The following is a 56,077-nucleotide window of genomic DNA, read 5'->3' as shown; positions in this document are numbered from 1 at the left end:
GGTCGACACCGTCATGGCGGTGCGCATCGACGACGGCCTCGTCACCGGGCTCTACGCCGTGCGCAACCCCGAGAAGCTGTCGTACATGGAGCGCGAGACCATCCTGCACCGCTGACCTCTCGGGTTCCTCGCCGTCACCGTCGGGTGACACCCCAGGACGGGGCCGCCGGCCCGCGCATCGCCGATGATCGCCTGCGATAACGTGGCTCCGTTCTGGGGGAACACCCCGCCGCGGCGCCGGTGACTCCCCTGCTCGTCTGCGACAGCACTCGGGAGACACGAATGACCACCACACCCCCGGTCACCCTGGACGACGTCCACGACGCCGCCGCGCGCCTCAAGGGCGTCGCCCACCGCACCCCGGTGCTGCGCTCACGCACCCTGGACGCCCTCGTCGGCGCCGAGGTCCATCTCAAGTGCGAGAACTTCCAGCGGGTGGGCGCGTTCAAGTTCCGCGGCGCCTACAACGCCATCTCCCGGCTGTCGGCCGACCAGCTGGCCAAGGGCATCGCCGCCTACTCCTCAGGCAACCACGCCCAGGCCGTCGCCCTGGCCGCGCGCGAGCTGGGCAGCAGCGCGGTCATCCTCATGCCCGAGGACGTCCCGCGGTCCAAGGCCGACGCGGTCGCCGGGTACGGCGCCGAGATCGTCACCTACGACCGCTACACCGGTGACCGTGAGGCCATCGGGGCGGCCCTGGCCGCCGAACGGGGTCTGGCGCTGGTCCCTCCCTACGAGCACCCCCACGTGATCGCTGGGCAGGGCACGGCCGCGCTGGAGCTGATCGAGGAGGTCGGCGACCTCGACGCGCTGCTGGTGCCGGTCGGCGGCGGCGGACTGATCGCCGGCTGCGCGACGGCCGCCAAGGGCCTGCGCCCCGGGATCCGCGTGGTGGGCGTCGAGCCTGAGGCCGGTGACGACACCAAGCGGTCGCTGGAGGCCGGTCGGCGGGTCGAGATCCCCATCCCGCGCACGATCGCCGACGGCCAGGCCGCCGGCATTCCCGGCGAGCTGACGTTCTCCATCAACCGCCGGCTCGTCGACGAGATCACCCTGGTCACCGATGACGACATCCGCGCGGCGATGCGGCTGGCGTTCGAACGCCTCAAGATCGTAATCGAGCCGAGTGGCGCCAGCGCCCTCGCCGCCCTGCTGGCCGGACGCGTCCAGCCGGTCCCGCCGCGCGTCGGCGTCGTCATCTCCGGCGGCAACATCGGCGCCCAGCGCTTCGCCGAGCTCTACGCAGGTTGATACCGAGGGGCCCTGCTAGCGGCGCACCAGGCCCGCCTCGTAGGCGGTGATCGCGGCCTGCACCCTGTTGTTCAGGCCGAGCCGCGCCAAGATGGCGCTGACGTGCCCCTTCACCGTGCCCTCCGACAGGAACAACTCCCGGCCGATCTCCTGGTTGGACATCCCCTCGCCGACCAGGGCCAGCACCTCCAGCTCCCTCGGGGTCAGCGGCTCGATCCGTCCGCGGGCCTCGGCGGCCCTGGAGAGCCTGGCGCCGTTCAGCCGCGCGATGACCTTGCGGGCGATGCGCGGTGACAGGTACGCCGCGCCGCCGGCCACCGCCCGCACGCCGACGATCAGCTCGCGGGGGTCGGAGGCCTTGAGCAGGAAACCGGACGCGCCCTCCTCCAGTGCCCTGGCGACGTAGTCGTCCTCGTCGAAGGTGGTCAGCATGACCACCGCCACCTCCGGCGCGGCGGAGCGCAGCTCGGCCGCGGCGGCCAGGCCGTCCAGGCGGGGCATGCGGATGTCCAGCAGCGCGACGTCGGGCCGGTGCGCGCGCACCAGCTCGACGGCCTCGCGGCCGTCGCCGGCCTCGGCGACCACCTCGATACCGGGGTCGGTGACCAGGATCGACCGCACCCCCGCCCGGATCATCGCCTCGTCGTCCGCCAGCAGCACCCGGATCATCCGCTCGTCCCGTCCGTGCGTCATCGTCCCCGCTTCCCCGTCCACCCGTGCCGTCGGTCCGCCCATGTCATCGGCCGGTCCCGTTCCGCTCCCCGTCGAACGGCAGCCGTGCCGTCACGGCGAATCCGCCGTCGAGAGGGCCGGCGCGCAGGGTGCCGCCGAGCAGGCGCACCCGCTCGCGCAGCCCCTCGATGCCGCTCCCGTTGCCCGACGGCGCGAGCGGCGCCGCGCGGAGCGTCCCCGAGTCGCTCACCGTCACGGTGATCCCGTCACGGGCCTGTTCGATGTGGACGAGCACGTCGGCGCCGGGCGCGTACCGGGCGGCGTTGGTCAGTGACTCCTGCACCACCCGGTGGGCGGCCCTGTCGACCAGCGGCGGAAGCGCCTCCCGCTCGCCGTCGTGGCGCAAGGTGACGGCCATGCCGGCGGCGCGCGCCCGCTCCACCAGCGCCTGGACGGACTCCTCCGCCGGCTCGGCCGGAGCCGGCCCCGTCTCCCGCAGCACCGCGACCGTACGGCGCAGCCGGTCGGCGGCGGCCACCGCCCCCGTCCGCAGCTCGGCCGCGGCCTCGCGCGCCTGCTCCGTCATGTCGGAGGCCAGCTCCAGCGCCCCGGCCCGGAGCGCGATCAGCGCCAGGTCGTGCCCCAGGGAGTCGTGCATGTCGGCGGCGATGCGGGCGCGTTCGCGGAGCCTCGCGCGTTCGGCGACGTACTCCTGCTCCCTCTCGAGCCGGGCGACCCGTTCCAGACCGGCCTTCACCAGCTCGGCCTGCTGCCGCCGGAACCGCCCGGCCAGCCACGGCAGCACCACGAACAGCCCCAGGGTCATGAGGGCACCGACCCCGGCCCAGAAGTCCAGCACGACGAGGACGGCTCCGGGGACCGCGGCGGTGGCCAGGACCAGCCAGGCGCGCCGCGCGGGCAGGTGGCGCCCGTGGAGGTAGGCCGCCACGGCGAGGGCCAAGAAGAAGAACTGCCGCCAGAGCGGGATGTCGGTGAGGCTGTATCCGTTGAGCAGCCCGAGCCCCGCGATCGCGGCAAGGATCGCGCCGTTTCTCACCTCGCCGACCCTACCGACCGTGACCTGATCAGTCGCATGCGGGAGAACCTAGCCGACCTCGCCGCCGCCGCGGATCCGCCGACCTTCCGGGAGCACCCCTGACGAAAGTCAGGGGTGCTTCTGCGGAAATCCATTTGCCCCCGGCCCCTCCCAGGGCGGGATCATGTGCGGATGAGTCTCTCCGTCATCTCCGAGATCCCGACCGGGCCCGTGGCCGTTCCCGCCGAGGTCGCCGCGCTGGCCGGTGGCGGCACGCTCACCCCCGTGTGGCGCAACGTGCTCGGCGGCCTGACGTTCCGCCTGGAGGCCGAGGGCGAGGGCACCCGGTACGTCAAGTGGGTCGCCGCCGGCACCCCGGGGATCGACCTCTCCCGAGAGGCCGAGCGGCTGACCTGGGCACGGCGATGGGTGACGGTCCCGGAGGTCCTGCGGCACGGCAGCGGCGAGGCCGGCTCGTGGCTGGTCACCGCGCAGGTCCCGGGCGTCTCCGCGGTCGATCCCCGCTGGCGCGCCGAACCGGAGACCGCGGCCGCCGCGATCGGCCGGGGACTGCGCGTGCTCCACGACACCCTTCCGGTCGAGGACTGCCCGTTCGACTGGAGCGTCGAACGGCGCCGGGCCCGCGCCGACGAGCGCATCGCCGGCGGCGGGGGCCCGTCCGGCTGGTCGCCCGAGCATCGCCATCTCGGCCTCGCCGACGCCCGGAAGCGCCTGGGTGATCCTCCGCCCGTCGACCGCCTGGTCGTCTGCCACGGCGACGCCTGCGTCCCGAACACGCTGCTGCACGACGACGGCACCTTCGCCGCGCACGTGGACCTCGGCTCGCTCGGCGTGGCCGACCGGTGGGCCGACCTGGCGGTGGCGGCGTGGAGCACCGAGTGGAACTACGGGCCGGGCTACGACCACATCGTGTACGAGGCCTACGGCGTCGCCCCCGACTCCGAGCGCATCGCCTATTACCGCCTGCTGTGGGATCTGTCCTGACACTCGCTGCGGAGGATCATGTCCTGCTCGACGTGGCCCGGCGGGTGGTGAGGGCGTCGAGCAGGCCGGGGAAGGCCTCGTCCATCTCGGCGCGGCGCAGGGCGTTCATCCGCGAGGTCCCCACGTAGTACTGCCGGATCAGGCCCGCCTCGCGCAGCACCTTGAAGTGGTGCGTGGCGGTGGACTTGCTCACCGCCATGTCGAACCCGCCGCACGCGATGTCCTCACCGGCGGCGTCGAGCTGCGTGACGATGCTCCGGCGGACCGGGTCGACGAGGGCCTCCAGCACCTGCTGCAGGTCGAACTGCGCCATCTCTGGGTGCGGCGGGGTACGTTCCACGGCTCAATAGTACGACACGCATCGAAGTTTGACGACGATCGTACTTCTCTGCTTCAGTGGAGCCCGTTCCCGACTAGCGAAGGACGGCGACATGGCAAGGACAGTGCGGTTCCACGAGATCGGCGGCCCCGAGGTGATGCGGCTGGAGGACCTGGAGACCGGCGATCCGGGACCGGGCGAGGTACGGATCCGGGTGGACGCCATCGGGGTCAACCGGGCGGAGGCGCTGTTCCGGACCGCCCGGTACATCGAGCCGGTCGAGCGACTGCCCGCCAGGCTCGGCACCGAGGCCGCCGGCGTGATCGAGGCGGTCGGCCCGGGGGTGACCGGGTTCGAGCCGGGGCAGGCGGTCAGCGTCCTGCCGGCCTTCTCCCAGAACGACTACGGGGTGTACGCCGAACAGGCGATCGTGCCGGCGACCGCGCTGCTGCCCCGCCCGGACGGAGTGGACGCGGTGGCCGGGGCGGCGGTGTGGATGCCCTACCTCACCGCCTACGGCGCCATGGTCGAGGTCGGCGGCATGCGGGCGGGGGACGTCGCCGTGCTCAACGCGGCCTCCAGCAGCGTCGGCCTGGCGGCGATCCACACCGCCGTCCGCCTGGGCGCCACACCGATCGCCGTCACCCGCACCCGCGCCAAGCGGCAGCGGCTGATCGAGGAGGGCGCGGCCGAGGTGATCGTCTCGGAGGAGGAGGACGTCGCGGAACGAGTGCTGGAGCTGACCGGCGGCAGGGGCGCCGAGTACGTCTTCGACGCCGTCGCCGGACCGGGCGTGCTGGAACTCGGCCGGGCCGTGGCCGCCGGCGGGACGCTGTTCCTGTGGGGCGCGCAGAGCGGGCAACCGACCCCCTATCCGGGGTTCGACCTCGGCATGCCCGCGCTCAACATGCGTACGTACACCGTGCACGAGATCACCAGGGACCCGCAGCGGCTGCGCCGCGCCGCCGCGTTCGTCGCCTCAGGCCTGCGCTCCGGATCCTTCCGCCCGGTGGTGGACCGCCTGTTCCCCTTGGAGGAGATCGTGCAGGCACACCGGCACATGGAGTCCAACACCCAGGTCGGCAAGATCGTCGTCACGGTGTCCCACTGACGGTCAGGCGCCGCGGCGCCGGCCGCCGTACGACGCCCTCGACGATGTAGAGGGCCTGGCCCCGGGGCTCTGGGGCCTCATGGGGTGGTGCGGGGGCGCTGCTCGAGCAGCGGGGTCGCCGCGGCGGTCGCCAGCAGTACGACGACGGCGATGAGCAGGCTGGTGCGCAGCCCGTTCAGGAAAGTGGCGTGGCGCGCCAGCAGGGCGCCGAAGACGGCGACGGCCAGGGCGCCCCCGATCTGGCGGGCGGTGTTGAGGATGCCGGCGGCGACCCCGGCCCGGTGGACGGGCACACTGTCGAGGAGCCGTGCGGTCAGCGGTGGCATGATCAGCGGGCCGCCGAGGCCGACGGGGATCATCAGGGTGGCGACCGCCCAGAGCGGCGCCGTCGCCGGCAATGCCGCCAGGGAGATCATGCCTGCCGCCATCAGCAGCAGCCCGCCCGTGATCGAGGCCCGCAGGCCGACCCTGCGCACCAACCGTGTGGAGGCCGGTGTGAGGAGTCCGGAGAAGGCCATCATCGGCAGGAACGCCACCCCGGTGGCCACCGACGACAGGCCGCGCGACTGTTGGAAGTACAGGCTGAACAGGAACGGCATCCCGTAGAAGCCGATCATGAAGGTGAAGCCGACCGCGACGGCGATCACCATGGTGCGGTCGCGGAACATCTCCAGCGGCACCATCGGATGCGCGGCGCGGGCCTCGATCATGAGGAAGCCGGTCAGGCCGGCGACCGCGACCGCCAGGGCGGTGAGCACGCGGGGGCTGGTGAAACCGTCCGCGCCGGCTTCGATCACCCCGTACGTCAGCCCGCCCATCGCCGCGATCGCGGCGATCTGACCGGCCCGGTCGAACGGCACCCTGCGGTGCGGCGACGGCGTGATCCGCGCGAGCGGAAGCAGGGCGGCGACGCCCACGGGGACGTTGATGAAGAAGATCAGCCGCCAGCTCAGCTCGGTCAGCGCACCGCCCACGAGCGGACCGGCCGCTGCGGCCGCTGCCCCGCCCATCGCCCATACGGCCACCGCACGGGCTCGGCGGGCCTGGTCGTCGTACGCCTCCCTGATCAGCGCCAGCGTGGTGGGCATCACCACCGCCGCTCCGGCGCCCTGAACGAAGCGGGCGGCCACGAGGGGCCCGAGGCCGGGCGCCAGGCCGCAGGCCGCGGAGGCGGCGACGAACACCGCCAGGCCGGCACCGAAGGCCCGACGGGCCCCGATCCGGTCCGAGAGGGCGCCGGCCGACAGCAGCAGCGCGGCGAACATCATGGTGTAGCCGTCCACCACCCATTGCAGGCCGGTCATCCCGCCTCCCAGGTCCTCGCGGATACGGGGCAGGGCGACGTTGACGATCGTGGCGTCAAGGGTGATCACGAAGAAGCCGACCACGGCGGCGGCGAGGGCCGCGACCGCGTGACGGCCGCGGTCGCGGATTGCCGGGGCGGCCGCCGGCCGCTGGGTGGTGGGCACGAAGTTCTCCCAACGGGTGAGGGGACGGGTCAGGGGGCCGGGGGCCGATCGCGGCGCGGCGACGACACCGAAGACGGGTCGCCGCGCCGGCGGCGCTCCCACCGGCCTGCATCCGATGAAACCGCTGGTCACCCGGGTGGGGAAGGTAGAGCCGTTCCAGGTAACGGCAGTACCCCCCAGCTTTTGCACGGGCCGCCTAGCCTGGGGAACGTGGACAGCAGGAACGAGATCAAGGAGTTCCTGGCCTCACGCCGGGCCAGGATCACCCCGCAGCAAGCCGGCCTCCCGGCCTACGGCGGCAACCGCCGCGTCCTCGGCCTGCGCCGCGAGGAGGTCGCCATGCTCGCCGGCATGAGCGTCGACTACTACGTCCGCCTGGAACGCGGCAACCTCACCGGCGTCTCCGAGGCGGTCCTCGACTCCCTCGCCCGCGCCCTGCAACTCGACGAGGCCGAACGCGACCACCTCAACGATCTGGCCCGCGCCGCCAACACCACACCCCAACGACGCCGTCGCGTACCCCAGCAGACACAGATCCCGCCCAGCGTGCAGCGGATCCTCGACTCCATGACCGACGCGCCCGCGTTCGTCCGCAACAGCCGCCTGGACCTCCTCGCCGCCAACCGGCTCGGCTATGCCCTGTACGCGCCCATGTTCCACGACGGGCGGAAGCCGCCGGTGAACATGGCCCGGTTCAAGTTCCTCGACCCCCGGGGCCGCGAGTTCTTCAGCCGCAACTGGGAGGAATCGATGAACAACACCGTCGCGCTCCTGCGCACCGAGGCAGGCCGCACCCCCCACGACAAGGGCCTGACCGACCTCATCGGCGAGCTCGTCACCCGCAGCACGGACTTCCGCACCGCTTGGGCCCGGCACAACGTGCGCCTGCACTACAGCGGCCTGAAGCATTTCCGCCACCCGATCGTCGGTGACCTCACCCTCACCTTCGACGCCATGCAACTTCCCGCACAGCCCTCCCTGAGCCTGACGGCCATGAGCACCGAACCGGGCTCCCCCGACGAAGACGCCCTCAAGCTGCTGGCCAGCTGGGCCGCCACCGACGCGACACTGCCCAGGGAAGTCCTGGACCAGCGCGCCCCGTGACCGGGCTCGCAGGGGGCCCGTGATCCGTGGTCGGCCGGCGAGAAGAATGCCGGGCTTGTCGCCCAGGCTCAGGCCGCGGTGCGGTGGTCGAGGGTGCGGGCGGTGGCGAGCCAGCCCTCGCGGGCGCTGGGATACCGGGGCGCCCAGCCCGTCGCCGTCCGGAATCGGGCGTTGCTCACCCGCAGCGAACGGGTCAGCGAGGTGAGCCGGTCGCCGAAGAGCTCGGCGGCCCTGCCGGGCAGGCGCACCCACATGGCGGTGCCGGCGGCGCGGGCGAGCGCGGCGGCGTACTCGCGCTTGGTCAGCGGTTCGTCGTCGACCACGTTGAACGTCCCCGCGGGCACGGTCAGCGCCGCGACCACGGCGGACGCGGCGTCGGCCAGGTGGATCGAGGAGACGTACCCGCCGGGCCGGCCGAGCACCAGGCCGACGTGGTGGCGGGCCTGGGCGAACAGCTGCTCGCTGTGCTCGGCGCCCGGGCCGTAGAACCAGCCGAACCGCAGGACGACCCCGGCTCCGCCCTGCTCGGTGAACCCGCGCGCGTTCGCCTCGGCCGCCAGGTTGCTCCTGGCCATGGGGAACGGGTCGACGGGTGTGTCCTCGTCGGCCCAGAGGTCCGCCTGGTCGCGGTAGAGCATGGTGACCGACTCCTGGATCACCCGGCCGACCCCGGCGTCGAGAGCCGCGCCGGCCACGGCGCGCGAGCCCTCCTTGCGGACCCGCTCGTTCTCCCGCGACGCCTTGGCGCTCATGAACCGCGACATCGGCGGGATCGCCGTCGCCAGGTTGACCACCGCGTCGTGGCCGGCGAACGCCGCGGCGAGAGCGTCCCGGTCGAACAGTGACACCTCGACCGGGGTCGCTCCCTGGGCCGCCAGCGTCGCCGCCTTGCGCGGGGTGCGGGCCAGCGCGCTCACCGTGTGCCCGGCGCCGACCAGCGCCGGGACCGCGTGACCGCCGATCGCTCCGGTGCCTCCCGTCACGAATACTCTGAGACCCATAGAAAGAGAGTACTCTCTCACTATGGCGAGATCCACTCCAGGCGTCACCCGGCGGCGCCTCATCGACGCGGCGGTCCGGCTTTTCGCGACCAAGGGGTACGCCGCGACCTCGGTGGCCGACATCCAGGTGGCGTGCGGGCTGACCTCCGGGTCCGGGGCGCTGTACAAGCACTTCCCCTCGAAGCGGGCGCTGCTGGAGGAGGCGGTGCGCCGCCACCTGGAGGAGGTCGCCGAACGCAGCCGCACCGCCCTGCTGCCCGATCCCGGCGCCGTTGCCGAGGAGGACGGCCGGGCCGCGCTGCGCCGTATGGCGGAGCTGGTGTGGGACGTGATCGAGACCGACCGCGATCTCATCCGCATCATGCTGCGCGAGTTCGAAGGCTTCCCCGAGCTGTTCGAGCGGATGTGGCAGGGCGTGCTGGCGAGCGTCTACCGGCAGGGCGCCGCCTGGGTCGCCGCGCGGCGGGGCGCGGGCGGCCGCGAGGTGGCCGACCCGGAGGCGACCGCGGCCGTGCTCGTGGCGTCGCTGACGTACTACCCGCTCCTTCGTGTGCTCATCGGGCACTCCCCCGGCGACGTCGAGCAGGAGCGCTTCCTGGCCGCGTGGGTTGACCACGCCGCCACCACGCTGGGCCTGCCGGGGTGAACGCGAGAGGACGTGCCGCCCCCGGCCGTGCTGCAGGGGGCGGTACGCGAGAGCGCGCCGGTCAGCGGCCGATATAGGCCGCCAGGTGCTCGGCGGTGAGCGTGGAGCGGGCGGCGACCAGATCGGCGGGCGTGCCCTCGTAGACGATCCGGCCGCCGTCGTGGCCGGCGCCGGGGCCGAGGTCGATGATCCAGTCGGCGTGCGCCATGACCGCCTGGTGGTGCTCGATGACGATGACCGACTTGCCGGAGTCGACGAGCCGGTCGAGCAGGCCGAGCAACTGCTCGACGTCGGCGAGGTGGAGGCCCGTGGTCGGCTCGTCCAGGACGTAGATTCCGCCCTTCTCCGCCATGTGGGTGGCCAGCTTGAGCCGCTGCCGCTCGCCGCCGGACAGCGTGGTGAGCGGCTGGCCGAGGCTCAGGTAACCGAGCCCGACGTCGGCGAGCCGGCCGAGGATGGCGTGCGCGGCCGGCGTGCGCGCCTCGCCGGCGCCGAAGAACTCCTCCGCCTCGGTCACCGACATCGCGAGCACCTCGCTGATGTCACGGCCGCCGAGGTGGTGGTCCAGCACCGACGCCTGGAACCGCTTCCCCTCGCACTCCTCGCAGGTGGTGGCGACGCCGGCCATCATCGCCAGGTCGGTGTAGATGACGCCGGCACCGTTGCAGTTGGGGCAGGCGCCCTCGGAGTTGGCGCTGAACAGCGCCGGCTTCACGCCGTTGGCCTTGGCGAACGCCTTACGGATCGGGTCGAGCAGCCCGGTGTAGGTCGCCGGGTTGCTCCGCCGCGAGCCGCGGATCGCGCCCTGGTCGATCGACACCACGCCCGCGCCCGCGGGGATCGAGCCGTGGATGAGCGAGCTCTTGCCGGAGCCGGCGACGCCGGTGACGACGACGAGGACCCCGAGCGGGATGTCGACGTCGACGTCGCGCAGGTTGTGCCGCGTCGCGCCACGGATCTCCAGCGTGCCGGTGGGCTTCCGCACCGTCTCCTTGAGGGCGGCCCGGTCGTCGAAGTGGCGGCCGGTGATGGTGCCGCTGGTCCGCAGCCCCTCGACCGTGCCCTCGAAGCAGACGGCGCCGCCCGCCGTACCGGCGCCGGGACCGAGATCGACGATGTGGTCGGCGATCGCGATCGTCTCCGGCTTGTGCTCCACGACCAGCACCGTGTTGCCCTTGTCCCGCAGCCGCAGCAGCAGGTCGTTCATCCGCTGGATGTCATGGGGGTGCAGGCCGGCCGTGGGCTCGTCGAAGACGTAGGTGGTGTCGGTGAGCGAGGAGCCGAGGTGGCGGATCATCTTGACGCGCTGCGCCTCGCCGCCCGACAGCGTGCCCGCCGGCCGGTCGAGCGAGAGGTAGCCCAGCCCGATCTCCACGAACGAGTCGAGGGTCTGCAGCAGCGTGGCGAGCAGGGGCGCCACCGAAGGGTCGTCGATGCCGCGGACCCATTCGGCCAGGTCGCTGATCTGCATCGCGCACGCGTCGGCGATGTTGACCCCGCCGATCCGCGACGCCCGGGCCCCCTCGCTGAGCCGGGTGCCGCCGCACTCGGGACAGGAGGTGAACGTCATCGCCCGCTCCACGAAGGCGCGGATGTGCGGCTGCAGCGCGTCGACGTCCTTGGACAGGAACGACTTCTGGATCTTCGGGATCAGGCCCTCGTACGTCAGGTTGATGCCGTCGACCTTGATCTTCGTCGGCTCCTTGTGGAGGAGGTCGTGGAGCTCCTTCTCGGTGTACTCGCGGATCGGCTTGTCCGGGTCGAAGAAGCCGCAGCCGCGGAAGATACGGCCGTACCAGCCGTCGACGCTGTAGCCGGGGACCGTGAGCGCGCCCTCGTTGAGCGACTTGCCGTCGTCGTACAGCTGGGACAGGTCGAAGTCGGTGACCGTGCCCCGGCCCTCGCAGCGCGGGCACATGCCGCCGGCGCGGGTGAAGGACTCTTTCACCGTCTCCTTGCCACCGCGCTCGACGGTGACCGTGCCGGTCGCCCGGACCGAGGGGACGTTGAAGGAGAACGCGCTGGGTGGGCCGATGTGCGGCCGCCCGAGCCGGCTGAAGAGGATGCGCAGCATCGCGTTGGCGTCGGTGGCGGTGCCGACCGTGGAGCGGGGGTCGGCGCCCATCCGCTGCTGGTCGACGATGATCGCGGTCGTCAGCCCTTCGAGGACGTCGACCTCGGGCCGCGCCAGCGTCGGTATGAAGCCCTGCACGAAGGCGCTGTAGGTCTCGTTGATCAGCCGCTGCGACTCCGCGGCGATCGTGTCGAACACCAGGGAGCTCTTTCCCGAGCCGGAGACGCCGGTGAACACCGTCAGGCGGCGCTTCGGGATCTCGACGCTGACGTCCTTGAGGTTGTTCTCGCGCGCGCCGTGCACGCGGATCAAATCGTGGCTGTCGGCAACGTGCAGCGCAGGCGACTGCGGGTCCGTCATGGCCATGCTGATTGCGTCTCCATCTGTCGGGCGGGGCCGCGTTCGCGGTCTCCGTCGGCGTCGCCTGGCGATATCTGACCAGTTCGAGCAGTATGTCTGAAACCCTTGGGGCGTCGTGCGCGACCCCGAGGGAATGTTCCACGGCCGACCAGGCTAGGCGCGGCCCGGTGACCGGCGCTTCTCCATTTCTGATCGGTCCGATCACCCGGCTTTCGCCGCGAACGTCGTGTAATCGCGGGCGATCGCCTCCGTGGCCGTTCCGGTGACCCGCGGCCCCGGACCCGGCGAGCCCCCCTCCCCCACGGCCGCCGGAGGTCCTCCGGTGCCCGTTCGCGCAGTCGGCGGTTCTGTCACCGGCGGCTGCTAGCCTCCCCTTCATGACCCCGGAAGACCTCGCCAACCTCGCCCACCTGCGCCGGGCGCGGGATCTCATCGACCGTGACTACGCTCAGCCGCTCGACGTGCCGACGATGGCCCGCCGGGCGCTCATGTCGCCGGGGCACTTCTCGCGACAGTTCCGGGCGGTCTACGGCGAGACGCCGTACAGCTACCTCATGACCCGCCGGATCGAGCGGGCGATGGCGCTGCTGCGCGGAGGTATGAGCGTGACCGACGCCTGCATGGCGGTCGGCTGTACCTCGCTCGGCTCGTTCAGCTCCCGGTTCACCGAGCTCGTGGGAGAGACGCCGAGCGCCTACCGCAGCCGGGAGCACAGCGCGGTGGCCGCGATGCCCCCGTGCGTGGCGAAGTTGCGCACCCGGCCGACGAGAATCTCGCCGAGCAGAGCTCGAGAAGCAGGTCGCGACGCCGCCGGACTAACGTTGGCCACATGAGGATCGCACTCCAGTACTGCCATATCACGGTCAACGACCTGGACGAGGCGCTCGTCTTCTACCGCGACGGGCTCGGCCTCGACGTGCGCAATGACGTCGCCGCCGAGGGCTTCCGCTGGGTCACGCTGGGCAGCGCGACCCAGCCGGACCTCGAGATCGTGCTCTCCGAACCGCACGCCGGCCGCTCCCAGGCCGACGGCGACGCCCTGCAACGACTGCTCACCAAGGGCGCCCTGCCGATGACCGTCTTCAGCACCGATGATCTCGAGGCGGCCTTCCAGCGGGTACGGGCGTCCGGCGCCGAAGTCCTGCAGGAGCCCGTCGATCAGCCGTGGGGGCCGCGCGACTGCACGTTCCGCGACCCCTCGGGCAACATGGTGAAGATCCAGCAGGAGATCAAGGCGTGATACCTCCCCGTTCGAGCGCCGCCGGCGGGCCCGTAGCTGGTCAGACCTGGTCGGATCGCCGACCGCCGGCGGCTTCGTAAGGCTGAGGGGCACTGATCTCGGCGGCGGCCCAGCTGGCCAGGAGACGGAGCTTGTCCTCGGAGTCGCCGCCGGGTTCGGTGCCGTAGGCGACCAGGGTGAGGCCGTCGGCGGTCAGATCCAGGGATTCGTAGGTGAGCTGGAGATCGCCCACCACCGGGTGGTGGAAAGGTTTGCTGCCGAGGTGGTGCTGGCGGACATCATGGCGGGCCCAGCGGGCGCGGAAGTCGTCGCTGCGGGTGGACAGCTCGCCGATGAGGTCGGTGAGGTCTTTGTCGTAGGGGTCCCGGCCAGCCTGGGCGTGCAGGAGTGCGACGGTGTCGTCGGCGGCGCGGTCCCAGTCGCCCCAGAACCCGTGGGAGCGGGGGTCGAGGAAGATGAACCGGGCGTGGTTGGGGATGGCGCCGCGGGCCGCCTCGAACATGGGCGCGTACAGGGCACGGCCGAGGATGTTGGTGGCCAGGATGTCGCCGCGGCCGTTCATGACGAAGGCCGGCGCGTCGGTGATGGAGTCCAGCAGCCGCTGCACCGGGGGCCGCACCTGCCTGGAGGCGGGGCGGCGCCGGCGGCGTGGGCCGGGGCTCGCGGCGCGGGCCAGGTCCTCCAGGTGGGTGCGTTCTTCGTCGTTGAGCCGCAGCGCGCGGGCCAGAGCGTCCAGGACGTGGTCGGAGACCCCTGACAGGTCGCCGCGTTCCAGGCGGGAGTAGTACTCCACGCTCACTCCCGCCAGCTGGGCGACCTCGGCGCGGCGCAGTCCGGGGACCCGGCGGGTGCCGTAGGAGGGCAGCCCGGCCTGCTGCGGCCTGATCTTGGCACGCCGGGAGGTCAGGAACTCACGGATCTCGCTGCGGTTGTCCACCCTCCCCAGGCTAGGCGGCCTTCCGCCCCTCAGGGGTGCCCTGCCAGTACACCTTTCACCAGTGCCTTCCTGCCTGCCCGACCAGCGCTTTTACTGGGTAGTGGCCGCTGGCCCGGCCCAGCGGGGCACCCGGGGGATGCCGTGGGCTCCCCCGGCGCCACCGGAAGCCGGACAGCCACATTCAGCGCGACGACTCTTACTCATCGCGGCGCCGGCCGGCCAGACGGGCTGTTGAGAACCAAGGAGTACATGAGATGCGAGCCGTAGTGATGCACGCCCCCGGCGACGTCCGGGTGGAGCAGCGCGAGGACCCCAGGATCCTCGCCCCGACCGACGCGATCATCCGGCTGTCCGCGGCCTGTGTCTGCGGGTCGGACCTGTGGCCCTACCGCGGCGTCGAGCCGCTCGAGGGCCCGACTCCCATGGGCCACGAGTACGTGGGCGTCGTCGAGGAGGTCGGCAGCGAGGTGACGACGATCAGGCCCGGCCAGTTCGTCGTCGGCTCGTTCGTCTCCTCCGACGGCACCTGCGAGATCTGCCGTTCCGGATACCCGTCCTCCTGCGTCCACCGGGTGTTCATGAACGCCGTCGGGACGCAGGCCGAGCGTGCCCTGATCCCGAACGCCGACGGTACGCTCGTCGCCACCCCGGGCATGCCCGACCCCGACCTGATCCCCGATCTCCTCGCCGCCTCCGACGTGCTGGGCACCGGCTGGTTCGGTGCCGTCGCCGCCCAGGCGGGGCCCGGCAAGACCGTCGCGGTCGTCGGCGACGGCGCGGTCGGCCTGCTCGCCGTGCTGGCCGCCAAGCAGCTCGGCGCCGAGCGGGTCATCGCGATGAGCCGCCACGAGCCGCGGCAGAAGCTCGCCCTGGAGTTCGGCGCCACCGACCTCGTCACCGAGCGCGGCGACGAGGGTGTAGCGAAGATCAAGGAACTGACCGGTGGCCTGGGCGCGCACTCGGTCGTCGAGGCGGTCGGCACCCAGGAGTCGACGCTCCAGGCCATCCGCTCCACCCGGCCCGGCGGCCACGTCGGCTTCGTCGGCGTCAACTACGGGGTCGCCATCGACGGCCTGGAGCTGTTCTTCTCCCAGGTCCACCTGCACGGCGGCCCGGCTCCGGTCCGGCAGTACCTGCCCGAGCTGATCGACCTGATCTGGGACCGGAAGATCAACCCCGGGAAGGTCTTCGACCTCGCCCTCCCCCTCGACGAGGCCGCCGAAGGCTACAAGGCCATGGACGAACGCCGCGCCATCAAGGCACTCCTGCGCCCGTGACCCGGGAAACCCCGCGGATCAGCCGAGAACGCCCGCGCGGTGCCCCACTGTCAGCGGCAGAGCGCGAGCCGGTGCCGGCGCCGCGCCGCCGCGGCCGGTAGAGCTCGTCCCGGCGGGCGGCGTTCCCGGTCAGCGGCGGCGCCGTTCGCACTCACGGACGCAGCAGCTGCCGCACCCGCGCGGCCTCCCGAGTGAGGTGGTCACGCTCCGGCACGCTGGCAGCGGCGCGGGAGGCCTCGGCGTACAGCTCGGCGGCGTGCTCCAGGTCACCGGCTCGTTCGTGCAGGTACGCCGTCACCGCGGCATATCGGGGCAGGTCGGGGCTCACCTCGGCCAGCGCCGCCAGCCCGGCCTGCGGTCCGTCGGCCTCCCCGACCGCCACCGCGCGGTTGAGCCGCGCCACCGGGCTACCGGTGAGGAGCAGCAGTTCGTCGTACCACTCCACGATCTGCACCCAGTCCGTCTCCGAGGCGCTCCGGGCATCGGCGTGCAGGGCGGCGATCGCGGCCTGCGCCTGGTATTCGCCCAGCCGGTCGCGCGCCAGCGCGGCCTGCAGAATCGTCACCCCCTCGGCGATCAGGCGGGTGTCCCAGCGCGATCGGTCCTGTTCCGCGAGCGGCACCAGGCGGCCTCCCGGCCCGGTGCGGGACACGCGGCGCGCATGGTGCAGCAGCATGAGCGCGAGCAGCCCCGCGACCTCGGGCTCGTCGGTCGAGGCGGCGAGCTGGCGGGTGAGGCGGATCGCCTCGGCCGCCAGGTCGACGTCTCCGCTGTACCCCTCGTTGAAGACGAGGTAGAGCACGCGCAGCACCGTCCCGAGATCGCCGGGCTCGTCCAGCGGCAGCCCCGCGATCCGCCGCTTCGCCCGGCTGATCCGCTGCGCCATGGTCGCCTCGGGGACGAGGTACGCCGTCGCGATCTGCCGCGTGGTCAGGCCGCCGACCGCGCGCAGCGTCAGGGCGACGGCCGAGCCCTGCGGCAGGGTGGGGTGCGCGCACAGGAAGTAGAGCCGCAGCGTGTCGTCCGTGACGGGCGCCGGACCGGCGGGAGGCTCGGCGTGTACGGTGAGCTCCCGCCCTCGCCGCGACGCCTCGGCGCGGGCGGCGTCGAGGAACTTGCGCCACGCGGCGGCGACGAGCCATGCCTTCGGATCGCGCGGTGGGTCGTCCGGCCAGGTGTCCAGCGCCCGGATCAGGGCTTCCTGCACGGCGTCCTCGGCCGACGCGAAGTCGGCCCCGCGCCGGACGAGGACACCGATCACCGCGGGCACGAGCTCCCGCAGCAGCGACTCGTTCACTCGGTCACCGTGGGCGGCTGGGTGAGGAACGGCCGGACCTCCAGCCACTCGTGGATCGGCGCGCCGCCGGGCCCGGGAGCGGCGGACAGCTCCGCGGCCAGCTGGAGCGCGCGATCCCACGAGTCCACGTCGATGACGTACCAGCCGGCGATGAGGTCCTTGGTCTCGGCGAACGGACCGTCGGTCACCGGTGGGCGCCCCTCGCCGTCATACCGCACGAACGTCCCCTCGGGCGCCAGCGCCTGGACGTCGACGAGCTCCCCCGTCTCCTCCAGGCGGGCCCCGAAGTCGCGCATGAACCGCACGTGCGCGTCGACCTCCTCAGGCGTCCACTGGTCCATCGGCCCGTGGTCGACCGCGGGGTCCGGGCCACCTCGATAGTGCTTCAGCAGCAGGTACTTCATGGTGGTTCTCCTTGTTCGTCAGGGGCCCGTGGTGGCCACTCTCGTCCCTGGGACGGAGCCGACACCACATTCTCGACAACGTGCGCGCGATTCGTTGCCCGGACCGGCCCCATGCCGCGCGGGCGCGGACCTCATCATGCCCGAAGGCGATCACGAGGCACGGTCACGCGACGGCGGTCCCCTCGAGCTCGACCATCAGGTCGGGGATCGCCAGCCGTGTCACCCCGAGCATCGTGGTGGACGGTGCCACCCCGGCGGCGCCCAACCGCGACGCCAGGACGCCGTAGTGCTCGAAGAGCCGATCGACGTCGGTGGTGTAGACGTTGAGCCGGACGAGGTTCGCGAGGGACATGCCGGCCTCACCCAGCACGGCCTCAAGGTTGTCGAGGCTCAGCGCCAGCTGCGCCGCCATGTCATCGGCATGCTCGGGCTTGCCGTCGCCGCTCATCGCGGCCTGCCCGGAGCAGTACAGGGTCCGGGTGTGCCCCGAGACGATCTCCCCCTGGTTGTACCCCAGCGCAGCCGACCACGCCCACGGGTTGACCGCCGTTCGCTCCATTGCCACATCAGCTCCATTCGATTCGTCGACATCACGTACGTCCGTCGGCTCGGTAGCCGCGGTCGTGTTGCCAAGCCTCCCGGCGAATCACGACATCCTGTGTCGTGTATCCCTGTAGTGTTTTCGCGTGCGCGCCGACCGGTTGGTCTCGCTGGTGCTCCTGCTGCGGCAGCACGGCCGGCTGTCCGCGGTCACGCTGGCCCGCGAGCTGGAGGTGTCCACCCGCACCGTGCTGCGTGACATCGAGGCGCTGTCGGCGGCCGGCGTCCCGGTCTACGCCGAACGCGGCCGGCACGGTGGTTTCGCGTTGCTGCCCGGTTTCCGGACCGAGCTCACCGGACTGAACCACGACGAGGCCCTCGCCTTGCTGATCGCCGGATCGCGGCGCGGGGCGCAGGCATTCGGCCTCGGCTCGGCGCTCGCTTCGGCGATGCTCAAGGTGGTCGACGCCCTACCCGAAAGCTATCGGGACACCGCGGCCGGCGCGGCCGAGCGACTGCTCATCGACCCGGAGACCGATCTCCTCTCGCGTCGTCTGGCCGCCGAGGAGGTGCCCGACGCCGTAGTGGCCGAGGTCCGGCGCGCGGTGCTCGCCGGACACAAGCTGCGCATCCACTACGCGGCCGTGGACCAGGCCCCGAAGTGGCGCACGGTGGACCCGATCGGCCTGGTCACCGTACGCGACCAGGGCTACTTGCTGGCCACGAGGTCCGGCGCGGACCGCACCTACCGGCTGTCCCGGATCTTGGCCGCCGAGGAACTCGCCGAACCCGCGCAACGACCAGACCGGGTCGATCTGGACCAAGCCTGGCAGGAACGCAGCACGCGGTTTCGGACCGGCGGCGACCAGGTCACCGTGCTGGTGCGGGTGGACCCGGCGCGGCGGGAGGACCTGGTGGGCACCGCGCTCGCCGTCCGCGCCGAAGAAACCGACACAGACGGCTGGCTGCGCCTGGAGGTGACCTTCCAGGATCCGCGACACGCCGAATGGGCGCTGTGGCAGCTCACCACGGACGCGGAGGCCCTGGCCCCGCAGTGGCTGCGCACCTCCCTGCGCGACCGCGCCGCCGCGATCGCCACCCGCTACGAGTCTCAACCCGAGAGTTAGCCGCCGGCCCCGGGACCCGTCAGAGCAGGGTTCCTCCTGAGGCGTCCAGCCAGTGGCCGGTCACCCAGCGGCTGTCGTCGGAGGCCAGGAAGGCCACCGCGTCGGCCACATCCTCGGGGGTTCCCACGCGGCCCATGGGAGACAGGGACGACACCCAGGCCAGCGCGACCCCGACGAGTCTGCCCTGGTGCATGTCGGTGTCGATGACGCCGGGCGCCACGGTCTTGTGATCGCGCGGGAAACGCCGCTCTTCAACCGACTGGGCTGTCGGCTCCCAGTGCCCGTCGTACGGCGGGGGCGAGGGCGGTGAGGGTGTCGGGGGCGGCGTGGGGAGCGCGCCAGGCGATCACGTGGTCGGGACGGACCAGCAGGGCGCCGTGGTCGCCGATGCCGCAGGCGTCCGCGGGTCGTGTCGCTGCCGCGGCGATCTGGCCGGGCAGGAGCGTCGCGTCGAGGAAGGTGCCGTGCGGGTCCAGCCAGCGCGCGGCTTGTATCCAGGGGCGTCCTTCGGGTCCGGCGAGAAGCAGGTAGCGGCCATCGCGGACCAGGTCGAGCGTGGAGCCGGGCCCGTCAGGGTCGCTGAGGGGCAGATGCGGCAGCCGGGTGCCCGGCTCGCCACGCCAGCGGTCCGGTTCCTCGGCCAACGGTGCATCGGCGGCGGCCGGATCGTCACCGGGCACGGGGTAACGGTAGCCGATGGCCACCGCCGCCTCGCTGAGCAGCGGACGGTCCTCGATCGGGACCCGGGTGCGGTCGCGGGCGCGCAGCAGCGCCTGCTCCACCGTGATCCGGCCCACCGCGCGGCGCTCGGGCTCGTAGTCCTCCAGTAGCCGCGGGTCGGCGTGGCCGCGCAGGACCGAGACCAGTTTGGTAGTGAGGTTCCAGGCGTCCTGGATGCCGGCGTTGGCGCCGAAGCCGCCGGCCGGCGGGGTGACGTGCACCGCGTCGCCGAGCAGGAAGACCCGGCCGGACCGGTAGGAGTCGGCCACCCAGCCGCCCATCTGCCAGGGGCGGCGTCCGGTGAGCGTGAAACGAGATGGAGGCAGCCCGAGCGCGCGTGAGACGATCCCACGGCACCGCTGGACATCGAACGCTGCCGGATCGGTGAGTGCGGGATCGTAGGTCACCGACACCGTCCCGTGGTCCTGCGCGGTGTTCCAGGACAGGTACGCGTTCTCGGGCGGGCCGGTGAAGGCCAGGGCGAGCCGGCGGCCGTCGAGCATCTCGCGCATGTCGGCTTCGAAGCCGATCTCCATGACGTGGGCGATGACCTCGGTGCCGCTGCGGCCGATGCCCAGGCTCTCGCGGACGGCGCTGCCGTTTCCGTCCGCGGCCAGCAGATAGTCGGCCGCCACGGTGTACGCACTGCCGTCGCTGCCGCGGATCCCCGCCACGACCTGGTCGTCGTGCCGGCGCAGTTCGACGAGCCGGTGGCCGAACCGCAGGTCGGCACCGGCGGCGTGTGCGTGCGCGCGGACGACCTTCTCCAGGTCGGCCTGCCTGACGAAGGCGCTGGGGCACGGCGAGACGCTGCTGAAGTCCTGCGCGGCCGGTAACCGCCAGCGCCGCAGCTCCGGGCCGGCAAGCGAGGCGACCACCGCGGCGTGATCGGCGGGCGGGAGACGGTGCTGGACGGCGTAGACGTCCCGGTCGGCTCCGACAGAGCGGTACGCCTCCATTGTGCGTGGATAGAACAGCTTGGCGCGCAGCCTGGTCGAGACCGCCGGGTGCTTCTCGACCAGGACGGGAGTGATGCCGCGGGCGGCGAGGAACAGTGCGGCCGAGGCCCCCACGATGCTGCCGCCCACGATCAGAACGGGAACGCGTTCGGGCGGCGGATCGGCAGCCGCCGAAGCGGTCCTGCCACCTGCCGTGACGGTTGCAGGGGCGAGATCGGACATGAGGACCTCCATCAAACGAATCAGAACAGGTCTGTTCCATTATTACCTGACGCAATGGACCAAACGAAACAGCCCTGTATCGTTACTGGCGTGAACGAGGAAGTCCCGGGCCGTCGCGGCGGGCGGCAGCGCGACCCCGCCGCCGACGCGGCCATCATCGACGCGGTCCTCGACATGGTCGCCGCCGGCGCCACCCTCACCGGCCTGTCACTGGTGACCATCGCCAAGCAGGCCGGAGTCTCCCGCAACAGCGTCTACCGCCGCTGGAGGACCAAGGACGAGCTCTACCTCGACGTGCTGGAGACGATCAACAAGCCGCGGCCCTCGCCGACCGGCGCCGGCACTCGCGACGACCTGGCCGTCCTCCTGCGGGCCCTGGCCGAGCGCGTCGTCGACAAGCGGGCCAGCAGCATGCTGCGAGCCCTCAACGCCGAGGCTGTGACCTTCCCCCGACTGCACAGGCGCTACTTCGAGGAGATCGTCGCCCCCCGGCGGGAAGCCATGAACCACGTCCTACGACGCGGCGTGGAACGAGGAGAGATCCGCCCGGACATCGACCCCGACCTGATCTCCGAACTCCTCGTCTCCCCCTTGCTCGCCCGCATGGCATCGGGCAGCACCGACCAACTCGACCCGGAACAGGCCAGCCGGCAGATCATCGACCTGGTCCTCGACGGCGCGGCGGCCCCACCGGCCTGACGGGACGACGCACTCGAGTATGGGAGTGTCCCACCTGCGGCCGCCTCGATGGTGCTTCGGCGCACGGTCGCTTCGGCGGCATTCAGCCGAGCTGTTCGGCCAGTCCGACGATGATGCCCTCAGGGCCGCGGACGTAGCAGAGCCGATAGCTGTCCTCGTACCGCGCCACCTCGCCGACGAGTTCGGCGCCGTGAGCGCGCAGGCGGGCGACGACGTCGTCGATGTCGTCGACGGTGAACATGATGCGACGGATGCCGAGCGTGTTCGCCGGTGCGTCCTTCGGCTCGGCGCTGATCGCCTTCGGCGTGTGGAACATCGCCAGCTCGATCCGGCCGTGGCCGTCCGGGGTCCGCAGCATTGCGATGTCCTGCCGGACGTCGTCGATCCCGATGACACGCTCCACCCAACGCCCCTCGACCGGCGCCTTGCCCTCCAGCTCCATACCGAGTTCGACGAAGAACGAAATGACAGCGTCAAGGTCGTCGACAACGATGAGGACGTTGTCCATCCGCTGGATCGTCATGCTGGTCTCCTTGGTTCGTCAGGGCCGAGGCCGGCCGCATTCACCCCTGGGACGGAGCTGCCAGGCCGTTCTCGACATCATCCGCGACAACTTCTTCGAGAACGTCTCGACGCGGCAGTGCCCGTCACGCGCGGGCCCGCAATCGCCGTTGCCGACCGGCTCACTCCGTCACGGGCAGGCACTCGGCGAGCAGGTCGACGATGTCGCGCCAGGCTCGCCGCGCGTGCCGCGGGTGGTGGCCGACGCCGGGGACCACGGTGTGGTCGACCGGCGGGTGGTGGAAGGCGTGCAAGGCGCCGCCGTAGACCACGAGGCGCCAGTCGACGCCCGCGGCCTGCATCTCGGCGGTGAACGCCTCCCGTTGCGCGGACGGCATGATCGGGTCTTCCGAACCGACCCCCGCCCACACCGGGCAGCGAATGCGCGCCGCCTCGCCCGGTCGGCCCGTGGTCAGTGCGTTGACTGTCCCGATCGCGCGCAGGTCGACCCCGTCGCGCCCGAGTTCCAGCGCGACTGCGCCCCCCGTGCCGTAGCCGATGGCGGCGATCCGGCCGGGGTCGGTCCGCGGTTCGGCGCGCAACACGTCGAGCGCCGCGTCGCCGATGCCCCGCATCCGGTCAGGGTCGGCGAGCAGCGGCATGCAACGGGCCAGCATCTCCTCGGGGTCGGCCAAATAGCGCCCGCCGTGGAGGTCGAAGGCCAGCGCGACGTATCCCAGCTCGGCGAGCGCATCGGCCCGGCGGCGCTCGACGTCGCTGAGCCCCATCCCCTCGGGCCCGACCAGGACCGCGGGCCGGCGGTCGACACCGGCCGGGAGCGCGAGATGCCCGATCATCGTCAGGCCGTCGGCCGGATACTCGACCGTGCGTGTTGTAACCGTCGACATGAGACCGGACTGTAGCGATCGCCGATCTCGGCCGGGCCGGTGTTCACCGCCGGCGGACGAGCGAGCTATGGAGGAAACGCCGGATTCGTGTGCTGCGTAGACATCGCCGCCCCCTGACCTCGGCTCCGCGCGGACCCCGGCCTCGTCCTGTCCCGGCAGGCCGGCCACCGTTTCCTCGGCTACCTGCGCGCCCAGCGGGACCGCATGGTCGAGCACCCGGACGGCAAACGCACCAACCGGCCCGAGCTCATAGCCCAGTACGGGTACGACACCAAGTACGCCGGGCACATGATCCGCCTCGGCGTCCAAGGCGTCGAGCTCCTCGAAACCGGGCGGATCACCCTGCCCATGCCCGTACCGTGGCGGTCCCTCATCGTCGACGTCCGGCAGGGCAAGCACAGCCGGGACGAAGTCCTCGGCATCGCCGCCGGCCTGGAGGCCCGCCTGGAGCAGCTGATCCCCACCTGCGATCTCCCGGAGGAGCCGGACATGGACCGGGTCAACCGATGGCTCGTCAACGCCTACCGAAGCGCCTGGACGGCTTGATTCAGGAGAATCCAGGGACGGCGGCGGGCCGGCGACGGGTACGCCCGCGGGTCATCCGGTGGAGACGCTCGCGAGGATGGCGCCGCGAAAGAGGACGAGGGGGCGCCCGCTCCGTCGAGACGGGTCAGGACGATCTCATCCCGAGGGCCCGGAGCCGGGGACGTGCCCGAGCCGGGCGCAGGGCGACGACCAGTGTGCCGTTCGCGAGCGCGTCGCCGAACCCGCCGACCCTGATCAGGCCGAGCAGGTCGGAGCGCCGCTCGTCGGGCACCCGGGCGAGGAAGACGGCGGCTCCGGGCGCGCGGACGCCGGGCGGCAAAGGGTTGACCCGTACGGCGAGCGGGTCGGGACGCCCGGACGCGCAACCGCTCGCCGCGAGCACGGCGGTGAGGGCCGTCGCCGTCAAGGCCGTGCCGAGGGATCTCGCCGTGCCCGCCGTTGGTCCCCTGCGCATCGATTCCCCTCCACCTCGTGGCGCCGCGAGCCTCCTCCCGGGGCCTGGAGGCCATCCTCCGTCACCGCCCGGCGGCGGGTCAGGCGAGGGCGACCAGGTCGCGGTAGTCCTCGCTCCACAGGTCCTCGTCCGCGTCGGGCAGGAGCAGGACGCGGTCGGGACGCAGGGCGTCGATCACGCCCTCGTCGTGGGTGACCATCACGATCGCCCCAGGGTAGGAGCCGACGGCGGCCAGAACCTCGTCCCGGGAGGCGGGGTCGAGGTTGTTCGTCGGCTCGTCCAGCAGCAACACGTTCGCTCCCGAGTGCACCAGCCCGGCCAGGGCCAGGCGGGTCTTCTCCCCACCGGAAAGCACCCTGGCGGGCTTGTTCACGTCGTCGCCGCTGAACAGGAACGCGCCCAGCACCTGCCGGGCTTCGCCGTCGGTCAGATGCGGGGCGGCGTCCGTCAGGTTCTGCCGGACCGTACGATCGGCGCGCAGGGTGTCGTGTTCCTGGGCGAAGTAGCCCAGACGCAGCCCGTGCCCGTGCACCACACGCCCGGCATCCGGCGGTTCCTCGCCGGCGAGGATGCGCAGAAGAGTGGTCTTGCCGGCGCCGTTGAGACCGAGGACGACCAGCCGGCTCCCCCGGTCCACGGCCAGGTCGACCCCGTCGAGGACTTGGTGGCCGTCATAGGACTTGGCCAGGCTGACCGCACCCAGCGGCATCCGCCCGCACGGGGCCGGTTCGGGCAGCCGGATCTTGGCCACCTTCTCCGTCCGGCGGGCCGGTTCCAGTTCCGCCAGCATGCGGTCCGCCCGCCGGGCCATGCTGCGGGCCATGACGGCGGTGGCCGAGCGGGCCTTCATCTTGTCCGCCTGCGCGTGCAGCGCGGCGGCCTTGCGCTCGGCGTTCGCCCGCTCCCGCTCCCGCCGCCGGCGGTCCGCCTCGCGCTGGGTCAGGTAGGTGTCCCAGCCGGTGTTGTGGATGTCGATCGCCGCGCGGGTGGGGTCCAGATGGAAGACCCGGTTGACGACCTTGGAGAGCAGCCCGGTGTCGTGGCTGATCAGCACCAGGCCGCCCTGATGGCCTTGAAGGAATGTGCGCAGCCAGGCGATCGAGTCGGCGTCCAGGTGGTTGGTCGGCTCGTCCAGCAGCAGCGTGCCGCCGTGGTCGGCGAACAGGATCCGTGCCAGCTCGACCCGGCGTCGCTGCCCGCCGGAGAGGGTGCCGACCGGTTGGGTCAGCACTCGGTCGGGCAGCCCGAGTCCGGCCGAGACCCGGGCGGCCTCGGCCTCGGCCGTGTACCCGCCACCGGCCTGGAACGCCGCTTCGGCGCGGGCGTAGGCGTTCATCGCCTGCTCCAGGGCGGCGGACCCGGCGGCCTCGGCCATCGCGGCCTCGGCCGCGCGCAACCGGTGCAGAGCCTTGTCCAGGCCGCGGGCGGACAGGATCCGGTCCGTGACGGTCACGGCGAGGTCGGCCACGCGGGAATCCTGGGCGAGGAACCCCACCGTCCCGGTCCGGGTGATCGTCCCGGCGGCCGGCACGGTGTGCCCGGCCAGGGCGGTCAGCAAGGTGGTCTTGCCCGCGCCGTTGCGGCCGACCAGGCCGATCCGGTCGCCGGGGGACACGGTGAAGGAGACGTCCGAGAGCAGCAGGCGGGCACCCGCGCGCAACGCGACATCGCGAACGGAAATCATGATGTTACGCTCCGAGAAAGCTAGAGGACACACTTCTGGCGTGGAAGCGGGTCCTCAGCTAGGAAACTCGGGGCGTGGACATGGGCCCATGCTACGACACCCCGCACGCCGCACCTCTCCGGTCTCGTCCGGGCGCCGTCAAGAACCGTGCGACGAGCCGCGAAACCGCCTTCGCACCGGGATTCCGTCGCGTTCGTCCACGAGTGGTCGCAGGTGACCTATGAGTCGGCGGCGAGACTGCCCAGCAGCCCCAGCGGTTCAGCGCTCCGGCTGCGATGGCGCGGGAGAACGTGGGATCCGCTGGCCGGCGCTGATCGTCAAGGCTATCTTGACGGCATGTCTCAGGAGGCGTGCGCCGTGTTGTTCGACCTGCCGCCAGAGGATCCCGACCAGGCGGCGCGGCCGCTCACCGTCGTGCGGCGGTTGGCCCCGTTAGCCGGTGTCTTCTTGCTCGCGGCGTGCGCGACGGGCAAGGCCACGCCACCGGCGTCCCCGGCCACCCCCGCCCCGTCTGCGACAGGCATCGCGTCCCTGAAACTGGAGGTGCTGACCGACCGGCTGGGACCGCCGATGAAGCGCGGTACCGGCACCTGCCCATCACCTGGCAGGAACGTCGACCAGCTACGCCCCATCACCCTGCCCCGCTCGAACTGGGAACTGGCCTCGGCGACGGCGGAGGAGGGCGAGCTCGGCCAGGCGACGGTCACGCCGGACGGCGCGCTCTGGGCTCTTCACGAGACCGGCCGCACCCAGGAGCCGGTGCGGTGGACCGGTTCGGCCTGGCAGAAGCTCCCCGCGCTCCCGCTCGGCAAGGACCCCCAGGTCAGGCTGGGAGCCGCATCGGCTGACAGGGCCTGGATCATCGTCGAGAGCGCGCCGCCCATGTCTCCCGACGACCCGCCGGCGACCTACGTCGTGTCCACCTGGGACGGCCGCGCGTGGCGGAGTGAGCGGGTGGACCTGGGGGTGCGGCCCGCCAGCGGCGAAGAACTGGCGGCGCAGGGGGCCTGGGTGCTGCTCGGCGATCGCGCGATGCGCTGGAGCGGTAAGGCATGGCAGACCGCGCCCCTGCACTCCTACAGCTACCAGGTGGCGGGCACCACCGAAGAGCCGTGGGTGATCGCCCCTCCCGACCCGGACGACGAGGACGAGGCACAGATCCAGCTGTCGAGATGGACGGACCAAGGCTGGCAGGCCGTCCCCTTGCCTGAAGGGATGACCCTGCCTCCGGGCACCAAGGCCATCCACCCGGACAAACCCTTGACGGAAATCGCGGGTGTGGCGCGGACCGGGCCGGAGGAGTTCTGGGTCGCGGGCACGTTCAGCTGGGGCGAGCACGAGCCCGTCGACGAGGAGGACATCCCGGTCTCCAGGAGGCTGGTGATGCGCAACGTCGCCGGCCGGTGGAGCTGCTGGTGGGGCCCGACCGACGACGATCAGCCCGATCCGTTCGTCGACGCGGTGTCCGACGGACGGGGCGGGCTGTGGGCGGCCACGGAGCTCGGCATGTTGTGGCATCTGTCGGACGGGCGCTGGACACGCGAGCAGGCGCCCGTCGACAAGGGGGTGCCGGTGATCAGAGATTTGGCCGGCTCGCCGGGCGGTGAGATCTACGCCCTCGGCGGCATCGGCTCCAAGCGGTCGGCCGAAGAAACCAGGCCCGCATTGTGGCGGCTCAAGCCGTGAGCAGCCCTCCGCCGGCCGGCAACGCAAGAGCGCTGCTCTGGGAGGCTGGCGAGAGCGTGGTCCGGTTGCTCAGGCGAAGTCAGGCGGCGGGCTTGCCGAACCAGCGGGAGAGGTGGTCGTCCAGGTCCCGCTGATCGTCGCCGATCCAGGCCACGTGGCCGTCGGGGCGTAGCAGGACGCACGGAACGTCCAGTACGGCAGTGGGATCCGCCAGGTGATCGACCCGGTCTGACCAGCCGCCGACGGTCAGGCGTTCGGTGCGGTCCAGCAGCAGGCCGCGTCCGCGGTGCAGCAGACCGTAGAGGTGGCCCTGTTTCACGTCGATGTCCCGCAGGCGGCGCCCGAGCAGGTCGGGGCCTTCGCCGAAGTCGTAGCGGATGCCGATCCCGGTGATCTTCTCGATCAGATGGCGGTTCACCTCGTCGAAGTCCATCAGTTCGGTGAGCAGCCTGCGCACGGCCTGCGGGCCCGGTTCGGTGGACAGCAGTTCCGTCTGGGCGCGGGTGTTGTCCAGCACCTCCTCGGCGACCGGATGACGTTCGGCCTGGTAGGTGTCCAGCAGCGTTTCCGGCGCCCAGCCGCGGATCTGTGCGGCCAGTTTCCAGCCGAGGTTGAACGCGTCCTGAACGCCCAGGTTGAGGCCCTGTCCGCCGATCGGCGGATGGATGTGTGCCGCGTCGCCGGCCAGCAGCACCCGCCCGACCCGATAACGTTCGGCCAGCCGGGTGGCATCCCCGAACCGGGACATCCAGCGCGGGGAGTGCACGCCGAAATCGGTTCCGGCGATGGCGCGCAACTGCCGTTTGAAATCCTCGAGGGTGGGCGGCTCCGCGCGGTCGCTGACTCCCCCAGCGGGGACCAGGACGCTATAGATCCTTTCACCGAAGGGCCGGAGCCAGAATCGCTGATGGGTCTCGCGGATTCCGGTCACCTTGGCGGCGATCTCCTCCTGCGGCACGCCCACTTCCATCTCGCCCATCAGCGTCTCGGTCCGTGAGGGCTCGCCGGGGAAGCCGACGCCGAGCAGTTTGCGCACCGTACTGCGCCCGCCGTCACAACCGACGAGGTAGCGCGAACGCAGCCGTTCCCCGTCGGCCAGCTCGACGGTCACGCCCTCATCGTCCTGCTCGAAACCGGTGACCGCGCAACCGCGCCGGACCTGCGCACCCAGTTCGATCGCATGTTCTTCCAGCAGATGTTCGATGACCGGCTGCGGGATGCCCAGCAGGTAGGCGTGCGCGGAATCCAGGCCCTTGGGCGCGGGTTTGGGGATGGCGGCGAAGAAACCGCCGGCCGGACGCTGTCTTCCATGCGGGAGAATGCGCTCCAGCAGTCCGCGCATCGCCATCAGCTCGAGACTGCGAACATGCAGACCGACTATGCGGACAGACGACTTGGGCTCGGTTTCCTTCTCCAGAACGAGTACCCGCACGTCGTGCAGCCGCAGTTCGGCGGCCAGCATCGCGCCGGTCGGCCCGCACCCGGCAATGATCACGTCGAACATGAGGGGCGCGCGATCGGCGCCGGATGCCGGCGACCGGAGTCCGGGGACGTCGCCCCCGGTGAAGTCGCGCTCGACCGTGTCGTTCGGCGACGGCTCGGCGGGGAACTGCAGAGAGCTCATAGGTGTTGCCTTTCGGGAGTGCCTTGTTGGCGAGGCGCTCCCGGCGACACCTACGTCGATCGCCCGGCCGTGACGGGAATGGGGAGCACCCACATCGCTACAGCGTTCATGGGGCTCACCTCCTCCTCCGGCGTCACGGTCACCTGCAAGCTACAAGCCCGAGCATCGTCCCGTCCACTCCTTTCCCAACCACCTGATCACGACCCCGAACGGGGCCGTGGGAGGGGCGGCCGTAGCCTTGCGTTCATGGTCGAACGGGTGAAGGTCGCGGTGGTCGGTGTCGGTAACAACGTGTCCGCGCTGGTGCAAGGAATAGCGCTGTACCGGGCCTCGGGGAGTGTGACCGGGATCCGCCGGCCGGTGCTGGAGGGGCTGGGCGTGGGCGATGTCGACTTCGTGGCGGCGTTCGCCACCTCGCCGGAGAAGATCGGGCGGGACCTGTCCGAGGTGATCTTCTTGCCGCCCAACAACTATCCGCGGATCACCGGCGAGCTGCCGCTCTCCGGCGTCACGGTGCGCCGGGGCATCACCGACACCGCCGACGCCACCGAAGTGGACCGGGTGGCCGGGGAACTCGCCGGAGCGGAGGTCGTGCTTTATGCCGCTCCCAGTGGCCGGCCGGAGACAGCGCACGCCTACGCGGAAGCGGCGTTGCGGGCGGGAGCGGCGTTCATCAACACCACCGCCGACCCGGTGGCCCGCGATCCGCAGTTGCTGGACCGCTATGCCAGGGCCGGACTGCCACTGCTGGGCGACGACCTGACCAGCCAGTTCGGCACCTCGGCCGTGCATCACGCCCTGCTGCGGCTGCTGGAGGAACGCGGGCTCTCCCTCACCAGCTCCTATCAGGTCAACCTGGGAGGAACCGAGGACTTCCGTAACCTGGTCGAGAACGGCGACACCAAGATGCGGTCCAAGCTCAACGCCCTCGCCTCCGAGAGCGAAGCGCCCGGCCGGGTGCAGGTCGCTCCGCTGGGATACCTTCCGCACCTGAAGTCGCACAAGGTGGCGCACATCAACATCGAGGCACAGGCCTGGGGCGAGACCACGGTGTCCCTGGATGTGAAGTTGACGGTGCACGACCCCAGTGGCGCCGCCGGAGTCAACATCGACCTCGTCCGCATGGCGGCCAACGCGCTGCGGCAGCGCCGTGGCGGCTACCTCGATGAGGCCGCGCCGCTGCTGAAGTCCCCTCCCGGTACCGCCGTCTGATCCGCGGCTGCCGGCTCTTCGTCGTTGGCTGTTCCTCGAAGCCCGTGCCCTTGGCCGTATCGGCTCGGGCCGCGTTCAGGCAGGGCCGCCGGTGGCGGTCGGCGAGGTGCCGAACAAGATGCGCAGTGCGGTCTTCCGGCTACTGGTCACGTGCTCGACGGCGATGGCGGCGGCCGCCGCCGGATCGCCAGAGGCGATCGCCTCGTACAACCGATTGTGTTCGGTGCACAGCCGTTCAGGGTCGTCGGTCTGGCGGAACAGCCAGTCCAGACGACCGTGCAGGGGTTCCAGGATGGTGCCGAGGAGGTTGTTGCCGGCGATGGCCGTGATCTCCTCGTGAAAGGCCATGTTGGCGTCACCGAAGTCGTCGACGTTGCCCGCCGCCGCGGCCCGGCTCGCCTTGTCGAGATGCCGTTTGAGTCGCCGTATGTCGGCCTTGCTCGCGTGCTCGGCGGCGCGGCGGGCGGTGAACGCCTCTAGCGCTTCGCGTACGTCGAAGAGCTCTTGGACGTCGGTCTGCGACAAATGCTTGACGACGACTCCCCGTCGCGGCACGACATGGACGAATCCCTCGGACTCGAGCATCCGCAGGGCCTCGCGCACGGGGACTCGAGATACACCCAGTTCGTCTGCGAGCTCGCGTTCGACCATCTTGCTACCAGGCGGAAGCTGCCCCTTCACGATGCGGTTCCGGATCTCCAGCCGGACCTGGTCGCGCAGCGACGTATGCGCGAGACCCAGCGGCGTCTTGGGCTGACGCGACATGTCCACCTCCTCTCACCTCTTGGTATACCGCATCCCAGCAATATGCCAATCTACCTCGAATTCCAGGCGAATGCTTGACGTTCGCGAACTTCAGGCAGTAGGCATACGGTATACCACCACTTGGGGAGATTCGCTTGTTCAGAGCGTCCCCGGCCGGAAGTAGAGGCGTCATGAATGACCGAACAATGAGAACCGGCGCGCTCATGGTCGCGCTGCTGAGCGCATGCGTGGCCTTCCAGCTCAACGCGAGCATGCTCAGCCCGGTCCTCCCCTCCATCGCGACCGAGCTCGGCGTCGATGAGGCGGCGGTCGGCCTGTCGCAGACCGCGTTCTTCACCTCCGCAGCCCTCTTCGCCGTTTTCGTACCGCGCCTGAGCGACATCAAGGGCAGACGGCGTGTACTCGTCGTCACCCTCGCCCTCGTCGCGGTGGGGTCCGTCCTCGCCGCCCTCGCGCCCAGCATTTTCGTGCTCGACGTGGCGCGTGTGATCCAGGGCTGTTCCGGCTCTGTGATCGCGATCTGCCTGCTCATGCTGCGCGCCGCCGTTCCCGACGCCCGCCGCTACGGCGCCCTCATGGGCGTGGTCACCGCCGTCAACGGCGGCATCGCCGGCGTCGACGTGCTGCTCGGCGGGTTCCTGGCCACCCACTCCGGGTTCCGGCCGGTCTTCTGGCTCATGGCGGTCGTCGCGCTGGGCGCGACCGTCCTCGTCGCTTGGCTGGCACCCGAGTCCCGGCCGTCGGAGCAGGCCGTGATGGACTGGCGGGGCGTGGTCCCGCTCGTCGTGGCGATCGGGTGCGTCCTCGTCGCGCTCAACGAGGTGAGCAAGCTCGCCGCCGCGAACTGGGTGCTGGTCGTCGTGCTGGGTGCGGTCGCCCTGGTGTCGTTCACCGTCTTCTGGTTCGTCGAGCGGGCGACTCCGCACGCCCTCGCCAGTCCCGCACGGCTACGGCAACGCTCGACCTGGGCGCTTCTGCTCACCACCACGCTGGCGCTGACCGGGATCTTCGCCACGGTCAACGGACTGGTGGTCGCCTTCGCTCAGAACCGCGAGATCGGGTTCGGGCTCGCGGCGGACGCGACGTCTCTGCTGCTCCTCTGCCCCTACGCGCTCGTCGGCTGGGCGGTCGGTCCTTTCGCGGGAAGGCTGGCCCCCCACATGGGCTACCTGCGCGTGCTCCGTCTCGGCCTCGGGGGCAGCGTCGTGGCGCTGGCGCTGATGGCCGCCGCCGGTCTCACGTCGCTGCCGCTGCTCATCACCGCGGTCGTGCTGCTCGGTATCGCCTACGCCGGCATGGCCAACATCATGCTGAACGGGCTTGCCGTGGTGCTCTCGCCGCAAGACGCCCAGGGATTCCTGCCGGGCGCCAACTGCGGCGCGTTCAACTTCGGCGCCGGGTTGAGCTTCGCCGTCCTGCCCGTCGTCCAGCTCGCCGGCGGCCGGGCCTGGTCATCGGCCCCCGGCAGCTACGCCGCCGCCATCGGCTGCGGCCTGGTCATCACGGTCGCCGCCTTCGCCACCTCGTACCTCATCCCGCGGCCCACAGCCGCCGAGATCCCCCGTCACCGATCCGCCGGCGACGGCCTGCTCACCGCCACTATGGAAGGGAAGGCGTACTCATGAGCCGAAAGGTCATTCTCGACGTCGACACCGGGACCGACGACGCAGTAGCGATCATGTTCGCGGCGTTGCATCCGGAACTCGACCTGATCGGTGTCACCACCGTCAACGGCAACGTGCCGCTGGAGAACACCACCGACAACACGCTGCGGGTACTCGACTGGATCGGCAGGTCCCGGATCCCGGTCTTCGCCGGGCTCAGCCGTCCCATCGCGAGGCGCGGCTTCCCCTCCACCAAGCACTTCGAGCGGGACTCCGACGTCGACCCGCACGGCAGCGCCCTGCCGATCCCGCCACCGCGCAGCACGCGCCAGAACACCGGGGCCGTCGAGTTCCTGGTCGAGACGCTCCGGGCGACAACCGAACAGATCACCCTGGTACCGGTCGGACCGCTGAGCAACATCGCCACCGTCCTCGCCATCGATCCTTCCCTGACGGAAGCGGTCGACGAACTGGTGGTGATGGGCGGCGGCCACGCCGTGACCAACGTGACCGCGTCGGCCGAGTTCAACATCTGGGCCGACCCCGAGGCCGCGAGCATGGTCCTGTCCGCGGGGTTCACCCGTACCACCCTGGTGCCGCTCGACGCCACCTACCAGGCGCTGGTCACCAGGGACACCTGCCTCCAGCTGGAAAAGTCGGGGACTCCCGCCGGGATCGCCGCCTCCCGGTTCATCTCGCGACGGATCTCCGCCTATCAGGGCGTCGTGTCCGCCGAAGACGCCGCACCGGTGCACGACGTGGTCTGCACCGCCTACCTCGTCCAGCCCCAGGTCATCACCACTCGGAGCCTGCACGTCGCCGTCGAGACCACCGATTCCCTCACCGTCGGCCGCACCGTGATGGACACCCGGCTCGGGGCGGCCCAGCAGCCCAACGCCGACGTCGCCTTCGGAGCGGACGCCAAGCTCCTGGCGGAGCTACTGCTCGACGTCTTCACTCGTCACGACGGCGGCGCACCAGCCTGAGCCACCCTCCCTACCACCCGTTCGCACACGACCGGCGATCCGATCGTGTGCGAACTCGTCACCAGGCCCGGCGGCTCCTCACCGTCAAAGCCCTGCGGGCAGGCGTGGTCCGGAAAGCGGCGATCGCGGATGTACGGGCGTCATGTCGCCACGCCGCTTGACCCTGACGCAGGGTCAGGCTCTCAGCATGGTGGCATGACCACGGAAACCAAGGCGATTGAGGTCGACGAGCTGTACGACGAGCACAACAATGCTGGACAGCGGGCGGAGAGAGGCGACAGGACGATGCGGCACTTCACGATCCAGCACGACGGCGTCACGATCCCGGTGTCCCGCGGCGGCCAGGGGCGACCGCTGGTCCTGTGCCCTGGGCTGAACTCGACACAGGCGGACCTGCGCCAGCTGACCATGCTGCTGCGGCGCGACCACGACGTGGTGACCTTCGACCTGCGGGGCCATGGCCTCGCCTCCGCCGCCGGCCGGTACTCCTTCGAGGATTTCCTCAGCGATCTCGTCGCGGTGATGGCCGAGCTGGGAAACCTCGGCCTGCCAGCGGCGCCCGTGCTCGTGGGCTACTCGCTGGGCGCCGACCTGGCCGTGCACTACGCCTCGGAGCATCCTGACACCGTCGCCGAGCTTGTTCTCATCGACGGGGCGAACCCGGTGCCCGAACCGTTCATCACCGAGGCCGTCCTGCCGGAGTTCCGCGCCATGTGGGAGGATCTGGCGACGCAGCAGGAGGCCAAGCGGGGCACCCCGCGTCAGGTGTTGCTCACCGCCAAGGAGATTCTCGACCTGAACCTCGAGATCGATGAGATCCGGTCCGAGATCCTCGACCGGTACAGGAAGATCGACCGGCCCATCAGCCTGATCATGTCGACCGCGATGGCCGGCGACAGCGGCGAAGGGCATGCGCCCCGTTTCAACCAGAACTGGCGTGCCGGCGTCGAGCGGCTTGTCCGCGAGCAACCCCACATCGCCACCACCTGGCTCGAGGCCGATCATCAGCTGGTCTTCACCCATGCCCCGGAGATCGCCCGGATCATCCTCGCTGCAGAAGGCCCGGCCGGCCGGGCGACCTCTCGAGCGACTCCTGGAGACCGATCCGATGCTGACCATCGGTGAGCTGGCGTCGTACGCCGGAGTGACGGTGCGCGCGGTGCGGCACTACCACGCCAAGGGGCTGCTGCCGGAGCCCGAGCGGGACCACTCCGGCTACCGCAGATACGACGCCGGCGCCGTGATCGAGCTGATCAGAATCCGGACCCTCGCCGAGGCCGGGGTTCCGCTGGCGCGGGTGCGGGAGCTGCTGCGGGCCAGTGAGGAGGAGTTCGCCGCGGCGGTCGCGGACATCGACAGGCGGCTGCGGGCGGAGATCAGCGAGCGGCAGCGGCACCTCGAGCGAATCGCCCGGCTAACCTCCGGGGACAGCCTGGTACTGCCCCCGGAGGTGGTCGAGTATCTCGACCGGCTGCGGGCGCTCGGGGTCGACGAGCGGATCGTCCGGGCCGAGCGTGACGGCTGGATCCCGCTGGCCACGCATTCACCCGCGCGGGTCCCGGAGTGGATGGCACGCAAGCGGGAGCAGCTCGACGATCCACGGCTGGTCGACTTCTACCTCACCCTGAGCCAGGCTCTCGACCGGACCGACGACGACCCGCGGCTGGTCGAGCTGGCCGACGAGCTGGCCGCCTACATCACACGTATGGCCGACGAGCGGGGCGAGGACTATGTCGACGACACCGACATCGAGTCACCGCTCGTCAAGCTGATGGACGCGCTGGCGTTCGACACCGTGCCGCCGGCGCGTCGGCTGATCGAGCTGCTGAAGCAGCGAGGCTGGACGGGCTGGACCAAGCTCGAGCGCGTGGCCCCTACACCGGGTGTGGGTCCCGGGTAGCGCCGGTACGGACAGGATGTCGCCGATGTCGGGCATCGGGGACGGAGCGCGAACCAGAAGCCTTCCCCGGTAGCGACCGTGAAAGCGGTCCTCCCCGGCACACGGGAACGGCGCGGCGGCCACATCTTCGTCATCACGTCGATGGGCGAGCACACCACCTTCCCCGGCCTGGCGTTCTACGAAGGCAGCAAACGGCGTGCGGGTCACGGCCGTGGCTCCCGGCGCGTTCAAGACCGACTGGGCAGGAAGGTCACTGGCCCGCGTACCACGCAGCATCGCCGACCACGACGCGCTGTTCGACCCGATCAGGACTCGCCGCCAGGCCCTCGCGGGTCAGGGCATCGGTGACCCCGATCGCGCGGGCGACGCCATCCTCACCCTCCTGGAGGTGGAGAAGCCTCCCGTGCACATCCTGCTCGGCTCGGACGCGATACGCCTGGTCAGCGCCGGGCGCCAACGCGTCCAGGACGACTTCGACGCCTGGGGGGAACTCAGCCGCTCCACCGACTCCACCGAAGGCGGAGTGACAGTCGCCTGACACTGGACAATTCACCAAGACAGCAGATCGGTCCAGAGCGTCTCGGTCAGGCCGAGTCGATCACGTCCGGCCACCGGCCGGGTGAGCCGTCCTGAGTTCCCGGCGCAGGCGGGCCGGGTCGGCTTCGGTGACGGCCGTCTTCCCGTCCAGCTCCCAGCCCTTCCCGTACGCGGCGGCGAAGGCTTCCTCGCCCAGCGCGACCCGCCCTCGGCGGGTGAGCTCGCGAACCTGCGGATCGGTGCGGTCGTGAGTGCCGCGCAGCCGGGAGGCGGCGCCGAGCAGGACGGCCGACTCGTGATGCCGCCCGTGCGCCTCGGCGAGCGCGGCGGCGTTCACCGCCACCAGCGAAAGGATCGGCAGGTCCCGGGTCTCCAGCGCCGCCGCGTACGCCTTCGCCAGCATCTTCTCCGCGCCGGCCAGGTCGCCCAGCTCAAGGCAGAGCGAGGCCCGTACGCTGCCGACCAGCGTCCGCACGTGGTCCCCGGCGAACGTGGTGTCGCCGTCAAGATCCCGTTCGGCGTCGTCAAGGAGTGCCCGGGCCCGGTCCAGGTCGCCGAACCGCACCCGGAAGCCGGCCTCCCAGGCGTCGAACAGAACCAGCAGCTCCTTCGAGGTCGCCCGCCGCGCCCGCTCGCGGGCCGATTCGGTCATAGCGATCGCCAGCTCGGTGTCGCCGCGCCGCAGGTGCAGGTCGATCCAGCGCAGGTCGCTGAACACCTGGTCGCCGAGGCTGAGCGAGCCGAACTCGCCGGCCAGCGACCGGGCCTCGCGCAGATCGGCCAGCGCGCCGTCGAGGTCGCCGTCGTACTGCCGCAGCTGGGCGCGCATCGGCAGCGCGGTGGCCTGGCCCCAGCGGTCGCCGACCTGCCGGAAGCGGGCCAGGGCCGCGGTCACGTCGGCGCGCGTCCTGTCGAGCTCGCCCGCGTTCTCGGCGAGCCGGGCCCGGAACATGCGGGCCAGCCCGGACAGCCACACGTCGTCGCCGTCGGCCAGCTGCTCGACGATCGCGAGCGCGGTCTTCTCCTCCTGCAGGAACGCGAGCGTGAGCACGTAGGCGCCGTATGGGCCGGGCAGCTCCGGGTACGCGAGCAGCCGGTTCGTCAGCTCACGTATCTGCGCCCGGTCGTCCGCGGCCTCCCCGGCGGACATCCCTGGCCGGGTGTCGACCCGGTTGGAGAGGTAGATCGCCTGGGCGCAGTCACGGTCGGGCGTCGGTTCGCCGCCGGGCACCGCCAGTGCCTCGCCCAGCCAGTGGGCCGCGTCGAGGTGCCGGCCGAACATCTGCCAGTACCAGGTCAGGCTCAGGGCGAGCGCGACCGCGCCGGGAGCGTCGCCGGTGTCGCACCGCCGGCGCAGGGCGGCCAGCGCGTTGTCGTACTCGGCGCTGATGACCCGCATGGCCGCCAGCTGGCCGGGGCCGCGCAGCTGCGGATCGTACCGGGCCATGAGCTCGGTGAAGTGGCCGGCGGCCAGGTCGCGGACGGTGCCGAGGTCGCCCGTCTCGGCCAGGCGGCCGGTGCCGTACTCGCGCAGCGTCTCCAGCATGCGGTAGCGGCCCGGTTCGGGCGCGAGCTGCAGGAGCGACCGGTCGACCAGGCCCGCGAGCAGCTCGGGGATCTCGGCGGCCGGCACCGCGGTGCCGGCGCAGACCGCGGTGGCCGAGGCCGCCGTGACGCCGCCGGGCAGGATCGAGACGCGTTCGGCGACCGTACGCTCGTGTTCGCCCAGCAGCTCCCAGCTCCAGGCGATGACCGCGCGCAGCGTGCGGTGCCGGGGCAGCGCGGTGCGGCTGCCGGTGGTGAGCAGCCGGAACCTGTCGGACAGCCCGTCGGCCAGCTCGGGCAGCGACAGCGTCCGCAGCCGGGCCGCGGCCAGCTCCAGCGCCAGCGGCATCCCGTCCAGGCTGCGCACCACTCTGCGGACCTCGGGCAGCGTCGTCTCGTCCACGTCGAAGCCCGGGCGCACGGCCGCCGCCCGCTCGGTGAACAGGCGTACCGACGCCGCCCGCCGGGCCTGTTCGACGCCGTCGTCGGGCGCGGGCAGCGCGAGCGGGCCGAGCGGCACCAGCGCCTCGCCGTCGACCGCGAGGGGTTCGCGGCTGGTGGCGAGCACGCGCAGCCCGGCGCATCGGGACAGCAGTGCCGCGACCAGATGGGCCACGGCGTCGATCAGGTGCTCGCAGTTGTCGACCAGCAGCAGGCTCTCTCTGCCACCGAGCTTGTCGACGAGCAGGTCCAGCTCGTCGCCCTCGACCCGCATCCGGGCCTCGGACATCGCGCCCCCGCGCAGCCCGATCCCGGCGAGCACGGCCGCGCCGACCTTGGACGGCTCGGTGACCGAGGCGAGGTCGATCACCCAGGCGCCGTCGCGGTACTCGTGGCGGTGACGGCGGGCGGCCTCGACGGCGAGACGCGTCTTGCCTGCGCCGCCGGGACCGAGCACGGTGACCAGGCGCCCGGCGGCGAGCAGCGTGTCGATCCGCGCCAGGTCGTCGTCGCGCCCGATGAAGCTGGTCAGCGGCGCCGGCAGATTGCCCGACCTGGTCTGCGCGGCGTCCGGGGCGGGCCGCTCGGCGCGCAGCAGGCGCAGGTGGCGCTCGCGCAGTGCGGCGCCCGGGTCGGCGCCGAGGACGCCGGCCAGGGTTTCGCGGACCCGCTCGTACAGGGCCAGGGCCTCGGCCTGACGCCCCTGGGCGGCAAGGGCGTCCATGAGCAGCGCGGCCGCCCGCTCGTGGACGGGGTGCTCGGCGAGCAGGGCGGTCAGGCGGGCGGCGGCCGCGTCGGCACGGCCCAGCGTCAGCTCGGCGTCGGCGAGGTCGGCGACGGCCTCGATCGAGGCGTGGGCCAGCCGGGTCGCGGCGGCGGGCGCTACCGCGGCGACGACCGGCGGCTCGGCGCCGGGACGGTCGCCCCACAGCGTCACGGCCTCGCCGAGCACGGCCGCCGCGGCAGCCGGGTCGCCGGCGCGCAGGCGGTCACGGCCGGCTGCGGCGAGCTGCTCGAACCGCAGGGCGTCCACGTCGGCCGCGTCCACGTCCAGCCGGTAGCCGCCCGCGACCTGCGCGACGTCGCCGGCCGAGCCGAGGGTCCGGCGCAGCCGCGAGACGAGGGCCTGCAGGGCGTGGGCGGGGCCGGCCGGCGGGTCCTCGGCCCAGATCGCGTCGACCAGGACGCCCTGCTCGACCGGGCGCCCGCCGGCGAGCGCCAGCCGTGCGACCAGGCCCTGCGACCGCGCACCAGGAACGGGCAGGGCGGCGTCACCGCGGGACGCCTGAAAGGCGCCGAGCAGCGTGACGCGAAGCCGCGCGTCCCCGTCCATCTCCCGATCTTCGCGCACGCGCCCTCGAGTCCCCAAATCAGGCACGGCTCCGGCTTCCCCATTGCTCACGGGCCGCCACCGCCCTTCCCGGCCGACGTCACCACGGGTGCTCGAACTCGGCGCTGACGCGTCGCGAGACGGGATGTGAGCGCCATAAGTGCCCCCGTCAGCGCCGTGTGCGCCCCGTGTGAGCGGCCCGCTTCAGTCTTTGCGTGCCTGAAGAGAACAGGAAGGCGAGCTTCGGAAGGGAAGTTCTCGTGCATGACGTAGTGATCGTGGGGGCCGGCCCGGTTGGTCTGTTCCTTGCCTGCGAGCTTGGTCTCGCGGGCTGCTCTGTCCTGGTGCTCGAGCGGGAGCCGGAGCCCCGCTCCCCGTGGAAGGCGGACCCGCTCGGGATGCGGGGCCTGTCCGCCACGTCGGTCGAGGCGTTCCACCGCCGCGGGATGCTGCACTCGCTGCTGAAGGCGTCGGGCGTCGACGATCATCCCGGCGGGGACGAGGTGGCATCCCCTCGTAGTGTGGGCCACTTCGCCGGCATGATGCTCGATCCGGCCAACGTCGACCTCGCCGCCCTGCCCTTCCGGCTTCCCAGTCCGGCGACGGAGGGCGTGATGACCGACCTCGAAGCGGTCGAGACGGTGCTGTCCGAGCGGGCGTCCATGCTCGGCGTGGAGGTCAGGCGCGGCGTCACGGTCTCGGCCATCGCGCAGGGCGACGAGCTCGTGGTCGCGCGAGCCGGCGAGCACGAGTACGCGGCGCGCTGGCTCGTCGGCTGCGACGGCGGACGCAGCACGGTGCGCGGGCTCGCAGGCTTCGACTTCGTCGGCACCGAGCCGCAGTTCACCGGCTACGTCGTGCTCGCCACCGTCACCGATCCCGAGAAGCTGCGCCCCGGGTTCAACCTGACGCCGGCGGGCATGTACCTCCGGACGCCCGCGAAGGGGTACGTCGGCATGCTGGAGTTCGACGGCGGCGCGTTCGATCGCTCGCAGCGGCCGGCTCGCGACCATCTCCAGGCGGTCCTGCGCCGCGTGTCCGGCACCGACGTGACGCTGAGCGACGTCCATCTCGCCTCGAGCTTCACCGATCGGGCGATGCAGACGACGACCTACCGGCAGGGACGTGTCCTGCTCGCCGGCGACGCCGCTCACATCCACTCTCCTCTCGGAGCGCAGGGACTCAACCTCGGCATCGGTGACGCCATGAACCTGGGATGGAAGCTCGCGGCGACCGTGCATGGGCACGCGCCGGACGGGCTGCTCGACACCTACACCCGCGAGCGCCACCCCGTCGGCGCCTGGGCGCTGGACTGGACGCGCGCCCAGACGGCGGTCATGCGGCCGGACGCGCATGCCCAGGCCATCCAAGGAGTGGTCCGCGACCTGATCGGGACCCGTGACGGAACGACCTACGTGTTCGAGAAGGTATCGGGGTCGTCGATCCGCTACGACCTTGGCAGCGAGCAGCCGCTGGTCGGCCGCAACGCCCCGGACCTTCGTCTTCAGGACGGCACCCGCCTCGGCGATCTGATGCGGGAGGGACGAGGCGTCGCGCTCGATTTCAGCCTCGACCGACGCCTGCGCGGTTCAGCGATGGGCTGGGAGGGCCGGATCCGGTATGCGGCCGGGCCGGCGATAGACGACCTCGGATCGGGTGCCGTGCTCGTCCGACCCGACGGCGTGGTCGCCTGGGCAGGCGATCGAGACCCTGATCGTGAAGCGTTCGAGCGGGCCGCCGGCCGTTGGTTCGGTAGCCCGGCGATCTGAGCTCCGCGTCCTTGTCGCTGCCGTGGACGCTACAAGGGCGCGCAAGTGAATCACGATGCTGCCGTTCCCGCATCCATGGCGCAGCCGGTACCGGCTTTCCACGCCCCGCCCGAGATGGGATCGCGAGCCGCCTGAACGGCGAGGCCGGCAATCCCCCTTTCCTCTCCTCAACCGATTTCAAGGAGCACACATGACGATCACCCTCCGACCGGGAAGCACCGTGATGTTCACCGGCGATTCGATCATCGACTGCCAGCGGTCGGAGAGCGAACACGGCCTCGGGTTCTGCTACCCGCTGCGCGTCGCGGGCGAGTGGGGCCTCCGGCACCCGGACCGGCCCGTGACCTGGCTGAACACCGGGATCGCGGGCGACAAGGTGATGGACCTCGGACCCCGCTGGCAGGCGGACGTGCTCGACGCGCGCCCGGACGTGGTGTCGATCCTCGTCGGCGGCAATGACATGGGCTGGCACAGCTACGACCCGGACGGCTACGTGATCCCCGCGGAGGACTTCGCGGCAGGTTACGACGGCCTGCTCGCGCCCCTCGCCGAGGCGGGCACGGAGCTGATCCTCATCGAGCCGTTCCTCCTGCCGATCCGCGGCCTTGTCCAGGTCGGCGACGTGCACATCGGCGAAGCGGAGCGGAAGGAGTGGCGCGCCGACCTGGACCCGAAGATCCAGGTCGTGCGCGAGCTCGCCCGCAAGTACGGCGCGCACCTGCTCGCCGCCGACGGCATGTTCGCCGAACTCGCCGCGACGACCGGGCCGGAGTACTGGGCCGAGGACGGTGTGCACCCGACGCCGGCCGGTCACGCCGCACTCGCGGCGGCCTGGCTGAGCCTGGTCGCGTGACCGGGCCTCGCGATCGCCTTCAGGCCCGATCCGAGGTCGATGCAGGATCGCCGGCAGCACGGCCTGCGTCGGGCCGACCTCGTTACCGGAAGATGTGGATGTTCTCGCGGACCCAGTCGTGGAGGGTCAGCGGCGGCGTGCCGGTGAGCCTTTCGACGGTGTCGAAGATCTTCCGGTCCCAGGCGGTCGACTGGCGCTTGAGCTCCAGCAGCGCCTCCAGACGAGGTCCCGACCAGCCGAGGCGGTCGAATTCCGCCTGGGTCTCGGCTGGAGTGCGTTCGATGAGCTTGATCGGCTGGCCGAGGATCCGGCCGACGATGTCGGCCTGGTCCCGGGGCGAGAGGGCCTGACCGCCGGTGAGGGTGTAGGCCTGGCCGTCGTGGCCGGGCGTGGTGAGGACGTGCGCGGCGACGGCGGCGATGTCGCGGGGATGGATCATCGCGGAGACGGGGTCGCCTTCGGTGACGTACATGGTGTGCTCGGCGGCGATGGCCGGGGCGTAGCCGTACAGGTAGGTCATGAAGGTGCCGGGGCGCAGCATCGTCCACGGCAGGCCGGAATCCATGATGACCTGTTCGCCGAGCCGGTGGCCGGTGCTGATGGGGTCGGTGGCGTCGAAGGTGACGCCGCTGGTGGACAGCTTGACCAGATGGGAGACGCCGGCCCGGACCGCCGCGGCGGCCAGGTTCCGTTCCTGGACGGGGCCGTCGGGGCCGTAGCCGGGCGGCAGGACGAAGACCTGCTCGACGCCGTCGAGGGCGGCGTCGAGGCTGTCGGGCCGGTCGAAGTCGCCGGTGGCGACCTCGACGCCGGCGGGGAAGGCGGCCTTGGCGGGGTCGCGGGTCATGGCCCGGACGGGGATGTTCCGGTCGGCGAGCAGGGCGAGGAGCTCGGAGCCGACGGTGCCGGTGGCACCGGTGACGAGGATCATGTGAGGGTCCTTTCTCGGGGTTCAGGAACGGGAGAGCTTGACGTCAGGGAGGAACAGAGACAGGGCCAGCCCGATCAGCGCGATCGGGATGATCGCGAGGAAGACCAGGTGCAGCGCGTCGGCGTAGGCGGCCGGGCCAGGCTGGGCCGGAAGCCTGCTGGTCACGAGGGCGGCGAAGAAGGAGGTGCCCAGCGCGGTGCCCATCTGCCGGGCCGTGGTGGCGGTGCCCTGGACGGCGCCGATGTCGTCACGGCCGGCGGCATTGCGGGCGGCCAGGCTCAGGGCTTGGGAGTTGAGTCCGCCGGCGATGCCGAACAGCAGCAGGAACACGGTCGCGAGCACCGGGCCGGCGTCGATGGCCGCGCACAGCAGGCCGGTCAGCGCGAACAGGGCCATGCTCGCGATGGGATGGCGGTGGTAGGAGCCGGCGCGGGCGATCAGCTTGGTGGAGACGTAGGAGGTGAGCACGACGCCGAGCATCATCACGGTGAGCAGGTAGCCGGAGGTCTGGATGCTGAGGGACAGGACGGCCTGCAGCCAGAGCACCAGGTAGTTGACGATGCCCAGGCCGAGGAACCCGGCGATGAAGCCGACCGCCACGACGATGGAGAACGTGCGGTCGCGGAACAGGCGCAAAGGGATGACCGGGTCTGCTGCGCGGCGCTGGACGAGCACGAACAGCACCGGCAACAGCACGCAGGCGGCGGCCAGGCCGAGGGTGACCGGGGAGGTCCAGGCGTAAGCGGTGCCGGCCCAGGTGGTGAGCAGGTTCACCGCGACGATCGCGGCGGCCAGGAGGATGACGCCGAGGTAGTCGATTCGGGCCTGTTCGCGCTGGGCGGGCAGGTGCAGCCGGATCGAGATGACGGCCACGACGAGTGCGCCAAGGGGCAGGTTGACCAGGAAGATCGAGCGCCAGCCGGCCGTGCCGGTGAGCAGGCCGCCGATGGTCGGGCCGGTCAGGGACGCGGCGCCGAAGGTCAGCGAGAACCAGCCGTAGTAGCGGGCGCCCTGCTGAGGAGTGAACATCTCGCCGAGGATGGACAGGACCGAGATGAACAGGCCGCCGCTGCCGATGCCCTGGATGACGCGGAAAGCGATCAGTTGCGTCATGGTCTGGGCCAGGCCGCAAGCAGCCGAGCCGGCCAAGAAGACCAGGATCGAGATGAGGAAGACGCGCTTGCGGCCGAACAGGTCACCGAGCTTGCCGTAGACGGGAACGGCGGCGCTGCCGGCGATGAGGTACCCGGTGGTGACCCAGGCGAACTGGTCCAAGCCGCCAAGGTCGGCGACGATGCGGGGCAGCGCGGTGGCGACGATCTGCGAGTCGAGCAGGGACAGGAAGACCGCTGCCATCAAGAGGACCACGACTGTGGTCGTACCGGCCGTCGCGGTCACGGCAGGTGCGGAAGAACGGGAAGTCACGAAGATCCTTGCGATCAGGGAAGCAAGCCCCAGCGGAGCCTGCGAACGAACGGAAGAAGAACATCGGCCCTGAATGGGCGATGGAGATGGGATTGGTCAGGTGTGAACCCGACGCGAACCGGCCTACTCGGCCCTCTCAACCCTGATCCACCCGGTCACGGGATTATCGATCAAGGTTCTTCATGGTGTTCGTTTGTTCTCGAGGCTCCCGATGGATCGCTAGGACGCAGACAGTCCGGGAGATGATCAACCGGACGTCGGTGACGCTAACACTCCATCCCAGGGCAGTGCAACTCCGGCTCGACCAGTGAATGTCCGCCCGCCGCTCGGCCCAGACGTGACCCCTCATCACAGCGGGCCCGGCACGTATCCAACAAGCGAGTGATTCCGGGAGAAGATCACCAACACGCCTCATGGGACGGCCGACACCCTCGAATCCTTCCCATAACTCGTTCTCACTCAAGTCCTCCAGCCATGTGGTTCTGAGAAATGTTTGTGAAAGGATTCGGGCTTGGCCGACGCCTCAGCCGCGCGAAGGCGCTGTATTCGCCGCCGACGTCACCCGTGAGGCTGATCGCTTCTCCCCCACCCAGGAGCTCCAGTCCCGACTGGACGCCCTGAAGCGCGAATCGACCGCGACAAGATCTCCAGCGAGAAGATCTCCACCCGCCCCACGTCCGGCCCGAGTTCGAGATCCGGCCCCGGCCGAGGGGCTGACCGATGAGGTGGCGGCGATCACCCCGGCCGAGTCCCTGGACGGCTTCTCTGCGGTCGTCGGTTCCGGCGGCCGCTCCATGCCGCTGGGCCGGGCACCGGTTCCGGCGTGCTCCACGCGCCGACGCCCGACAGCGATACGCACTCTGAGAGTCGCCCCAACGACGGTCGGTGAGGCGGCCGGAGCCGGCTCAGTCGATGATCGCGGTGACCTCGGCCTCGACGAGGATGCCGGGTTCGAAGAGGATGTCGACCCCGATCAGCGCGGCCGGCGGCGTGGCGAGGTCGAACTCGCGCGCCGCCTGCTCGACGCCCGCGTTGAAAGCGTCGTACATCTCCCTCTTCCAACCCGCGGCATACCACGTGAAGCGGACGACGTCGTGAAACGTCGCCCCTGCCGCATCGAGCGCCCTGGCCACGTTGCGGTAGACCTGGGCGACCTGCCCGGCAAGGTCGCCAGGCGCCACCAGCTCTTGAGCGGCCGGTCTCCCGTCCCGCTGGTGACGCGTGCTCGCTCCTCATCACCAGGGCCGGCCATCATGGCCGACCGGGAGGCCCCACCCGGGGGCGTGGTCAGACTATGCGGGTGCAGAGGGTGCGGCCTCGGACCTCCCAGTGGACCCTTCTGCCGCCCGGAGGGCAGGCGCCACTGGTGAACGCGGTGATACGGAGGACGAAGTCGTACTCCCCTGGAGCGGAGCCGGCCCCGCACGGCCACGACGTCATCAGATCCGCGTTGCTGATGGCGACCGAGTTCTCGTTCTCACCCTTTGTGGCCAGGAAACAGTCACCCGTGCGGAACTGCCGCTGCACGCAGAGGGCGATCTCGTTCGCGTCCTCGCCGTAGGTCCACCACAGTTCTCCGTCCAGATCCGCGCCGTGCCTGTTGCACTCGGAGGAGTCGTCGACCACCTTGAGCACCTTCAGGTGGGCGTCGGAGCGGCCGCAGCCGACCGCGCGCGGCTTGCTCCTGCTCCACTCGCCGGACGGACGCTCGTAGGCGTCGAGGCAGTCGCCCGCCGAGATCTTCTCGAACGCCTTGCGGGTGGGATCGGATGTGGGGGTGGGGGTGGCACTGTCGGTGGCGCTCGCGGTCTCGGACGGCTGAGGCGCGGGCGTCGGGGAAGTCGGGGTCCGCTTGGGAGTGGCGATGGCCTTGGGGGTGACCGGTGCGTTTCCGTCGTGCCCGATGGCCCAGGCGGCGAATGCGACCAGCAGGACGCCCACGACCGCGGCCACCGGGAGCTTCATTCGTCCGAGCGGCGGAAACCGCCGGCCGTCCCCCGGCGCGTCCTGCGGCGGGGGCGCCAGCACCGCGGTCTCCGCCACCCGCGTGGCGATCATCGTGCTGACGGGCTCCGGCAGCGGAGCGTCCCCGTCCTCGGCGAGCACGGAGCAATGTTCGAGGAACGCCTCGAGGCCGGGCCGGTCTTCCGGATCCTTCTCCAGGCCGGACGCGATCAGCGGGAGCAGCGGCGCCGGCACGCCGGTCAAGTCGGGTTCCTCGTTGACGACGCGGTAGCCGAGGGCCTCGATCGGGCCGTCGCCGAAGGGCCGCCGGCCGGTGGCGGCGAAGGCCAGCACGGCAGCCAGGCAGAACACGTCACTGGCCGGCCCGACCTCGCGGCCCCGAAGCTGCTCGGGCGACATGAACCCGGGCGTGCCGACCACGCTGGTGCGGGTGGTCTGCGAGGTGACGTCGAGCGCGCGTGCGATGCCGAAGTCGATGATGCGGGGTCCGTCCTGGGCGAGCAGCACGTTGCCGGGCTTGAGGTCCCGGTGGACGACGCCCCGCTCGTGGATCGCCATCAGCCCTTCGGCCAGGCCCGCGCCGAGCCCCGCGATCGCCACCACGGAGAACGCGCCGTGCTCGCCGACGGCCTCCTGCAGCGACGGCCCCGCGATGTACTCGGTCACGAGCCAGGGCGGATCGGCGTCGGCGCGGGCGTCCACCACCTGCACGGTGTGGATGCCCCCCACCCGCCGCACCGCGGCGACCTCCGCCTCGAACCGCCGCCGGAACTGCGCGTCCTCCGCCAGGTGCGGGTGGATCACCTTGACCGCGACCGGCCGGCCGCCCTTCGAGCGGCCCAGGTAGACACGACCCATCCCGCCCGCCCCCAGCCGCGCCAGCAGCCGGTACCCACCGACCTTCTTCGGGTCGCTCGCCTCAAGCGGCTTCAGTTTCTCGCTGGACACCCGCACGTCCTCCCACACCCACTGGTGATGTAGAACGCACCCTTCCACACAGGACGACGGGCCGGGGACGCCCCGCTCAGGCCGGCTCGTAAGTGCCGTCGCGGTGTTCCTGGCCGCCGTCGTGGAGGGCCGGGAAGGGCGCGGGCTGCGCCCTTCCCGGCCGATTGCGCCTCGCTCGGCACAATCAGGCGGTCTGCGGGGCGGGCGCCGCCGGAGCGGCCGCGACCTTGCGGGTCTCGCGCATCATCAGCAGGCCGTTGACCACCATCAGCGTCGCGGTCAGGCAGTGGACGCCGAGCGCGGTGGCCACGGAGCCGTGGTGGGCCAGCACGGTGATCATGTCGCCATACGCGGCGAGGGCCTCCACCAGCAGCACCCAGCCCAGCGCCCGGCGGTGGCCCGTCACCAGCAGGATGCCCAGGACCAGGCCCATGATGACGTCACGGATTCCCTTGACGATCAGGAAGCCGCCGCCGTCGCCCGACGGCGGGCTCGGCAGGCCGAAGCTCTGCGCCGTCGTCTCCGGGCTCAGGATGTACTCCGTCCCGAACCAGAGGATGAAGAGGATGAAGGCGGCGGCCAGGACGGTGTTGATCTTCTTCAGCGACATTGTTCTTCTCCTTACGAGTCTTCGTGAGCTTGGTGAGCCCCATGGCCCAGCCTGTGGGCCGGAATCTGCACTGTTGGGTTGGCTGTCAGGCGACGGGTTGCGGTGACCGGGTTCGGGAACCGCTGAGCAGGAGGCCACCGGCAAGGATGACCGTCGCGGCAGTGGCACCGTGCACGCCGAAGGCGGTTGCGGGTTCTCCGCCGGAGAGCAGCACGATGAACATGTCCCCGATCGGGGTGAGCGCCGTGGCCAGCATGACCCACCCCAGGACGCGGCGGTTGCCCGTCACCAGGACCGTGAGAATCACCAGGCCGGACGTCAGGTCCCGCGCCCCCTTGACGGGCAGGAATCCCGCACCCTCGCCATGTGGCCAGCTCGGCAGGCCGAAGTTGGGCGCCATCGATTGGGGGGCCAGCAGGTAACACACCCCGACGTAGCCGATGAACAGGGCGCCGACGAAAGCGAGAAAAATACCGATCCTGGTATGAGATAGCAGTTTTGCGGACATCAAGGATCTCCCTCAATGCTGGTGCGGGTCAGGACGGCTGGCGGTCACGTGTCCAGGCAGGGCTGTCGAGGAAGTGGTTGTCGTACACGTCCTGGGCGGCCAGCAGTTCCTCGAGGGTGGCCTCACCCCTGCGCAGGCGGTCGAGCAGGCGGAAGTACTCGAAGCGCTGGATGCCGGGGGCGACGACGATGAGGAGGTCGGCGGTGTGGCCGGGGGCGGCGGCGAAGGCGTGGGGCATCAGCGGGGGCACGGCCGCCACGTCGCCCGCCTCCAATGTCACGATCTCCTCGCCCGCCAGGACGCGGGCCTTGCCCTCCAAGATGTAGAACAGCTCGGTAGAGGTGGCGTGGTGGTGGGGCACGGCGCCGTCCGCGCCTTCGGCGAGCGTCATCCTGATGGTGCTCAGCGCGCCGCCGGTGTCGCTGGAGTCGACCAGCAGTCGTCCGGTGGCTGTGGGCGAGATGATGGTCTCGGCGTCGATCTCGCGGACGATGGCCGTTTCTACGATCATCGACATGTCAGGCTCCCTTCGAGCGCGGAGGACACGAGCCGTTCTACGTAGGCTCGGTCGACCGGCGCCCCTGTGATCAGCACTCGGTAGTAGAGGGCGCCGGCCAGCTGGTCGAAGAGCGCTTCGGCGTCCACGTCGGCGCGCAGCTCGCCGCGCACGCGTGCCCGCTCGATCAGGGCGAGCGCGAGGGCGTTGCGCTCGGCGTACTGCTCACGGGCCAGCTTGCCGATGTCCTCGTGCCTGGCTGCGGCCGCCACGAGCTCGCCCGCGACCCCCGCGGAGGGGCCTTCGCGGCCGCCTGCCGCGCGCATGCGGTTGAGCGCGGTGGCGACCTTGTCCAGATTGTCGACGAGGTCGGTTCGGATGCCGCCGGTCTCGGTGATCTCGTGGTCGGCCTGCAGCCGTGCCACCACCGCGACGGCCAGGTGATCCTTGGTCGGCCAGCGGCGGTACAGCGTGGTCTTGGCCACGCCCGCCTGCTCGGCCACCTCATCGATGGAAAGGCCTGCGTAGCCGTGCTCGAAGATCAAGGCGGCGGCGATTCGCAGCACACGCTCGTCCACCTGCGTGTCACGCGGGCGTCCGCGGGGTGTCATCATGCCTCCAATTTCGGTACCGGAGTAGCGAAATAGAAGCTACAGGCACCTCACGCATTACGCAACACAGGTTTCGTATTCGGATGCGTGCCCGTTCGCGCCTGCGTGCCCGCGGGATCGGGCACACCGATTCCGAGCAGGCCGACCAGGTGACGGGGCTTGAGCAGCAACCGAACGGGGTCCCGGCAGCAACGGAGCAGAATCCAACGAACCCGCCTCTGACCTGGTGTTATTTGAGTTGAGGGAACGCCTGTCGATCTTTGCAACTACGGTTCGTACGGTTTCGGTGCGGTTGTGGAGGTTGGTGGGCGTTGGCGGTTCAGTTCTTTTCCGACGAGCAGATGGAGCGGCTTCGGTCGTATCCGGACATCGGCAGGGAGGAGTTGGTCAGGTTCTTCACGTTGACGCGGAAGGATCTGGGGTTCATCGACAACTTAAGCCGGGGCGGGGGCCGGGGTTCGGCGGCGCGCTTGGGGTTGGCGGTGCAGCTGTGCACGTTGCCGTGGCTGGGGTTCGCGTACCGGACGACATCCGGTCGGTGCCGCAGGCGGCGGTCCAGCGGCTGGCGAACCAGCTGGCGGTGTTTCCGGGAGCCCTGGAGCAGTACGGACTGCGGGCGCAAACCCGTAGCGATCATTTGAAGCTGGTGCTGAAGTACCTGGGCTGGAAACCGGTTCCGACCAGGGGCGAGACGCTCAAGGAGCTGGCAGTTCCTGCTTGACCGGGCGATGGAGCATGACACGCCGTCGCTGCTGTTCCATCAGGCGGCCGAGCATCTGATCAGCTCGAAGGTGGTGAGGCCCGGTGTGGTCGTGTTGATGAAGATGGTCGGGTCGGCGCGTAAGGCGGCGGGTGCGTTGACGTCGGAGAAAGTCGATCATCTGTTGCCCGGGCCGATGCGGGCGGATTTAGACCGGCTGCTGGTGCACGATCCGGAGATCGGAACGACCCGGCTGGCGTGGCTGACGACGCCCGCGGTGGAGGCGACACCGACGTCGATCAAGTTAGCGATCGACAAGCTGATGTACCTGCGCGCCATGGACGCGCATCTGCTGGATCTGTCGATGCTGCCGCGGGAGCGGCGCCGGTTCCTGGCGCAGCGACGCCTGCTCGCGGTCACCTTCGCCACCGCAACCGACGCCGTCGCCCGCCGCAACCGAGCAGGGGTGAGCGATGAGCCCGCACTCGGCCGCTGAGCCCGACCCGGCGCGGCCCGGTTCCGACACCGGCGACGCGCCGCCGCCACCGGCACGCTCACCGTCGGCGTGCGCACCCCGGGCAAGCCGCTGAGCGCCACGACCGTGGCCAAACAGCGCAACATCCTGTCCTCGTGCCCGGCACCGCAAGGTGCTCACGCACAACCCGGCGCTCGACGTCCGCCCGCCCGCGGTCTCCCGCGACGGCACCACCGAGGCACTGACCGTCGAGGAGCAGTACCAGCTGCGCGCAGGCATCGTCCAGCGGCGGCCGCGGCAGTCGCCCTGCTCGCGAGCATCGGCACCCGGATCGGCGCGCTGCCCGCGCTGACCGTCGGCCACATCCGCACCGCACGCGAGGCCGACGGCACCCGGCACACCACCCTCCGGTTCCGCAACAAGGGCGGCAAGACCGAATCGCTGCCCGTGCCGAAACTCGCCGCCGAGCTGCTCCAGCCGCTGCGGGCCGGGCGGCCGGCGAGCGCACTGCTATTCCGCCGGGAGGACGGCCGGCCCGTCGACCGGTGGTGGGTCAGCGCGGCGATCACCCAGGCGGCGATCGCCGGCGGCGTCCCGAAGAAGCGGGCGCGTGCCCTGCACCCGCACATGCTGCGCGCCACCGTGCTCACCCAACTGCTGGAGCAAGGCGTTCCGGCCGACCGGGTCAAAGACATCGCCCTGCACGCCTCGGTGGACACCACGCTGCGCTACGACCGGCGCCGCACCGCGCTCACCGGACACCCGCTGTACGACCTCGAGAACAAGTACGAGGAGCGAGGTGAGCTCGTCGCCAGTCAATCTGATGACGCGCCGTAGAGGGGGTGTCACCGGAATACGGCTGACATGGGCTGCCGAGCCGCAGGGACCTCTCGGACACAGGTTTTCGGACGGCGTTCGCGCAGGTGAACTCGTCGTCCGAGAACGCGTACGTTTCTGGGCGGCGAGCGGCTGGCCTCGCAACGCCGCAGGTCAGAGACTCGGCGACCCGTTTCTGCCGTATTCGTGTGGCACCCCTACGAGCGGTCATCGCGCTTTGCGCTGCGCAGGCTGAGCACCGCGGAGTTCCTCGCCGAGATCGACCTGGACCCGGAGGAGGCGTTCGACGACTACCGGGCGATCGCCGCCGGCGGGGGCGAGTGGGAGAGGGGGGCCGTGGAGCTCCCCGGACATCCCGCCCCTGAAGGTCCCGGTTCGTACGCTGCTGGCCGAGGTCGATGCGCTGCTCTCTCCGAGCGCCGTGCCCCTGGCCGCGCCGGGCGGCGCGCAGGACGCCGAGCGCCTGGCCGATCTCCTGCAGCAGCTGTGCGCCACCTACCCAACCGGCGATGGGGCGGTGGTCGCGTCTGTGGAGATCCAGCACCAGACCGGGGCACGCTACCGGGTCGAGGTGCAGGCCGGGCACCTGGAGCGGCTGGCCAGCCTGATCAAGGACCAGTTGACGACCAAGCGCCCCGAGTAGGACCTTGAGCGGACGTGCCGCTACCCCGCCTGGACCTCCTACAGCTACGGCGAGCCGCCACCCCGGCTTGAGGCCACTTGGGCGATATGCGAAGAGTTAGCCACGGGCGCGTAGCCGATGTTCAGCGCCTGGGCCGGGCAGGCGCACTCGCCGAGCTGTGCGCCGCCAACCTCGACCCTCAGTCGGATGAGCTGCAAGAGTGTGGGCGACGCACGGCCACTTGACACAGGCTGAGTTCATCGAGCAGGTGACCGGCAAGGCGCAGCGGTGGGCGGCCGACGCCCGCGTCAGCGAGGCCGACCAGCAGGCCAAGCGCTGAGCGCGTGGTTCTACATAGTGCGGTTATTCAACTCCCTTGATATGCCGCTTCTGCCTTCGGGGGTGCAGGTGGCAATCGCGGAAATCCAACGAACCCTTCTCTAACCTGGCTCTTCACACAAGGCACGGTCAGCACGCCCCCCGCCCCGGCTTGCTGTGGAGACGGTGCAGGTCAGAGATAGGCTCGTTGGATTTTCGGCCGAAAATACCGGGACCCCGCATGTGGTGGTACTGCACAGGGCGGGCGACTGCGGCTTGGGGGTGCATGGCCGGCACTTCTCCCAGGGCCCACCGGTCAAGTCCAGCGGCCAGGGCGTCGCGCACGAGGCTGTGCTGCAGGTGGGCGCCGTCGGCGCGCAGGCAGGCGCCGGCCCAATCGTCCTGGTGTGGGACAACCTCAACACCCACCTGACCGCCGGGATGCGCCGCTACATCGCCGAACGGGACTGGCTCACCGTCTACCAGCTCCCGACCTACGCCCCTGACCTCAACCCCGTGGAAAGCATCTGGTCGATACTGCGCCGCACCACCATGGCCAACCGCGCCTTCACCGATCCCAACGACCTGATCACCACCGTCCGCCAAGGCCTACGCCGACTCCAATACCGCCACGACGTCCTCGACGGCTGCCTCCTCGGCACCGGACTCGTCCCCGCCCCACCCTGACGACACCACGCTTTTAATCTCGAATAGGGGTCCGGCCCGCCACCGCCGCCCAGATCGAGGCGATACTCGCCGAGTCCGGCGCGGCGGGCCCCGGTGACCTGGCCGCCGCGCACTGAACCCTGGCTATGCCGAGCTCAGTTCTGGCCGGCCTGTACCTGGTCGTCGTGATCGGTGGATTCGGAGACCTTGCGCCAGGCGTGCAGCTCGGCGATCTGGGTGTCGAGCTTCGCCTGAGTGAAACCGTAGGCGTCGGAGCCGAGGACCAGGCGCAGCGGCGGCTCGGTGACCTCGGTGACGTCGACGATCGCCCTGGCGCCCTTGACCGGGTCACCCAGCTGCGCGTGATTCACCCCCTGCGCGTGGGTGCGGGTGGCGCCGGCGGTGGCGGCGTAGTCATCGATGATCGTGGTCTCGGTGCTCAGGCTGGAGACGTCGAGGAAGTCGGTCCGGAAGTAGCCGGGCTCGATGAGGGTGACCTTGACGCCGAGCGGGGCGAGCTCATGGGACATGGCCTCGCTGAAGCCCTCCATGGCGAACTTGGTCGCGTTGTAGAGGCCCCAGCCAGGCAACCCGACAACGCCGGCCACGGAACTGATGTTGACGATGTGCCCGGAGCGCTGCTCGCGCAGGTACGGCAGGACGGCGCGCTGGATGTTCAGGGCGCCGAAGACGTTCACGTCGAAGGCGGCACGCACCGCCTGGTCCGAGGCCTCTTCGACGGCGCCGAGCAGACCCCGACCCGCATTGTTGACGACGACGTCGATCCGGCCGAACCGCGCGACGGCGGCGTCCACCACCCGCTTCGCCTGGGCTTCGTCGGTCACGTCCAGGTCCAGGGTGAGCAGCCGGTCACCCGCGTCGGGCAGCAGGTCGCGGATGCCGTCCGAGCGGCGCGCGGTGGCGACGACCTTGTGGCCGCGGTTCAGCGCCTCGCGGGCGATCTCCAGGCCGAAACCGCGGGAGGAACCGGTAACGAACCAAACACTCATGATCTTGCTTCTCTCTGTACGACGGCCGGGAACCGTTCCGGCCTGCTCTGAGAGCTTCGCCGAGCCGCCACGACGCAGCCATCAGCACGCCGTGCCTAGGCCTGGCGAGACCAGGCACGCCGACCACAGTCCCGGTACCCGGGGTAAAGGGCCCGATCTTGACCGGGACCAGGTCCTGCTCGGCACCGACCAGCGTCCAGTGCTCAACCAGGTCCCCAGGGTTCAACGAGGATCGGTTCACGGCCGCAGATCATTTCGGCGTCACAATCCCGGCAACAGCCCAAAAAGGGGTGCCACCGGAATACGGCTGACATGGGCTGCCGAGCCGCAGGGACCTCTCGGACACAGGTTTTCGGACGGCGTTCGCGCAGGTGAACTCGTCGTCCGAGAACGCGTACGTTTCTGGGCGGCGAGCGGCTGGCCTCGCAACGCCGCAGGTCAGAGACTCGGCGACCCGTTTCTGCCGTATTCGTGTGGCACCCCTAGAGGGCCCTCCACTCGGGTTCGTGCCTTGATCGCCGGGGCCTTGTGCGTGCCGTAGTTGTCGGGGCATGACGAGCATCCGAACGAAAAATCCCGTTAGCAGAGGAGAGTTGAGTGGCTTACCGTGACTTTTCGTTCAGGTGTGTGTCGCCGGGAGATTTGCACAGGTCATAGCTGGAGGCCTGGGGGCACACCCGGTTATGGTCGGTGGTCGTCTGAGCTACCGGAAGGCCCAGTTCTTCCCGCAGGACATGCAGCAGGAGCGTGCGGGGGTCGGTGGTCACCTGGTGGCCGGCGCCGTTGATGGTCAGTTCGATGGCTGTCATGAGCTGAGAGCTTCCAGTACCTGTTCCGGAGTGATGGGGAAGCGGGCGAATCTCCTGCCGACGGGCGTCATAGATCGCGTTGGCGACCGCGGCGGCCGTGGCGCTGATGCCTATCTCGCCGATCCCGCGCACGCCCAGTGGGCTCAGCGGCTCGGGCTCTTCGACGATGAAGGTGACGATGTCGGCCGGGACGTCCAGCGCCGACGGGATCAGGTAGGTCGACAACCTGGTGGTGCGCGGCTCGCCGTCCTCGATGATGGCATCTTCGAGCAGGGCGAGTCCCAGGCCCTGGGCGATCGCGCCCTCCGACTGAGCCTCGACTCCCGCCCGGTCGATGACGCGGCCCGCGTCGAGGTAGTGCTCGACGCGCAGGACATCGACCTCGCCGGTCAGGGTGTCGACTTCCACGAGCACGATCTGCGCGGAGGAGGCGAACGCGGCATGCGGGATACCGGGCGTGATGGGGTCGCTCTGGCGTGGCGCGAACCGCCCTTCGACGCTCAGCGGCCCTCCGTCGGTCCGGCGCAGTTCCCGAGCTGCCTGCAGTACGGCCGAGCCCACGGTGAACATGGTGCGCGAGCCGTACGCACGACTCTCGACGCGGGATCAGAACCCGCAGCTCCAGCTCGACGCCTTGGCGGCCAGCGGCTACGACAAGCTGGTCGTGGAAAAGGAATCGGGCAAGCGCGGTGTCGCGCGACCGGAATGGGAGGCGCTCTTGGCGCTGCCACAGGCGGGCGACACGCTGAAGTTCTGGAAGTCCGACCGCTGGGGCCGCTCGGCGGGGCACGTGCTGACCACCGTCAACGAGCTGCGCGACCGCGGCATTACCGTGGTGTCGCTGACGGAGAACTTCGATCTGGGCACCAAGGAGGGCCGGTTCATGTTCGCGGTTCTGGCCGCGGCCGTGGGGTACGAGCTGGAGCTGCGCGCCGAGCGCCAGGCCGAGGGAATCGCCGCCGCCAAGCGCCGCGAAGCCACCGGTGCCATGCTGCCCGGCAAGAAGAAGACCGGCCGTCCCCGCGTCATCGGTCCCGCCGAGCTGGCCACGCTGCGCCGGCTGGTCGCCGACGGCACCTCGGTCACTGAGGCTGCCCGCACGCTCAAGATCGGTCGCTCTACCGCGTACGAGGCGCTGGCTCAACGCTGAGCTGCGGCCATGCAGTCTGCGGCCCGTTTCTGCCGTATTCCGGTGGCACCCGAAGATCTCTCAGAGTTCACGCGAACTGAAGGTTCATCAGGCCGAACCGAGAGGTCTTCACGCATCATGGATGGTTTCAGCCCTTGGGTTCGGCTGAATGCGCGGGGTCTTGTTCCTCTGCGCGCGTGGT

At 70.8% G+C, this 56,077-nt stretch carries 55 protein-coding genes and 2 pseudogenes (1 of these 57 cut by a window edge); 28 read left to right on the top strand and 29 right to left on the bottom strand.

The features are described from left to right. Together KIK05_RS09285 and KIK05_RS09280 are read left to right on the top strand one after the other, a co-directional pair. Positions 1-115, top strand: partial view of an RNA polymerase sigma-70 factor gene (locus KIK05_RS09285; protein WP_308249832.1) — the end only. The gene continues 812 nt to the left of window position 1, outside the view; 115 of the gene's 927 nt are visible here — the last part of the coding sequence; its start codon lies off the left edge, out of view; the stop codon is at positions 113-115. 167 nt (positions 116-282) lie between these two features. Further along, positions 283-1,251 (top strand): pyridoxal-phosphate dependent enzyme, encoded by a 969-nt coding sequence (locus tag KIK05_RS09280; protein ID WP_214410191.1) that lies wholly within the window; start codon positions 283-285, stop codon positions 1,249-1,251. Between the two features lie 15 nt (positions 1,252-1,266). On the opposite strand, the gene KIK05_RS09275 is transcribed toward KIK05_RS09280, so the two are convergent. Together KIK05_RS09275 and KIK05_RS46700 are read right to left on the bottom strand one after the other, a co-directional pair. Continuing rightward, positions 1,267-1,920, bottom strand: coding sequence for a response regulator (locus KIK05_RS09275; protein ID WP_214410446.1), 654 nt, complete (start codon positions 1,918-1,920; stop codon positions 1,267-1,269). Positions 1,921-1,987: 67 nt separating this feature from the next. After that, a complete protein-coding gene (locus KIK05_RS46700; RefSeq protein WP_214410190.1) occupies positions 1,988-2,980 on the bottom strand; it encodes a sensor histidine kinase in 993 nt (330 codons plus the stop codon). Between the two features lie 171 nt (positions 2,981-3,151). Between KIK05_RS46700 and KIK05_RS09265 the strand changes: the two genes are divergently transcribed. Then, positions 3,152-3,964: an aminoglycoside 3'-phosphotransferase gene (locus KIK05_RS09265; RefSeq protein WP_214410189.1), complete on the top strand. Its 813-nt coding sequence runs from the start codon at positions 3,152-3,154 to the stop codon at positions 3,962-3,964. 16 nt (positions 3,965-3,980) lie between these two features. Here KIK05_RS09265 and KIK05_RS09260 read toward each other — a convergent pair whose 3' ends face one another. Beyond that, positions 3,981-4,304, bottom strand: coding sequence for an ArsR/SmtB family transcription factor (locus KIK05_RS09260; protein WP_214410188.1), 324 nt, complete (start codon positions 4,302-4,304; stop codon positions 3,981-3,983). A gap of 91 nt (positions 4,305-4,395) precedes the next feature. Between KIK05_RS09260 and KIK05_RS09255 the strand changes: the two genes are divergently transcribed. Then, on the top strand, positions 4,396-5,394 hold the full coding sequence (locus tag KIK05_RS09255; protein WP_214410187.1) for a zinc-dependent alcohol dehydrogenase family protein: 999 nt from the start codon (positions 4,396-4,398) through the stop codon (positions 5,392-5,394). A gap of 77 nt (positions 5,395-5,471) precedes the next feature. Here the strand turns inward: KIK05_RS09255 and KIK05_RS09250 are convergent, their stop codons facing one another. Next, positions 5,472-6,863 carry an MFS transporter gene (locus KIK05_RS09250; RefSeq protein WP_308249831.1) on the bottom strand — a complete coding sequence of 464 codons (1,392 nt, stop codon included), beginning with the start codon at positions 6,861-6,863 and terminating at the stop codon, positions 5,472-5,474. A gap of 210 nt (positions 6,864-7,073) precedes the next feature. Between KIK05_RS09250 and KIK05_RS09245 the strand changes: the two genes are divergently transcribed. Then, positions 7,074-7,967, top strand: coding sequence for a helix-turn-helix transcriptional regulator (locus KIK05_RS09245; protein ID WP_214410186.1), 894 nt, complete (start codon positions 7,074-7,076; stop codon positions 7,965-7,967). Between the two features lie 68 nt (positions 7,968-8,035). Here the strand turns inward: KIK05_RS09245 and KIK05_RS09240 are convergent, their stop codons facing one another. Further along, entirely contained in the window at positions 8,036-8,968 is a 933-nt protein-coding gene (locus KIK05_RS09240; RefSeq protein ID WP_214410185.1) for an NAD-dependent epimerase/dehydratase family protein, read from the bottom strand. A gap of 22 nt (positions 8,969-8,990) precedes the next feature. Between KIK05_RS09240 and KIK05_RS09235 the strand changes: the two genes are divergently transcribed. Then, positions 8,991-9,614, top strand: a complete 624-nt coding sequence (locus KIK05_RS09235) for a TetR/AcrR family transcriptional regulator (protein ID WP_214410184.1) — start codon at positions 8,991-8,993, stop codon at positions 9,612-9,614. Between the two features lie 61 nt (positions 9,615-9,675). Here KIK05_RS09235 and KIK05_RS09230 read toward each other — a convergent pair whose 3' ends face one another. Beyond that, on the bottom strand, positions 9,676-12,054 hold the full coding sequence (locus KIK05_RS09230; protein WP_214410183.1) for an ATP-binding cassette domain-containing protein: 2,379 nt from the start codon (positions 12,052-12,054) through the stop codon (positions 9,676-9,678). 371 nt (positions 12,055-12,425) lie between these two features. On the opposite strand from KIK05_RS09230, the gene KIK05_RS09225 reads away from it, so the two are divergent. Together KIK05_RS09225 and KIK05_RS09220 are read left to right on the top strand one after the other, a co-directional pair. Then, entirely contained in the window at positions 12,426-12,881 is a 456-nt protein-coding gene (locus tag KIK05_RS09225) for a helix-turn-helix transcriptional regulator (RefSeq protein WP_214410182.1), read from the top strand. Then, positions 12,878-13,288, top strand: coding sequence for a VOC family protein (locus tag KIK05_RS09220; protein WP_214410181.1), 411 nt, complete (start codon positions 12,878-12,880; stop codon positions 13,286-13,288). The genes KIK05_RS09225 and KIK05_RS09220 overlap by 4 nt, the downstream gene beginning before the upstream one ends. A 40-nt stretch (positions 13,289-13,328) precedes the next feature. Here KIK05_RS09220 and KIK05_RS09215 read toward each other — a convergent pair whose 3' ends face one another. Beyond that, positions 13,329-14,225 (bottom strand): helix-turn-helix domain-containing protein, encoded by an 897-nt coding sequence (locus KIK05_RS09215; protein ID WP_214410180.1) that lies wholly within the window; start codon positions 14,223-14,225, stop codon positions 13,329-13,331. A gap of 254 nt (positions 14,226-14,479) precedes the next feature. Between KIK05_RS09215 and KIK05_RS09210 the strand changes: the two genes are divergently transcribed. Continuing rightward, positions 14,480-15,502, top strand: a complete 1,023-nt coding sequence (locus KIK05_RS09210) for a zinc-dependent alcohol dehydrogenase family protein (RefSeq protein ID WP_214410179.1) — start codon at positions 14,480-14,482, stop codon at positions 15,500-15,502. A 151-nt stretch (positions 15,503-15,653) separates the two neighbouring features. On the opposite strand, the gene KIK05_RS09205 is transcribed toward KIK05_RS09210, so the two are convergent. The 3 genes from KIK05_RS09205 to KIK05_RS09195 form a co-directional block, all read right to left on the bottom strand. Continuing rightward, entirely contained in the window at positions 15,654-16,799 is a 1,146-nt protein-coding gene (locus KIK05_RS09205) for an RNA polymerase sigma factor (RefSeq protein ID WP_214410178.1), read from the bottom strand. Then, on the bottom strand, positions 16,796-17,203 hold the full coding sequence (locus KIK05_RS09200; protein ID WP_214410177.1) for a YciI family protein: 408 nt from the start codon (positions 17,201-17,203) through the stop codon (positions 16,796-16,798). The genes KIK05_RS09205 and KIK05_RS09200 overlap by 4 nt, the downstream gene beginning before the upstream one ends. 163 nt (positions 17,204-17,366) lie before the next feature. Beyond that, positions 17,367-17,762, bottom strand: a complete 396-nt coding sequence (locus KIK05_RS09195; protein ID WP_214410444.1) for a RidA family protein — start codon at positions 17,760-17,762, stop codon at positions 17,367-17,369. Positions 17,763-17,889: 127 nt separating this feature from the next. On the opposite strand from KIK05_RS09195, the gene KIK05_RS09190 reads away from it, so the two are divergent. After that, positions 17,890-18,870 carry a helix-turn-helix transcriptional regulator gene (locus KIK05_RS09190; protein ID WP_214410176.1) on the top strand — a complete coding sequence of 327 codons (981 nt, stop codon included), beginning with the start codon at positions 17,890-17,892 and terminating at the stop codon, positions 18,868-18,870. Positions 18,871-18,889: 19 nt separating this feature from the next. On the opposite strand, the gene KIK05_RS09185 is transcribed toward KIK05_RS09190, so the two are convergent. After that, positions 18,890-19,090, bottom strand: coding sequence for an SDR family oxidoreductase (locus KIK05_RS09185; protein ID WP_308249830.1), 201 nt, complete (start codon positions 19,088-19,090; stop codon positions 18,890-18,892). A gap of 31 nt (positions 19,091-19,121) precedes the next feature. Continuing rightward, the gene (locus tag KIK05_RS09180) at positions 19,122-20,771 is read right to left on the bottom strand and encodes an FAD-dependent monooxygenase (protein WP_250562510.1); all 1,650 of its coding nucleotides are present in this window, start codon (positions 20,769-20,771) and stop codon (positions 19,122-19,124) included. Positions 20,772-20,861: 90 nt separating this feature from the next. On the opposite strand from KIK05_RS09180, the gene KIK05_RS09175 reads away from it, so the two are divergent. Next, positions 20,862-21,470 (top strand): TetR/AcrR family transcriptional regulator, encoded by a 609-nt coding sequence (locus KIK05_RS09175; protein ID WP_214410174.1) that lies wholly within the window; start codon positions 20,862-20,864, stop codon positions 21,468-21,470. 82 nt (positions 21,471-21,552) lie between these two features. On the opposite strand, the gene KIK05_RS09170 is transcribed toward KIK05_RS09175, so the two are convergent. Together KIK05_RS09170 and KIK05_RS09165 are read right to left on the bottom strand one after the other, a co-directional pair. Continuing rightward, entirely contained in the window at positions 21,553-21,978 is a 426-nt protein-coding gene (locus KIK05_RS09170) for a VOC family protein (RefSeq protein ID WP_214410442.1), read from the bottom strand. A 175-nt stretch (positions 21,979-22,153) separates the two neighbouring features. Continuing rightward, positions 22,154-22,879, bottom strand: a complete 726-nt coding sequence (locus tag KIK05_RS09165; protein ID WP_214410173.1) for a dienelactone hydrolase family protein — start codon at positions 22,877-22,879, stop codon at positions 22,154-22,156. Between the two features lie 144 nt (positions 22,880-23,023). On the opposite strand from KIK05_RS09165, the pseudogene KIK05_RS09160 reads away from it, so the two are divergent. After that, a pseudogene (locus KIK05_RS09160) lies at positions 23,024-23,425 on the top strand (DNA polymerase beta superfamily protein); the annotation flags it as partial. 124 nt (positions 23,426-23,549) lie between these two features. On the opposite strand, the gene KIK05_RS09155 reads toward KIK05_RS09160, so the two are convergent. Both KIK05_RS09155 and KIK05_RS09150 read right to left on the bottom strand, forming a co-directional pair. Next, positions 23,550-23,879: a hypothetical protein gene (locus KIK05_RS09155; protein ID WP_214410172.1), complete on the bottom strand. Its 330-nt coding sequence runs from the start codon at positions 23,877-23,879 to the stop codon at positions 23,550-23,552. A gap of 79 nt (positions 23,880-23,958) precedes the next feature. Continuing rightward, positions 23,959-25,563: an ABC-F family ATP-binding cassette domain-containing protein gene (locus KIK05_RS09150; RefSeq protein ID WP_214410171.1), complete on the bottom strand. Its 1,605-nt coding sequence runs from the start codon at positions 25,561-25,563 to the stop codon at positions 23,959-23,961. Positions 25,564-25,899: 336 nt separating this feature from the next. Between KIK05_RS09150 and KIK05_RS09145 the strand changes: the two genes are divergently transcribed. Beyond that, complete coding sequence (locus KIK05_RS09145; RefSeq protein ID WP_214410170.1) at positions 25,900-27,249, top strand: hypothetical protein; 1,350 nt, start codon at positions 25,900-25,902, stop codon at positions 27,247-27,249. A gap of 79 nt (positions 27,250-27,328) precedes the next feature. On the opposite strand, the gene rox is transcribed toward KIK05_RS09145, so the two are convergent. Next, positions 27,329-28,753: a rifampin monooxygenase gene (rox, locus tag KIK05_RS09140; protein ID WP_214410440.1), complete on the bottom strand. Its 1,425-nt coding sequence runs from the start codon at positions 28,751-28,753 to the stop codon at positions 27,329-27,331. Between the two features lie 366 nt (positions 28,754-29,119). Between rox and KIK05_RS09135 the strand changes: the two genes are divergently transcribed. After that, the gene (locus tag KIK05_RS09135) at positions 29,120-30,085 is read left to right on the top strand and encodes a hypothetical protein (protein WP_214410169.1); all 966 of its coding nucleotides are present in this window, start codon (positions 29,120-29,122) and stop codon (positions 30,083-30,085) included. 75 nt (positions 30,086-30,160) lie between these two features. On the opposite strand, the gene KIK05_RS09130 is transcribed toward KIK05_RS09135, so the two are convergent. Continuing rightward, positions 30,161-30,850 carry a GntR family transcriptional regulator gene (locus KIK05_RS09130; protein WP_214410168.1) on the bottom strand — a complete coding sequence of 230 codons (690 nt, stop codon included), beginning with the start codon at positions 30,848-30,850 and terminating at the stop codon, positions 30,161-30,163. 170 nt (positions 30,851-31,020) lie between these two features. Here KIK05_RS09130 and uriT point away from each other — a divergent pair, with 170 nt between their 5' ends. The 5 genes from uriT to KIK05_RS09105 all read left to right on the top strand — a co-directional run bounded on the left by uriT (position 31,021) and on the right by KIK05_RS09105 (position 35,878). Continuing rightward, positions 31,021-32,475 carry a uridine transporter UriT gene (uriT, locus tag KIK05_RS09125; RefSeq protein WP_214410167.1) on the top strand — a complete coding sequence of 485 codons (1,455 nt, stop codon included), beginning with the start codon at positions 31,021-31,023 and terminating at the stop codon, positions 32,473-32,475. Further along, the gene (locus tag KIK05_RS09120; RefSeq protein WP_214410166.1) at positions 32,472-33,440 is read left to right on the top strand and encodes a nucleoside hydrolase; all 969 of its coding nucleotides are present in this window, start codon (positions 32,472-32,474) and stop codon (positions 33,438-33,440) included. Before uriT ends, KIK05_RS09120 begins: the two co-directional genes overlap by 4 nt. Before the next feature lie 45 nt (positions 33,441-33,485). Beyond that, complete coding sequence (locus KIK05_RS09115) at positions 33,486-34,565, top strand: alpha/beta fold hydrolase (RefSeq protein ID WP_308249829.1); 1,080 nt, start codon at positions 33,486-33,488, stop codon at positions 34,563-34,565. Then, the gene (locus tag KIK05_RS09110; RefSeq protein ID WP_214410165.1) at positions 34,549-35,340 is read left to right on the top strand and encodes a MerR family transcriptional regulator; all 792 of its coding nucleotides are present in this window, start codon (positions 34,549-34,551) and stop codon (positions 35,338-35,340) included. The genes KIK05_RS09115 and KIK05_RS09110 overlap by 17 nt, the downstream gene beginning before the upstream one ends. Positions 35,341-35,536: 196 nt before the next feature. Continuing rightward, on the top strand, positions 35,537-35,878 hold the full coding sequence (locus KIK05_RS09105; protein WP_214410164.1) for a Rossmann-fold NAD(P)-binding domain-containing protein: 342 nt from the start codon (positions 35,537-35,539) through the stop codon (positions 35,876-35,878). A gap of 60 nt (positions 35,879-35,938) precedes the next feature. Here KIK05_RS09105 and KIK05_RS09100 read toward each other — a convergent pair whose 3' ends face one another. After that, positions 35,939-39,196 (bottom strand): AfsR/SARP family transcriptional regulator, encoded by a 3,258-nt coding sequence (locus KIK05_RS09100; RefSeq protein ID WP_214410163.1) that lies wholly within the window; start codon positions 39,194-39,196, stop codon positions 35,939-35,941. Between the two features lie 257 nt (positions 39,197-39,453). Here KIK05_RS09100 and KIK05_RS09095 point away from each other — a divergent pair, with 257 nt between their 5' ends. Then, positions 39,454-40,962 (top strand): FAD-dependent monooxygenase, encoded by a 1,509-nt coding sequence (locus KIK05_RS09095; RefSeq protein WP_214410162.1) that lies wholly within the window; start codon positions 39,454-39,456, stop codon positions 40,960-40,962. Between the two features lie 190 nt (positions 40,963-41,152). Continuing rightward, positions 41,153-41,815: a GDSL-type esterase/lipase family protein gene (locus KIK05_RS09090; protein WP_214410161.1), complete on the top strand. Its 663-nt coding sequence runs from the start codon at positions 41,153-41,155 to the stop codon at positions 41,813-41,815. A gap of 82 nt (positions 41,816-41,897) precedes the next feature. Here KIK05_RS09090 and KIK05_RS09085 read toward each other — a convergent pair whose 3' ends face one another. The 8 genes from KIK05_RS09085 to KIK05_RS09050 all read right to left on the bottom strand — a co-directional run bounded on the left by KIK05_RS09085 (position 41,898) and on the right by KIK05_RS09050 (position 49,312). Then, positions 41,898-42,746 (bottom strand): SDR family oxidoreductase, encoded by an 849-nt coding sequence (locus tag KIK05_RS09085; RefSeq protein WP_214410160.1) that lies wholly within the window; start codon positions 42,744-42,746, stop codon positions 41,898-41,900. Positions 42,747-42,767: 21 nt separating this feature from the next. Next, positions 42,768-44,102, bottom strand: coding sequence for an MFS transporter (locus tag KIK05_RS09080; protein WP_214410159.1), 1,335 nt, complete (start codon positions 44,100-44,102; stop codon positions 42,768-42,770). A 974-nt stretch (positions 44,103-45,076) separates the two neighbouring features. Continuing rightward, positions 45,077-45,352 (bottom strand): RidA family protein, encoded by a 276-nt coding sequence (locus KIK05_RS09075; protein WP_308249828.1) that lies wholly within the window; start codon positions 45,350-45,352, stop codon positions 45,077-45,079. Between the two features lie 106 nt (positions 45,353-45,458). After that, complete coding sequence (locus KIK05_RS09070) at positions 45,459-47,084, bottom strand: serine/threonine-protein kinase (RefSeq protein WP_214410158.1); 1,626 nt, start codon at positions 47,082-47,084, stop codon at positions 45,459-45,461. A 184-nt stretch (positions 47,085-47,268) separates the two neighbouring features. Next, positions 47,269-47,694 (bottom strand): DUF4267 domain-containing protein, encoded by a 426-nt coding sequence (locus KIK05_RS09065; RefSeq protein ID WP_214410157.1) that lies wholly within the window; start codon positions 47,692-47,694, stop codon positions 47,269-47,271. Between the two features lie 85 nt (positions 47,695-47,779). Continuing rightward, the gene (locus tag KIK05_RS09060) at positions 47,780-48,202 is read right to left on the bottom strand and encodes a DUF4267 domain-containing protein (protein WP_214410156.1); all 423 of its coding nucleotides are present in this window, start codon (positions 48,200-48,202) and stop codon (positions 47,780-47,782) included. Positions 48,203-48,230: 28 nt separating this feature from the next. Further along, positions 48,231-48,719, bottom strand: a complete 489-nt coding sequence (locus KIK05_RS09055) for a cupin domain-containing protein (RefSeq protein ID WP_214410155.1) — start codon at positions 48,717-48,719, stop codon at positions 48,231-48,233. Next, the gene (locus KIK05_RS09050) at positions 48,710-49,312 is read right to left on the bottom strand and encodes a TetR/AcrR family transcriptional regulator (protein ID WP_214410154.1); all 603 of its coding nucleotides are present in this window, start codon (positions 49,310-49,312) and stop codon (positions 48,710-48,712) included. Before KIK05_RS09050 ends, KIK05_RS09055 begins: the two co-directional genes overlap by 10 nt. Before the next feature lie 338 nt (positions 49,313-49,650). Between KIK05_RS09050 and KIK05_RS48015 the strand changes: the two are divergent. The 6 genes and pseudogenes from KIK05_RS48015 to KIK05_RS09025 all read left to right on the top strand — a co-directional run. Then, positions 49,651-49,773: pseudogene (locus KIK05_RS48015) on the top strand (hypothetical protein); the annotation flags it as partial. Positions 49,774-49,799: 26 nt separating this feature from the next. Continuing rightward, entirely contained in the window at positions 49,800-50,030 is a 231-nt protein-coding gene (locus KIK05_RS46695) for a DUF4158 domain-containing protein (RefSeq protein WP_308249827.1), read from the top strand. Positions 50,031-50,037: 7 nt separating this feature from the next. Beyond that, positions 50,038-50,505, top strand: a complete 468-nt coding sequence (locus KIK05_RS09040) for a DUF4158 domain-containing protein (RefSeq protein WP_214410152.1) — start codon at positions 50,038-50,040, stop codon at positions 50,503-50,505. Between the two features lie 69 nt (positions 50,506-50,574). Continuing rightward, complete coding sequence (locus KIK05_RS09035) at positions 50,575-51,321, top strand: tyrosine-type recombinase/integrase (protein ID WP_214410151.1); 747 nt, start codon at positions 50,575-50,577, stop codon at positions 51,319-51,321. Positions 51,322-51,742: 421 nt separating this feature from the next. Further along, positions 51,743-51,964: a hypothetical protein gene (locus tag KIK05_RS09030; RefSeq protein WP_214410150.1), complete on the top strand. Its 222-nt coding sequence runs from the start codon at positions 51,743-51,745 to the stop codon at positions 51,962-51,964. Between the two features lie 540 nt (positions 51,965-52,504). Further along, the gene (locus KIK05_RS09025) at positions 52,505-52,948 is read left to right on the top strand and encodes a transposase (protein ID WP_214410149.1); all 444 of its coding nucleotides are present in this window, start codon (positions 52,505-52,507) and stop codon (positions 52,946-52,948) included. Between the two features lie 134 nt (positions 52,949-53,082). On the opposite strand, the gene KIK05_RS09020 is transcribed toward KIK05_RS09025, so the two are convergent. Both KIK05_RS09020 and KIK05_RS09015 read right to left on the bottom strand, forming a co-directional pair. After that, the gene (locus tag KIK05_RS09020) at positions 53,083-53,937 is read right to left on the bottom strand and encodes an oxidoreductase (RefSeq protein ID WP_214410148.1); all 855 of its coding nucleotides are present in this window, start codon (positions 53,935-53,937) and stop codon (positions 53,083-53,085) included. Positions 53,938-54,539: 602 nt separating this feature from the next. Continuing rightward, positions 54,540-55,307 carry a molybdopterin cofactor-binding domain-containing protein gene (locus tag KIK05_RS09015; protein WP_214410147.1) on the bottom strand — a complete coding sequence of 256 codons (768 nt, stop codon included), beginning with the start codon at positions 55,305-55,307 and terminating at the stop codon, positions 54,540-54,542. Between the two features lie 7 nt (positions 55,308-55,314). Here KIK05_RS09015 and KIK05_RS09010 point away from each other — a divergent pair, with 7 nt between their 5' ends. After that, positions 55,315-55,896, top strand: a complete 582-nt coding sequence (locus tag KIK05_RS09010; protein WP_250562529.1) for a recombinase family protein — start codon at positions 55,315-55,317, stop codon at positions 55,894-55,896. The last annotated feature ends 181 nt before the right edge of the window (positions 55,897-56,077 follow it).

Origin of the sequence: Sphaerisporangium fuscum (assembly GCF_018531465.1) — a bacterium.
Lineage (GTDB): Bacteria > Actinomycetota > Actinomycetes > Streptosporangiales > Streptosporangiaceae > Sphaerisporangium > Sphaerisporangium fuscum.
Note: the sequence above shows the minus strand (reverse complement) of the source record. Positions and strands in the feature narration are given on the sequence as shown.

Coding starts and splice junctions, on each gene's coding strand:
- KIK05_RS09280 (WP_214410191.1), top strand. CDS start 283: ATGACCACCACACCCCCGGTCACCCTGGACGACGTCCACGACGCCGCC.
- KIK05_RS09275 (WP_214410446.1), bottom strand. CDS start 1,920: ATGATCCGGGTGCTGCTGGCGGACGACGAGGCGATGATCCGGGCGGGG.
- KIK05_RS09265 (WP_214410189.1), top strand. CDS start 3,152: ATGAGTCTCTCCGTCATCTCCGAGATCCCGACCGGGCCCGTGGCCGTT.
- KIK05_RS09255 (WP_214410187.1), top strand. CDS start 4,396: ATGGCAAGGACAGTGCGGTTCCACGAGATCGGCGGCCCCGAGGTGATG.
- KIK05_RS09240 (WP_214410185.1), bottom strand. CDS start 8,968: ATGGGTCTCAGAGTATTCGTGACGGGAGGCACCGGAGCGATCGGCGGT.
- KIK05_RS09235 (WP_214410184.1), top strand. CDS start 8,991: ATGGCGAGATCCACTCCAGGCGTCACCCGGCGGCGCCTCATCGACGCG.
- KIK05_RS09230 (WP_214410183.1), bottom strand. CDS start 12,054: ATGGCCATGACGGACCCGCAGTCGCCTGCGCTGCACGTTGCCGACAGC.
- KIK05_RS09225 (WP_214410182.1), top strand. CDS start 12,426: ATGACCCCGGAAGACCTCGCCAACCTCGCCCACCTGCGCCGGGCGCGG.
- KIK05_RS09220 (WP_214410181.1), top strand. CDS start 12,878: ATGAGGATCGCACTCCAGTACTGCCATATCACGGTCAACGACCTGGAC.
- KIK05_RS09210 (WP_214410179.1), top strand. CDS start 14,480: ATGCGAGCCGTAGTGATGCACGCCCCCGGCGACGTCCGGGTGGAGCAG.
- KIK05_RS09200 (WP_214410177.1), bottom strand. CDS start 17,203: ATGAAGTACCTGCTGCTGAAGCACTATCGAGGTGGCCCGGACCCCGCG.
- KIK05_RS09195 (WP_214410444.1), bottom strand. CDS start 17,762: ATGGAGCGAACGGCGGTCAACCCGTGGGCGTGGTCGGCTGCGCTGGGG.
- KIK05_RS09180 (WP_250562510.1), bottom strand. CDS start 20,771: ATGTCCGATCTCGCCCCTGCAACCGTCACGGCAGGTGGCAGGACCGCT.
- KIK05_RS09170 (WP_214410442.1), bottom strand. CDS start 21,978: ATGGACAACGTCCTCATCGTTGTCGACGACCTTGACGCTGTCATTTCG.
- KIK05_RS09165 (WP_214410173.1), bottom strand. CDS start 22,879: ATGTCGACGGTTACAACACGCACGGTCGAGTATCCGGCCGACGGCCTG.
- KIK05_RS09155 (WP_214410172.1), bottom strand. CDS start 23,879: ATGCGCAGGGGACCAACGGCGGGCACGGCGAGATCCCTCGGCACGGCC.
- KIK05_RS09150 (WP_214410171.1), bottom strand. CDS start 25,563: ATGATTTCCGTTCGCGATGTCGCGTTGCGCGCGGGTGCCCGCCTGCTG.
- KIK05_RS09145 (WP_214410170.1), top strand. CDS start 25,900: ATGTCTCAGGAGGCGTGCGCCGTGTTGTTCGACCTGCCGCCAGAGGAT.
- rox (WP_214410440.1), bottom strand. CDS start 28,753: ATGTTCGACGTGATCATTGCCGGGTGCGGGCCGACCGGCGCGATGCTG.
- KIK05_RS09135 (WP_214410169.1), top strand. CDS start 29,120: ATGGTCGAACGGGTGAAGGTCGCGGTGGTCGGTGTCGGTAACAACGTG.
- KIK05_RS09130 (WP_214410168.1), bottom strand. CDS start 30,850: ATGTCGCGTCAGCCCAAGACGCCGCTGGGTCTCGCGCATACGTCGCTG.
- uriT (WP_214410167.1), top strand. CDS start 31,021: ATGAATGACCGAACAATGAGAACCGGCGCGCTCATGGTCGCGCTGCTG.
- KIK05_RS09120 (WP_214410166.1), top strand. CDS start 32,472: ATGAGCCGAAAGGTCATTCTCGACGTCGACACCGGGACCGACGACGCA.
- KIK05_RS09110 (WP_214410165.1), top strand. CDS start 34,549: ATGCTGACCATCGGTGAGCTGGCGTCGTACGCCGGAGTGACGGTGCGC.
- KIK05_RS09100 (WP_214410163.1), bottom strand. CDS start 39,196: ATGGACGGGGACGCGCGGCTTCGCGTCACGCTGCTCGGCGCCTTTCAG.
- KIK05_RS09090 (WP_214410161.1), top strand. CDS start 41,153: ATGACGATCACCCTCCGACCGGGAAGCACCGTGATGTTCACCGGCGAT.
- KIK05_RS09085 (WP_214410160.1), bottom strand. CDS start 42,746: ATGATCCTCGTCACCGGTGCCACCGGCACCGTCGGCTCCGAGCTCCTC.
- KIK05_RS09080 (WP_214410159.1), bottom strand. CDS start 44,102: ATGGCAGCGGTCTTCCTGTCCCTGCTCGACTCGCAGATCGTCGCCACC.
- KIK05_RS09065 (WP_214410157.1), bottom strand. CDS start 47,694: ATGTCGCTGAAGAAGATCAACACCGTCCTGGCCGCCGCCTTCATCCTC.
- KIK05_RS09060 (WP_214410156.1), bottom strand. CDS start 48,202: ATGTCCGCAAAACTGCTATCTCATACCAGGATCGGTATTTTTCTCGCT.
- KIK05_RS09055 (WP_214410155.1), bottom strand. CDS start 48,719: ATGTCGATGATCGTAGAAACGGCCATCGTCCGCGAGATCGACGCCGAG.
- KIK05_RS09050 (WP_214410154.1), bottom strand. CDS start 49,312: ATGATGACACCCCGCGGACGCCCGCGTGACACGCAGGTGGACGAGCGT.
- KIK05_RS09040 (WP_214410152.1), top strand. CDS start 50,038: ATGGAGCATGACACGCCGTCGCTGCTGTTCCATCAGGCGGCCGAGCAT.
- KIK05_RS09020 (WP_214410148.1), bottom strand. CDS start 53,937: ATGAGTGTTTGGTTCGTTACCGGTTCCTCCCGCGGTTTCGGCCTGGAG.
- KIK05_RS09010 (WP_250562529.1), top strand. CDS start 55,315: ATGGTGCGCGAGCCGTACGCACGACTCTCGACGCGGGATCAGAACCCG.